General features: G+C 70.1%; 43 protein-coding genes and 1 other RNA gene (1 of these 44 only partly in view). 15 read left to right on the top strand and 29 right to left on the bottom strand.

Translation table 11 applies throughout. The features are described from left to right. Positions 1-343, bottom strand: a transfer-messenger RNA (tmRNA) gene (gene ssrA / locus KGD87_RS36835); the annotation flags it as partial. A gap of 219 nt (positions 344-562) precedes the next feature. Between ssrA and KGD87_RS36830 the strand changes: the two genes are divergently transcribed. From KGD87_RS36830 to KGD87_RS36820, 3 genes are all read left to right on the top strand, one after another. Next, positions 563-1921, top strand: a complete 1359-nt coding sequence (locus tag KGD87_RS36830; RefSeq protein WP_284665538.1) for a M16 family metallopeptidase — start codon at positions 563-565, stop codon at positions 1919-1921. After that, positions 1921-3537, top strand: a complete 1617-nt coding sequence (locus tag KGD87_RS36825) for a M16 family metallopeptidase (RefSeq protein WP_284665537.1) — start codon at positions 1921-1923, stop codon at positions 3535-3537. The genes KGD87_RS36830 and KGD87_RS36825 overlap by 1 nt, the downstream gene beginning before the upstream one ends. 79 nt (positions 3538-3616) lie before the next feature. Next, the gene (locus tag KGD87_RS36820; protein WP_284665536.1) at positions 3617-5518 is read left to right on the top strand and encodes an OmpA family protein; all 1902 of its coding nucleotides are present in this window, start codon (positions 3617-3619) and stop codon (positions 5516-5518) included. A gap of 19 nt (positions 5519-5537) precedes the next feature. Here KGD87_RS36820 and KGD87_RS36815 read toward each other — a convergent pair whose 3' ends face one another. Continuing rightward, positions 5538-6116: a TlpA family protein disulfide reductase gene (locus tag KGD87_RS36815; protein WP_284665535.1), complete on the bottom strand. Its 579-nt coding sequence runs from the start codon at positions 6114-6116 to the stop codon at positions 5538-5540. Then, positions 6113-7189, bottom strand: coding sequence for a CFI-box-CTERM domain-containing protein (locus KGD87_RS36810; RefSeq protein WP_284665534.1), 1077 nt, complete (start codon positions 7187-7189; stop codon positions 6113-6115). The genes KGD87_RS36815 and KGD87_RS36810 overlap by 4 nt, the downstream gene beginning before the upstream one ends. A 95-nt stretch (positions 7190-7284) precedes the next feature. On the opposite strand from KGD87_RS36810, the gene KGD87_RS36805 reads away from it, so the two are divergent. The 3 genes from KGD87_RS36805 to KGD87_RS36795 all read left to right on the top strand — a co-directional run bounded on the left by KGD87_RS36805 (position 7285) and on the right by KGD87_RS36795 (position 9336). Next, on the top strand, positions 7285-7572 hold the full coding sequence (locus KGD87_RS36805; RefSeq protein ID WP_163786608.1) for a hypothetical protein: 288 nt from the start codon (positions 7285-7287) through the stop codon (positions 7570-7572). Positions 7573-7654: 82 nt separating this feature from the next. Next, positions 7655-8914 carry a S1C family serine protease gene (locus KGD87_RS36800; protein WP_284665533.1) on the top strand — a complete coding sequence of 420 codons (1260 nt, stop codon included), beginning with the start codon at positions 7655-7657 and terminating at the stop codon, positions 8912-8914. 155 nt (positions 8915-9069) lie between these two features. After that, on the top strand, positions 9070-9336 hold the full coding sequence (locus KGD87_RS36795) for a vegetative protein (RefSeq protein ID WP_163782665.1): 267 nt from the start codon (positions 9070-9072) through the stop codon (positions 9334-9336). A 37-nt stretch (positions 9337-9373) separates the two neighbouring features. Here KGD87_RS36795 and KGD87_RS36790 read toward each other — a convergent pair whose 3' ends face one another. Further along, positions 9374-10105, bottom strand: coding sequence for an RNA methyltransferase (locus tag KGD87_RS36790; protein ID WP_284665532.1), 732 nt, complete (start codon positions 10103-10105; stop codon positions 9374-9376). A gap of 48 nt (positions 10106-10153) precedes the next feature. On the opposite strand from KGD87_RS36790, the gene KGD87_RS36785 reads away from it, so the two are divergent. Both KGD87_RS36785 and KGD87_RS36780 read left to right on the top strand, forming a co-directional pair. After that, complete coding sequence (locus KGD87_RS36785) at positions 10154-10744, top strand: hypothetical protein (protein WP_502887988.1); 591 nt, start codon at positions 10154-10156, stop codon at positions 10742-10744. Between the two features lie 69 nt (positions 10745-10813). Beyond that, complete coding sequence (locus KGD87_RS36780) at positions 10814-11773, top strand: phosphoribosylaminoimidazolesuccinocarboxamide synthase (RefSeq protein WP_284665530.1); 960 nt, start codon at positions 10814-10816, stop codon at positions 11771-11773. Positions 11774-11800: 27 nt separating this feature from the next. Here the strand turns inward: KGD87_RS36780 and purB are convergent, their stop codons facing one another. From purB to rimP, 15 genes are all read right to left on the bottom strand, one after another. Further along, positions 11801-13114 (bottom strand): adenylosuccinate lyase, encoded by a 1314-nt coding sequence (purB, locus tag KGD87_RS36775; RefSeq protein ID WP_284665529.1) that lies wholly within the window; start codon positions 13112-13114, stop codon positions 11801-11803. Continuing rightward, complete coding sequence (locus KGD87_RS36770) at positions 13111-14055, bottom strand: ABC transporter substrate-binding protein (RefSeq protein ID WP_284665528.1); 945 nt, start codon at positions 14053-14055, stop codon at positions 13111-13113. The genes purB and KGD87_RS36770 overlap by 4 nt, the downstream gene beginning before the upstream one ends. Next, entirely contained in the window at positions 14052-16556 is a 2505-nt protein-coding gene (locus KGD87_RS36765; RefSeq protein WP_284665527.1) for a protein kinase domain-containing protein, read from the bottom strand. Before KGD87_RS36765 ends, KGD87_RS36770 begins: the two co-directional genes overlap by 4 nt. Before the next feature lie 108 nt (positions 16557-16664). Beyond that, positions 16665-17120: a dUTP diphosphatase gene (gene dut / locus KGD87_RS36760; RefSeq protein ID WP_284665526.1), complete on the bottom strand. Its 456-nt coding sequence runs from the start codon at positions 17118-17120 to the stop codon at positions 16665-16667. Positions 17121-17187: 67 nt separating this feature from the next. Then, positions 17188-18198: a M23 family metallopeptidase gene (locus KGD87_RS36755; RefSeq protein ID WP_284665525.1), complete on the bottom strand. Its 1011-nt coding sequence runs from the start codon at positions 18196-18198 to the stop codon at positions 17188-17190. 6 nt (positions 18199-18204) lie between these two features. After that, positions 18205-19002 carry a hypothetical protein gene (locus KGD87_RS36750; protein ID WP_284665524.1) on the bottom strand — a complete coding sequence of 266 codons (798 nt, stop codon included), beginning with the start codon at positions 19000-19002 and terminating at the stop codon, positions 18205-18207. Between the two features lie 160 nt (positions 19003-19162). After that, positions 19163-21331: a polyribonucleotide nucleotidyltransferase gene (gene pnp, locus KGD87_RS36745; RefSeq protein ID WP_284665523.1), complete on the bottom strand. Its 2169-nt coding sequence runs from the start codon at positions 21329-21331 to the stop codon at positions 19163-19165. 383 nt (positions 21332-21714) lie between these two features. Next, positions 21715-21984, bottom strand: coding sequence for a 30S ribosomal protein S15 (rpsO, locus tag KGD87_RS36740; protein ID WP_011552156.1), 270 nt, complete (start codon positions 21982-21984; stop codon positions 21715-21717). Between the two features lie 186 nt (positions 21985-22170). Continuing rightward, positions 22171-23040: a tRNA pseudouridine(55) synthase TruB gene (truB, locus tag KGD87_RS36735; protein ID WP_284665522.1), complete on the bottom strand. Its 870-nt coding sequence runs from the start codon at positions 23038-23040 to the stop codon at positions 22171-22173. Positions 23041-23072: 32 nt separating this feature from the next. Beyond that, positions 23073-23432 (bottom strand): 30S ribosome-binding factor RbfA, encoded by a 360-nt coding sequence (gene rbfA / locus KGD87_RS36730; RefSeq protein ID WP_163782654.1) that lies wholly within the window; start codon positions 23430-23432, stop codon positions 23073-23075. Next, entirely contained in the window at positions 23429-24037 is a 609-nt protein-coding gene (locus KGD87_RS36725; protein ID WP_284665521.1) for a DUF503 domain-containing protein, read from the bottom strand. Before KGD87_RS36725 ends, rbfA begins: the two co-directional genes overlap by 4 nt. 117 nt (positions 24038-24154) lie before the next feature. Then, positions 24155-27361: a translation initiation factor IF-2 gene (infB, locus tag KGD87_RS36720; protein WP_284665520.1), complete on the bottom strand. Its 3207-nt coding sequence runs from the start codon at positions 27359-27361 to the stop codon at positions 24155-24157. An 81-nt stretch (positions 27362-27442) separates the two neighbouring features. Then, entirely contained in the window at positions 27443-27775 is a 333-nt protein-coding gene (locus KGD87_RS36715; RefSeq protein ID WP_284665519.1) for a YlxR family protein, read from the bottom strand. Positions 27776-27798: 23 nt separating this feature from the next. After that, positions 27799-29499 (bottom strand): transcription termination factor NusA, encoded by a 1701-nt coding sequence (nusA, locus tag KGD87_RS36710; protein WP_176421511.1) that lies wholly within the window; start codon positions 29497-29499, stop codon positions 27799-27801. Between the two features lie 62 nt (positions 29500-29561). Continuing rightward, on the bottom strand, positions 29562-30047 hold the full coding sequence (gene rimP, locus KGD87_RS36705) for a ribosome maturation factor RimP (protein ID WP_163786821.1): 486 nt from the start codon (positions 30045-30047) through the stop codon (positions 29562-29564). Positions 30048-30257: 210 nt separating this feature from the next. On the opposite strand from rimP, the gene KGD87_RS36700 reads away from it, so the two are divergent. From KGD87_RS36700 to KGD87_RS36675, 6 genes are all read left to right on the top strand, one after another. Further along, positions 30258-31061, top strand: a complete 804-nt coding sequence (locus KGD87_RS36700) for a carbon-nitrogen hydrolase family protein (RefSeq protein ID WP_284665518.1) — start codon at positions 30258-30260, stop codon at positions 31059-31061. A 93-nt stretch (positions 31062-31154) separates the two neighbouring features. Then, positions 31155-31610, top strand: a complete 456-nt coding sequence (locus KGD87_RS36695; RefSeq protein ID WP_176413498.1) for a FecR domain-containing protein — start codon at positions 31155-31157, stop codon at positions 31608-31610. Next, the gene (locus KGD87_RS36690) at positions 31607-32503 is read left to right on the top strand and encodes a LysM peptidoglycan-binding domain-containing protein (RefSeq protein WP_284665517.1); all 897 of its coding nucleotides are present in this window, start codon (positions 31607-31609) and stop codon (positions 32501-32503) included. Before KGD87_RS36695 ends, KGD87_RS36690 begins: the two co-directional genes overlap by 4 nt. 19 nt (positions 32504-32522) lie before the next feature. Then, positions 32523-34229, top strand: coding sequence for an HD domain-containing phosphohydrolase (locus tag KGD87_RS36685; RefSeq protein WP_284665516.1), 1707 nt, complete (start codon positions 32523-32525; stop codon positions 34227-34229). Positions 34230-34285: 56 nt separating this feature from the next. After that, a complete protein-coding gene (locus KGD87_RS36680; protein WP_176424557.1) occupies positions 34286-34624 on the top strand; it encodes a DUF971 domain-containing protein in 339 nt (112 codons plus the stop codon). Between the two features lie 7 nt (positions 34625-34631). Then, positions 34632-36344, top strand: coding sequence for a serine/threonine-protein kinase (locus KGD87_RS36675; RefSeq protein WP_284665515.1), 1713 nt, complete (start codon positions 34632-34634; stop codon positions 36342-36344). A gap of 7 nt (positions 36345-36351) precedes the next feature. Here KGD87_RS36675 and KGD87_RS36670 read toward each other — a convergent pair whose 3' ends face one another. From KGD87_RS36670 to KGD87_RS36650, 5 genes are all read right to left on the bottom strand, one after another. Further along, positions 36352-36873 carry a ClpXP protease specificity-enhancing factor SspB gene (locus tag KGD87_RS36670; protein WP_284665514.1) on the bottom strand — a complete coding sequence of 174 codons (522 nt, stop codon included), beginning with the start codon at positions 36871-36873 and terminating at the stop codon, positions 36352-36354. A gap of 33 nt (positions 36874-36906) precedes the next feature. Further along, positions 36907-37395 (bottom strand): SsrA-binding protein SmpB, encoded by a 489-nt coding sequence (smpB, locus tag KGD87_RS36665; protein ID WP_284665513.1) that lies wholly within the window; start codon positions 37393-37395, stop codon positions 36907-36909. Next, positions 37392-38270: a pantoate--beta-alanine ligase gene (gene panC / locus KGD87_RS36660; RefSeq protein WP_284665512.1), complete on the bottom strand. Its 879-nt coding sequence runs from the start codon at positions 38268-38270 to the stop codon at positions 37392-37394. The genes smpB and panC overlap by 4 nt, the downstream gene beginning before the upstream one ends. Positions 38271-38272: 2 nt before the next feature. Continuing rightward, on the bottom strand, positions 38273-39190 hold the full coding sequence (panB, locus tag KGD87_RS36655; RefSeq protein ID WP_163783037.1) for a 3-methyl-2-oxobutanoate hydroxymethyltransferase: 918 nt from the start codon (positions 39188-39190) through the stop codon (positions 38273-38275). Between the two features lie 163 nt (positions 39191-39353). Beyond that, complete coding sequence (locus tag KGD87_RS36650) at positions 39354-39998, bottom strand: deoxynucleoside kinase (protein ID WP_284665511.1); 645 nt, start codon at positions 39996-39998, stop codon at positions 39354-39356. 179 nt (positions 39999-40177) lie between these two features. On the opposite strand from KGD87_RS36650, the gene KGD87_RS36645 reads away from it, so the two are divergent. Next, a complete protein-coding gene (locus tag KGD87_RS36645) occupies positions 40178-40456 on the top strand; it encodes a hypothetical protein (RefSeq protein WP_043710562.1) in 279 nt (92 codons plus the stop codon). 7 nt (positions 40457-40463) lie between these two features. Here KGD87_RS36645 and rsmA read toward each other — a convergent pair whose 3' ends face one another. The 5 genes from rsmA to KGD87_RS36620 all read right to left on the bottom strand — a co-directional run. Beyond that, positions 40464-41315 (bottom strand): 16S rRNA (adenine(1518)-N(6)/adenine(1519)-N(6))-dimethyltransferase RsmA, encoded by an 852-nt coding sequence (gene rsmA / locus KGD87_RS36640; RefSeq protein ID WP_284665510.1) that lies wholly within the window; start codon positions 41313-41315, stop codon positions 40464-40466. A gap of 14 nt (positions 41316-41329) precedes the next feature. Further along, positions 41330-42325: a tRNA (adenosine(37)-N6)-threonylcarbamoyltransferase complex transferase subunit TsaD gene (gene tsaD, locus KGD87_RS36635; RefSeq protein ID WP_163783034.1), complete on the bottom strand. Its 996-nt coding sequence runs from the start codon at positions 42323-42325 to the stop codon at positions 41330-41332. Between the two features lie 49 nt (positions 42326-42374). Next, positions 42375-45179 carry a response regulator gene (locus KGD87_RS36630; RefSeq protein WP_284665509.1) on the bottom strand — a complete coding sequence of 935 codons (2805 nt, stop codon included), beginning with the start codon at positions 45177-45179 and terminating at the stop codon, positions 42375-42377. A 199-nt stretch (positions 45180-45378) separates the two neighbouring features. Continuing rightward, complete coding sequence (locus tag KGD87_RS36625; protein ID WP_284665508.1) at positions 45379-50529, bottom strand: J domain-containing protein; 5151 nt, start codon at positions 50527-50529, stop codon at positions 45379-45381. Between the two features lie 34 nt (positions 50530-50563). Then, positions 50564-51031 carry the 3' portion of a tRNA (cytidine(34)-2'-O)-methyltransferase gene (locus KGD87_RS36620; protein ID WP_163782936.1) on the bottom strand. Its footprint extends 36 nt past the window's final position, so the window shows 468 of its 504 coding nt (coding positions 37-504); the start codon falls outside the window, past its right edge — the gene reads right to left on this strand; its stop codon occupies positions 50564-50566.

Here is a 51031-nt window from a genome sequence, read left to right as displayed (position 1 = left end):
CCCGCGTCCGAAAGCCGTCCGTTCTTCGACCCTACGTGCGTAGTCCGCGGTTTGCTACGTCCCTGAGGCTCCCACGGACGGGATACTCAGAGCCGGTCCTGGAAAGGTCTCGCCACCTCGGGTCCAGGCGCCCTTGGCAGCCAGCCTGCATTATGACGGCCCATCCCAACCCCACAGGCCGAGAGCGGGGGGACCGCGCACTAAGAGCTGTTTTTAGGCAGCCAGCGCGAGCTCAACGTTGTCGTTGGCTTTTGTGTCTTTGCCGGGTTGGATTTACGAGCTACCAGACAAGCTCGGCACGCGTCTCGAACTTCATTGCCCCCGTCGAAACCAGGTCGCCCCCGGTAGGTTCACTGCACGTCACGCGGCCACTCACCGCGCCCCGTCTTCTTCACATTAACCGCTGCCGGGGGCGCGTCAATCCTCCTGAATGGCCGCGGGCCCACTTGGGCGCACGGACGTGGACACTCGGCCCACAAGCCCCTCCCCCACCGAGCCAGCCGTCGTAGGGTCGCCTACCCGCCGGGTCCCACTGCTTCCGCCCCGGCCACGAGACACCTGAATGAGACGACTGCTCCCCCTCCTTCTGCTCCTGCTGGGCCCCGCCCTGCCGGCCGCCGCCGCCACCCCGGCGTCGGACGCCTTCCCGTACACCCTCCAGACGGACACCCTGCCCAACGGCCTCACCGTGGTCCGCGTGCCCTACCCGTCCCGCGGCATCATCGCCTACGTCACCGTGGTCCGCGTGGGCTCACGCAACGAGGTGGAGCCCGGCCGCACCGGCTTCGCCCACTTCTTCGAGCACATGATGTTCAAGGGCACGAAAACGCACCCGGAAGGCGAGCGCGAGCGCATCCTCGGGAACTTCGGCTACGACGACAACGCCTTCACCACCGACGACATCACCCTTTACTACTCCTACGGCCCCACCGCCGGCCTGCCCCAGCTCATCGAAATCGAGGCGGACCGCTTCCGGAACCTGGAGTACAGCGAGCCGTCCTTCCAGACGGAGGCGCTCGCCGTGCTCGGCGAGTACCACAAGAACGCCGCCGCCCCCTTCCTCAAGCTGGAGGAGGAGCTCAACGCCGCGGCCTTCACCCGCCACACGTACCAACACACCACCATGGGCTTCTACAAGGACATCCAGGCGATGCCCCAGGCCTATGCGTACAGCCGCACCTTCTTCGAGCGCTGGTACACCCCCGACAACACCCTGCTCTTCATCATCGGCGACTTCGATGACGCCCAGGTCATGGAGCAGGTCCGCCAGCACTACGGCCCGTGGAATCGCAAGGCCGCCCAAGTCTCTGTCCCCGCCGAGCCACCCCAGCAGGGGCCTCGCACCGCCCACATCGACTGGCCGCAGCCCACGCAGCCCCGGCTGGTGATTGCGTGGCGCACGCCCGGCGCCGGCACCAGCCCGGCCGACGCCGCCATCCAGACGCTCCTCGTGGACTACCTGGCAGGCCCCACCAGCCCCGCCTACAAGCGGCTGGTGCTGGACAAGCAGCTCGTGGAGTCCATTGGCAGCGACTACGCCGAGCACCGCGACCCGCACCTCTTCACCCTCACCGCCACCCTGAAGGACAAGCGCCACCGCGCCGCCGTCCGCAAGACGCTGCTCCAGGAGGTCAGCCGGCTCGCCGCGGGCCGCGTGGACGCCGCGCGCCTCAAGGCCATCCAGGACCACGCCCGCTACGGCGCGCTCATGGCCCTGGAGACGCCTCGTGACGTGGGCATCCAACTCGGCTGGTACGCCGGCGTCACGGGCTCGCCCGACGGCTTCCAGCGCCACCTGCAGCGCCTGCCCCAGGTGACGCCCGCGCAGCTGTCCGACTTCACCAAGCGCCACCTCACCGCCAACAAGTTCATCCTGCTCAGCCTCACCCCCAAGACGGACGCCCAGGGAGGGACGAAGTGATGAAGACCCGAGCACTCCTGTCCCTCACCGCCCTGCTGGGGCTCGCCGGCTGCGCCACCACGCCCCAGGCGCCGCCCCCCGACGAGAAGGCGCCGCCGCCCGCGGCGCCCGCCCAGGCCGCGGCGCCCGAGCCCGCCCCGCCGCCCGCGCGCCCGGAGGCCGTGCCCGCGACGCCGCTGCGCCAGCCCGAGCCCATGGAGCTGGTCGTCCTGGCGCAGCCGGACTCGCCCATCGTCTCCTTCCGGCTCGTCTTCCACACCGGCTCCGTGGACGACCCGAAGGGCAAGGAGGGCCTCACCGCCCTCACCGCGCGGCTCATGGCGGAGGGGGGCACGCAGAAGCTCACCTCCTCGCAGCTCCTGGAGGCCCTGTACCCCATGGCCGCGGAGCTGGACGTCTTCGTGGACAAGGAGTTCACGACGTTCTCCGGCCGCGTCCACAAGGACTTCCTGGCGCGCTTCCAGGACCTCTTCACCGACGTGCTCCTGGCCCCGCGCCTGGACGCCGCCGAGCTGGAGCGCCTGCGCGCCAACGCCATCAGCGACGTGGAGAACGGCCTGCGCAGCGCCAACGACGAGGCGCTGGGCAAGGCCGCGCTGGACGCGCTCATCTTCGAAGGGCACCCCTACGCGCACTTCACCGGCGGCACCGTGCAGGGGCTGAAGGCCCTCACGCTGGACGACGTGAAGGCCCACGCCCAGCGCGTCTTCACGCAGGACAGGCTCGTCATCGGCCTGGCGGGCGGGGTGGATGAAGCGCTCGCGCAGACGCTCCGCTCGCGCCTGTCCGCGCTGCCCGCGAAGGGCGCGCCGCGCGTGGCGCTGCCCGCCGTGCCGACGACGGCCGGCCGCACCGTCATCATCCAGAAGCCCACGCTCTCCACCGCCGTCAGCATGGGCGCCGTCAGCACCATCCGCCGCGGCGACCCGGACTTCTTCCCGGTGGCCTTCGCCATGTCCAACCTGGGCGAGCACCGCCAGTCCATTGGCGTGCTCTTCACCGAGCTGCGCGAGAAGCGCGGCCTCAACTACGGCGACTACGCCTACGCCGAGCACTTCATCGAGTCGCCCGGCACCACGTACAACCGCACCAACATCGCGCGCACCCAGCAGGACCTGTCCCTGTGGCTCCGCCCCGTGGTGCCCACCCAGGGCGTGTTCGCCACGCGCGGCGCGGTGTTCTTCCTGGACCAGATGGTGGAGGAGGGCATCCCCCAGGAGCGCTTCGAGCTGATGCGCGGCTTCCTCCAGGGCTACACCCGCCTGTGGGAACAGACGGACCAGCGCCGGCTGGGCTACGCCATTGACGGGCGCTTCTACGGCACGCCCGACTTCCTGGAGCAGTACCGCCAGGCCATGTCGAAGATGACGCCGAAGTCCGTCCAGGAGGCGCTCCGCCGCCGCGTGCGGCCCGAGGCCCTCAACTTCGCCTTCGTCACCGAGGACGCGGAGGGGCTCGCCCAGGCGCTGCGCTCCGGTGCGCCGTCACCCATCACCTACGCGTCCCCCAAGCCGGAGACGCTGCTGGCGCAGGACCAGGCCATCTCCGCGTCCAAGCTGCCCCTGCGCCCGGAGGCCATCCAGGTCATCCCCGCGCAGCAGTTCATGGAGAAATAACACCCGGCTGCAATCAACAGTACCGGGGGGTGGGTCATTTCCTTCCACCCTCCGGAGTCGGGTGCTAAGAGCCTGAAACATGCGAGGCATCAGCTTGCGTGGCTCAGCCACCCGACTCGCCGTCCTGGGCCTGCTGCTGGCCTCGGTGGCTGCGCACGCCGACCACGACCCGTTCGCCCGCGGGTTCGACGCCGTTCCCGTCAAGGCCACCGCCGCCCAGCACAGCGGCATCGCGCTGGAAGGCACGAGCAACGCGCTGCCCGTGGGCAGCTTCCGCGCGGCGCTCCTGTTCGACTTCAACTGGCGCATCCTCTCCCTGAAGCTGGGCGACGAGAAGCTGGGCGACCTCCTGCCCTACCGGCTCGATGCGCACCTGCTGTTCGCCTATCAGCTCCATGAGCGCCTGGAGCTGGCGGTGGACCTGCCCGTCACGCTGCTCCAGGGTGACAACTTCCAGCTGCTGCGCGACGCGCTGGACGCCCCCAACTTCCCGGGTGCCGCGGGCGTGGGCCGCACCACGCTGGGCGACATCCGCCTGCTGCCGCGCGTCCACCTGCTGGACCGGGAGACGTTCCCGGTGGGCGTGTCGCTCGTCGCCGAGGTCCGGCTGCCCACCGGCAGCGCCTCCAGCTTCACCGGCGAGCGCGGCGTGCTCTGGGCGCCTCGCGTCGCGCTGGAGCAGCGGTTCACCTTCCTCCCCGTGCCCATCCGCGTGCTCGGCAACGTGGGTGTGCGGCTGCGGCCCCATGCGCAGTACCTCAACCTGCTCGTCGACGACGAGCTGACGCTGGGCGCTGGCGCCATCGCGGAGCTGCCCAACATGGGCCGCTTCACGGACGTGGAGGCCGTGGCGGAGATGCACCTGGGCACCCCGCTGGTGCGCCCCTTCAACTTCGACCAGGCCGACACGCTCAAGACGCCGTGGGAGGCCCTGGTGGGTGCCCGCGCGAAGGTCTGGGGCAACTGGGGCATGGAGCTGAACGTCGGCCGAGGCATCAACCTGTCCAGTGGCTACGGCCGCGAGGCCCTGCGGGTGATGTTCGCGGTGCGCTACGACGAGACGTTCGTCGACTCGGACGGCGACGGCGTGCCCGACATCCGCGACCGCTGCCCCAACGAGCCCGAGGACAAGGACGGCTTCCAGGACGGCGACGGCTGCCCCGACCCGGACAACGACGGCGACGGGATTCCGGACGGCGAGGACGGCTGCGCCAACGAGAAGGGCCCCAAGCACACCAAGGGCTGCCCGGACCCGAACCACGACACGGACGGCGACGGCGTCGTCGACGGCGAGGACGCCTGCGTCGACAAGCCGGGCCCCAAGTCCAACAAGGGCTGCCCGGAGGACGCGAACGACGCGGACGGCGACGGCATCCCCGACACGCTCGACAAGTGCCCGTACCAGCCCGGCCCGAAGGACTACGACGGCTGCCCGGACACCGACGGCGACGAGGTGCCCGACAACGAGGACGACTGCCCCGAGGAGTTCGGCCCGCCGGAGAACAACGGCTGCCCGTTCGACTCACCGCCCTACGTCGTCGTCGAATCGGACCGCATCCGCATCAAGGGCAACGTGCTCTTCGAGACGGGCTCCGCCGTCATCCAGAAGCGCTCCTACCCGCTGCTGGACGAGGTGGCGACGGTGCTGCGGAAGAACCCGACGCTAGGCCCCGTGCTCATCGAAGGCCACACCGACAACCGCGGCTCGCGCGCCCTCAACATGGGCCTGTCCGACCGCCGCGCGAAGTCCGTGCTCGACTACCTGGTGGCCAAGGGCATCGCGCGCAAGCGCCTCAGCTCCAAGGGCTTCGGCTTCGACAACCCGATTGCCACCAACGACACGGCGCTGGGCCGCGCGAAGAACCGGCGCGTCGACTTCCGGCTCGTTCGCTCGGAGGTGGAGACGGAGAAGAAGGAGACCGTCGTCCCGGCGGGGCAGCCGCCTCCGGCTTCGGCGGCGCCGCCAGAGAAGAAGCCCTGAGGAGGAAGGGCGACGTGGCTCAGGGCTGCTTGAGCGCGCGCTCGATGCGGCGGCGGATGCCGTCCTCGGACAGCGCGCCGCGCTGCGCGTCCATCACCTTGCCCTCGCGGTCCAGGAAGTAGAGCGTCGGCAGCGCGCTGACCTGGAAGGCCCGCGCCACGTTGTCGTCCGCGTACACCACGTACGGCGCCAGGTCCGGCAGGTGGTTGCGCATGAAGGCCTCCACCAGCTTGGGCGCGCGGTCGCCGTCATCCCGGCTGGCCGCCACGAAGACGAGCCCCTGCGGCTCGTACTCCTTGGCCAGCTTCACCAGCGCCGGCATCTCCTCACGGCACGGCGGGCACCAGGTGGCCCAGAAGTCCAGCATCACCACCTGGCCCTTCAGGTCCTCCAGCTTCAGCGTGCCGCCGCCATGGCGCGCCATCTCCATGGACGGCGCGGACGTCCCATCCGGCACCAGCCGGGCCCGCTGCGCTTCCAGCACGCCCAGGTACACCACGCCGCCCACGCCGAGCGCCCCCAACAACCCCAGCACCACCTTCGTTCCGGCGCCCGCCTTCTTCGGGGCCGGAGGCGGAGCCCCGATGCTTTCCGTCACTGGAATCCACTCCTCGTCAGGCGGCCATGCACCCGCCGCAGCGCCCACCGCACACCCTCACGGGCCACCGGGCGCCGCGACACCCACGCCGCCACGTCAGGGCCCCACTGGTAGTAGCCCCGGATGAACGCCCGGCCCGGCGCGCTCTTCCGCAGCACGTCGTCGCGGTAGGCGCGGAAGGCCACGAGCTCCGGCGCGCCGTCGCCGAACGCCACCGTGGCCACGAAGCACGAGGACGCCGGGCTCACCCACATGAGCCGCTGGTTGGTGAGGTTCACCACCGCCTTCAGCTCGCGCGCCTCCGTATAGACGAAGGCCAGCAAGTCGCGCCGAGCGGAGGGGAACTCCTGTCCGCTGGCCTCCTCGAACTCGATGCGCGTGCTGCCCGTGGTGCCGACCTCGTCCACCGTGAAGAAGTACCGCTTGGAGCTGCGGCCGACCTCCACCTCCAGCCCACGCAGCTCGCCGAAGTACGCCAGGAAGGGCGTGCGGCAGACCGGGCAGATGAAGCGGTTGTAGGCGTGACTGGTGAGGAACGCGTAGTCCCCCACCCGCTTGCAGCCCATGTTCGGGCACACCAGCTTCACGTTCGCCTGGGGCGCGTTGCGCGGGTCATACCGCGACACGCGCGAGCCCTTGTCGAACACCGGCGGCGGACGCGGCGGCGACGTCACCAGGTGGCGCGTCGGGTGCGCGGCGCGCTCCAGCTCCTGCGCCCGGCGCCAGGCCGTCTCCGCGGCCTCCAGCCGTCCGGCCGCCGTGTGGCAGAGCGCCTCGCCGTGGGCCAGCAGCGCGGCCACCAGCTTCTCCAGCGTGGCCACCGCCGAGCCATCCCGCCCCGCGGCCAGCGCCTCCGCCAGCACCCGCTCGACCTCGGGGAGCAGGGCCTGGGCGGCCTTGCGGGAAGGGTCCTCCGCGCGGCGGTACACCGGCGGTTCGGGGATACGGACGAAGAGGGCCGAGGCCGCCGCGCGCACCCGCTCCACCGCCGCGTCGCCACGCCCCACGTCCAACTGCGCCGCCCGCTCACGGGCCGCCTGAAAGAGTTCTTCGGGTTGCAAGCGCGCGGACATTAAAGGCCCCACCCCGCGCTGTCAGCGCATTGGACACCGCCGCGGTCGGAAACTGGCCACGCCCTCTTTTTCAATGTACGAAGAGGTAGGAGGTTGTGAGCGTGAACGCATTGAAGTTCATCGTCTGGACGTGCTGTGCGGTGGGGCTCGGCGTCTTCCTGGCTTCGGGCAAGGTGGATGGCCGCACGCCGTTGAACCACATGGAGCGGGCGTGGAGCCGCTCGGTGAACCCGTCCGCGGTGGATCGGCTCAAGGACGGGCTGGAGGACGCGTACGAGGACGCCAAGGACGCCGTCGCCGGAGACAAGGATTCGTCACCTCGTGAGCGCATCAGCGCCGAGGACCGTGCAGCGGTGAACCGCATCATCGCGCAGAAGAAGTAGTCCGCCGCCTGGCCCGCTTCCCCTGGCCTTCCCTCCTCCTTAGGTTGCACCGAAGGCGGATGGTCGGGGTGGAGGCGGGGCCATGGGCAGGGCGCGAGGCAAGAGTGTCATCCTGTTCGCCGCGCTGGTGTGCGCGCTGGTGCTGCCAGCGCAAGCCACCGGCCGCGAGCGAAACCGGCTGTGGGTGGAGTCGCAGAACCGCGCGCTCCAGAAGCAACGCTCCACGCTGAGCGACGTGGCCCGGCGCGCCATGCCCTCCGTGGTGTCCATCACCACGCAGCAGGCCGCCGACATGCAGGCCGTCGCCGCCGGCGAAGACGCGCAGAAGGGCATCGGCTCCGGCTTCATCATCCATCCGGACGGCTACGTCCTCACCAGCGCGCACGTGGTGGAGGGCGCGGCGGAGGTCATCGTCTCCGTCCTGCACCCGCGTGGCTACGTGGAGGAGTTCGAGGCCATCATCGTGGGCGAGGACGCCCGCACCGACTGCGCGCTGCTGAAAATCGCCGCGCCCCGCAAGCTGCCCGTGCTGAAGCTGGCCTCCGCGTCACACGTGCGCTCGGCGGACTGGATTGTCGTCATCGGCAACCCCTTCGGGCTGGCGCACTCGGTGACGGTGGGCGTGGTCAGCTACATGGGCCGCACGGACGTGACGCCCAACGGGCGGGATGGCGACTTCGACTACATGCAGATGGACGCCTCCATCAACCCTGGCAACTCCGGCGGGCCGGTGTTGGACCTGCACGGCGACGTGGTGGCGGTGGCCAACGCCGTCAACGTGGCGGGCCAGGGCATCGGCTTCGCCATCCCCATCGACATCGCGAAGACGGTGATTCCGCACCTCAAGGCCCACGGCCGCGTGCGCCGCGGGTGGCTGGGCATGAGCGTGCAGGACTTCTCGCCCGAGGTGGCCGAGGCCTTCAACCTGCGGCGCGGCCGCGGGGTGGTGGTGACGGACATCGTCGAAGGCGGTCCGGCCGAGCGCGCGGGCCTGCAGGTGGGCGACGTCATCGTCAGGATGGACCAGCGGAGCGTGCGCCGGGCGCATGCGCTGCGCTGGCAGGTGGCCGCCCGGGGCGTGGGCCGTGACGTGAAGTTCCAGGTCCACCGGCTGGGGCGCCCGATGAAGCTGACCCTCAAGTTGGACGAGCTGCCCTCCGACGAGACGCCCCTGCCCACCATGGCCAGCACCGGGGCCGGGCGGCACGCGGGGGCGCCTCAGCCGGTGCTGGACGACCTGCTATCGCCGGTGCCTCGCTCGAAGAGCCGCCAGGCGGCCCCGCCCTCGGGGGAAGCAGGCCCAGAGACGGGGGGTTCTGGACAAGACGCCCCCGCGCCCTGACGTCCGGAACGGGCCCGCAGTGGCCCCTGGTTTCCCGGGCTCCTTGCGTTCGGGGGACATGGGCGCTAGACAGTGCGCCTTTTTCCGTACCCTTGCGGCGGGTCCACCTCGGTGTGGCGCCGCGACTTCGCATCGTTTCGCAGGAGAGTTTCGCAATGGCCGAGGCCCAGACGACCCCGAAGCGCACCAGTTGGCCGCGTTTCGCCAAGAGCAATGGCAAGAAGGCGTGCACCGTGGAGGGCTGCAAGCGCCCCTACCGCGCCAAGAACTACTGCTACTTCCACTACAAGCAGTGGCGCCAGGGCGACCTGCCGCACAGCCGCTACCGCACCTGCTCCAAGCCGGAGTGCCGCGTGAAGACGTTCAAGGCCGGCCTGTGCGAGAAGCACCACGGCGAGGCCTTCAAGAAGGACGCGGCGTAGACCGCGACTCGCCGTCGGCGCCGGGGCGGCCTCTTCCTCAGGTTGAGGCGCCCCGCGTCACCGCGCGCTCCAGGTGCTTGAAGGCCGTGAGCCACAGCTCCGCCTCGCGCTGGGTCAGCCGCGCTCGCATCAACGTCTGCTCCAGCTCGTTCAGCACATGCTGCGGCGCCTGCGGGTTGAGGAACTCCGCGCGCAGCATGACGTCCCGCATCCGCTTCGCCAGCGCCCCCAGCGTGCCCAGCTTCGCCCCCGGCGCCTCCTCCACCGCGGCCGTGGGCGTCAGCCCCTGACGATGGCAGAGGTACAGCAACACCGCGGACGACTGCGCCAGGTTCATGGACGGCTGCACCGCCGACGTGGGAATGGCGAGCACGTCCGTGCACCGCGCCAGGTCCTCGTCGGACATGCCCCGCTGCTCGCCGCCGAAGACGAGCGCCACGCGCCCGCGCACGCTCTCCTCCGCCAGCCGCTGCATGGCCTCCTCCGGCGTCAGCACGGCGCGGCCCTTGAGCTGGGTACGAGAAGTCGTGCCCACCGCGTACACGCAGTCCTTCAGCGCGTCCCCCAGGTCGGACGTCACCTCCATGCCCCGCAGGACGAAGTCACTCTTGACCGCGAGACGCTCCGCGCCCTCGATGGACTTGAGCACCGGCTCGGACAGAATCAGTCGTGAGTACCCGAAATTGGCCATGATTCTGGCCACGGCGCCGAGGTTGTCGGTTGAACGCGTCTGATGAAGGACAACGGTGAGCTGCTCCCCTGGCCGCATGCGCTGAGTTTAGCTGGTTGATCCCGAAGCAGATCGGTATATTCCCCGTTGATGCGTCGCTGGCTCCCTGGGTTGCTCCTCTCTCTCGTGACGGTCCTCACCGCCTGTGGTGAGGTCGGTGCACCTGTCCGTGCCACGGTGAGCGCGCGGCAGGCCCTCACCAATCCGCCGGAGTTCCTCGAGTTCGAGTCTTCGTCGACGCGGCTGGAGCTCTTCCGCGAGGTGGCCCGGCAGTCCGTCGTTGAAGCCGGGCAAGCGGCCCAGGCACTGGTCCTCTTCCCCGTCAGCCGACAGGGCGAGCTGCTCGCCGCGCCGGGCTTCGACCCGAAGATGGACCTGTTCCAGGCCCCCGACGCGGGCGCGCCCTTGGAGCTGGTGTTCGAGTCTGGCGGAGAGCGTTGGCCGGATGACCGCCGCGAGGGCCTCCAGGGCCTCTCCGAGCGTGAGGCCGCGGAGCTGGTGGCCCGCACGCTGCTCGCCCACTGGGGCATCGCGCCCAGCAGCGCGGTGCAGGTGGACCGGGCGTCGGGCGCGCCGTACGCGGTCGCTTACGTGGATGGAATCCTGCGCATCAACCCAGCTTTCCTCTACCTGGCAGCGGCGTACGGTCCTTCTTCCCTGCCCGCTTCGCTCCAGTAGAGTCGCGCGCCTCAAGTCAGGCCCCCTTGCCTCTCGCCCTTCCCGCGAGAGAGGGGCCGCGAGGCGACAGTGAATACCTCCGCACTTCACGCGCAGCTTCCCCTCACCCTCCAGCAGACGGACCTGCCCGCGCTCGGCCAGCACTACCGAGGCAAGGTTCGCGAGACGTACCGGCAGGATGACCGGCTCATCCTGGTGACGACGGACCGCCTGTCCGCGTTCGACCACATCCTCACCACCATCCCCTTCAAGGGCGAGGTGCTCAACCGGCTCTCCGCCTTCTGGTTCGAGCGCACAAAGCACATCGTCCCCAACCACGTGCTGGACGTGCCCGACGCCAACGTCACCGTGGCGCGCGCCTGTCAGCCCTTCGCCGTGGAGGTGGTGGTGCGCGGCTACCTCACCGGCAGCCTGTGGCGCGACTACCAGAAGGGCGCGCACACCGCCTACGGCCTGCCCTTCCCGGACGGCCTGCGCCAGGACGAGTCCTTCCCCGCCCCCATCATCACCCCGTCCACCAAGGCGGAGTACGGCCTGCACGATGAGCCCATCTCCGAGGAGGCGCTGCTGGCGCGGGGGCTGGCCACGCCTCGTGACTGGGCGCGCATCTCCGAGGCCGCGCTGGGCCTCTTCGCCGAAGGGCAGAGGTGGGCGCGCTCACGCGGGCTCATCCTCGTGGACACCAAGTACGAGTTCGGCAAGGTGGGCGACACGCTCTACGTCATCGACGAGATGCACACCCCGGACTCCAGCCGCTACTGGGTGGCCGACGAGTACGAGGCGCGCTTCGCGAAGGGCGAAGCGCAGCGCATGCTGGACAAGGAGAACATCCGCCAGTGGCTCATGCGCGAGCGGAACTTCTCCGGCCAGGGCACGCCGCCGCCCATCCCCGATGACGTGCGCGTGGACCTGGCCACCAAGTACGTGGCCGCCTACGAGCAGATAACCGGCACGACGCTGACGCTGGAGCCGGGCGACGTGAAGGCCCGCATCGAGCGCAACCTGCGTGAGAAGGGCTACCTGAAGTAGCCCTTCTCCGGCACCGGCACGGGGCGCCTACGCGCTCCGGCCGAAGACGCGCTGGAAGACGTCGTCCATGTGGCGCGTGTGGTAGCCCGGGGAGAAGCAGTCGGAAATCTCCTCGGGCGTCATCATCTTCCGCAGGTCCTCGTCCGCGAGCAGGGCCTGCCGGAAGTCGAGGCCTTCCTCGTACAGCTTCATCGCGTTGCGCTGGACGATGACGTAGGCGGCCTGCCGGTCCATGCCCTTGCGCGCCAGCTCCAACAGGAGGCGCTGCGAGTTCACCACGCCGCCCAGCAGGTCCAGGTTCTTCTTCATCTGCTCCGGGTAGACGCGCAGGTCCTCCATCAGCCGCGCGAAGCGGATGAGCATGAAGTCCGCGAGGATGGTGGCATCCGGGCCGATGACGCGCTCCACGGAGGAGTGGGAGATGTCCCGCTCGTGCCACAGCGCCACGTCCTCCATGGCGCTCACCGCGTAGCCGCGCAGCAGGCGCGCCAGGCCGGTGAGGTTCTCCGACAGAATCGGGTTGCGCTTGTGCGGCATGGCGCTGGAGCCCTTCTGTCCCGCGGTGAAGGGCTCCTCCGCCTCGCGCACCTCGGTGCGCTGGAGGTGGCGAATCTCCACGGCGAACTTCTCGATGCTCGAGCCCAGCAGCGCCAGCGCGGTGAAGAACTCCGCGTGCCGGTCCCGCTGCACCACCTGGCTGGAGGCCGGCGCGGGCTTGAGGCCCAGCTTGCGGCAGACGTGCTCCTCCACGGCGGGTGGCAGGTGCGCGAAGGTGCCCACCGCGCCGGAAATCTTCCCCACGGCGATGCTCTCACGCGCGTGCTCCAGGCGCGTGCGGGCGCGGCGCAGCTCGTCGTACCAGATGGCCAGCTTGTGGCCGAAGGTGATGGGCTCCGCGTGGATGCCGTGGCTGCGGCCCATCTGCAGCGTGTGCTTGTGCTCGAAGGCGCGCTTCTCCACCGCGGCCATGACGCGGTCCACATCCTTCAGGATGAGGTCCAGCGCGTCGCGCAGCGTGAGCGCCAGCGACGTGTCCAGCACGTCCGACGACGTCATGCCCAGGTGCAGCCAGCGCGCGCTGTGCCCCACCCGCTCCTCCATGAAGGTGAGGAAGGCGATGACGTCGTGCTTGGTGGTGCGCTCAATCTCCTCGATTTTCGCTGCGTCCTCGGGCGTGAAGTCGCCCGCGCGAGCAAGGCAGTCCCGCAGCGCCTCGCGGGGCGCCAGTCCGGCCTCCACCATGCCCTCCAGGGCGGCGAGCTCCACGTCGCGCCAACGGCTGTAACGGGCCTCATCGGACCAGAGGGAGGACATCTCCTGACGGCTGTATCGCGGAATCACTCGTAGACCTTCACGGCAAAGTCCCGCCGCGCCGCGAGCCGGAGGAGTTCCAGCACGGCGTCGGAGGACGGACCCAACTTCCTGGCGGCGGTGAGATTGAGAGACAAGTCCAGCCCCTCGGGCTGAACCACCGCCAGCGCTCCTGGATTCACCTTCTCGTGGATGATGCGGTTGGCCAGCCGCCCGGCCTGCTGGCCAATGGCCGTGGGACTGGGCGAGAGCGCCAGCGTGGCCCCTTCCTTCACCTGGCTGGGCGTCAGCGCGGCCAGCGGCACCCGGTGCGCCGTCGCGAAGGCGATGAGCGCCTGGACGACGGCCGCGTTGCCCACCGTCTTGTCCGCCACCATCAGCAGCGCGTCCACCTTGCCCACCGCGCCGTCCAACGCCTGCTCCGCCCGGCCCCCCGCCTTCATTTCCAGCGGGAGGATGGACATGCCCTTCGAGGCCGCCGCCGCGCGGGCCTGCGTCACCGTCGCCGCGGAGAACCGCGGGTCATGCAGGATGCCCACGCGCTTCACCTTCGGCGACACGACCCTCAGCGCCTCCAGCTCCGGCCCCATGTCGCTGGTGAGGGAGATGCCGGTGACGTTGGCGCCGTCCAGGCCGTACTTCTCGTAGTAGGGCACCATGGCGAAGAGGACGGGCACGTCCTCGCCCAGCGAGCGCCGTGCGGCGTTGGCGGCCAGGGGCCCCAGGGCCAGCACCAGTGCGGGCTTCTGCGCCGCCAGCTTCTTGAAGAGCCGCGCGGCCGCGCCCGCGCTTTCGTCCAGCATGACCTCCTGCACCTCCGCCCGGGCCTCCGCCGCGAACCCGGCGATGACGGAGGCATACGGCGCCAGGTGGGCGGACTTCACCGCCACCACGCGGGGACGGGCCGGCTGCTGCGCCACGGCCACCGCCGGCAGCAGCGCGACGAGGAGCGCGGCGACGCAGCCCTTCATTCCCGCACGCTCGCGCAGCAGCGGAAGCCCACCGCGTTCGAGCGCTCCGTGGGCACGCCGTTGCTCCGCGCCGAGCAGCGTGACGCCGGGTCCGGCTGGTCGAAGGCGCCGCCCTTCAGCGCGTAGCCCTGGACACCCAAGCGGGTGGCCGTCCACTCCGCCGCGTTGCCCGCCAGGTCCATCACCGCGTAGCCCGACTTGCACCGCGCGAAGCGCCCGGAGATCGCCAGTCCCCCCGAGCTCGTCGCGGTGTTGCACGCGCCCACGGCCTGCTCCTCGCCGAAGGGGAACCGCGAGTTGCCGGGGCCCTTGCATGCCTTCTCCCATTCCTCTTCCGTGCAGAGCCGCTTGCCCTCGCGCTCGCACATTCCCCGCGCCTCTTCCCAGGCCACGGCCACCTTCGGCATCGCGCCAGCCTGGTTGGGGAATTCGTACTCATCCACGCAGAAGGAAGACACCTGGATGCTCGCGACGGGGCGCTCGTCCGGGCTGGCCAGTGCGTCGTCGTCGCTCCGGCCCATCTTGAAGGCCCCGCCACTCACCAGCCGCATTCCCGCGGGACACCCCCCCACGGGCGTCGCCACCGCGGCCGCGCCACCAGGCGCCTGGCCACGAGCCCCCTGCCCTCCGGACTTCTGCAGCGCCTTGATGGCCAGGAAGCCCCCGCCCGCGCCCAACGCCAGGCAGCCGAGGACGAGCAGCGCCAGCCTCAGCATGGAACGCTGGGGCTTCGCCGCGCGCGTGGCGGACCTGGTGAGCACCGCTCCGCGAGGCGCGGCGCGAGCGCTGGAGCCTTCCGACGGTTCACTCCGCTTCGCGCCGGAGCGAGCGCCCGGGTCCGACACCTCCGCCCCCCGGCGGCGGGTGCGAATACCGGAGTCCTCGGAGGCACGGCCGCGGCCACGGCTGCCGGTGTCCTCGGCACCGCCTTCTGCGCCGTCGCGAGCCCGTGAACGGGAGCGGCCCACCGCGGGCGCGGCGTCCAGCGTGGGCGCGGCGGGGCGGCCCGCGGGCACGGCGGGTGCCTCGTCCAGGGTCATCGCGCTGGAGCGGCCATCCGTCACCGCGGGGGCGTCCACCTGCGTGGGCGCGGCGGAGCGGCTCAGCGCGGCCTCGGACTCCTGCGCGGACGCGGCGCCACGCTCACGGGTGTCCTCGGAATCCTTCCGCGACGGCGCGGAGCGGGACGGCGCGGGCGGAGACGACACGGGCCGCGAAGCGCTCCCCTGCGCCGAGGGTGCCGCCTTCGCGGCGACGGGCGGCGCGATGAAGGGCAGCGCCTGCTCCGTCAGGTGCTGCGGCGCGGACGCAGACGCGGGCTTGCCTCGGCCCATGATGGCGGCCAGCGACGCCGCGTCCAGCGGCTGCGTGGCATCCACCGGCGGCGGCAGGTCCGGAATGGACGCGGGCGGAGTGGGCGCGGCGACACCGGGCGGCGGAGGCAGGTCGTCCTCCTGCACGGCCGGGAGCATGCCCGTGGGCACCGGAGGCGGAGGCCTCGCCGCCTGCCTCGCGGTGTTCGCGGCCGACGAGCCCGGAGGGGCCGGGAGGCTCCGCGCGCGCGACACCACCGCGGCCGGCGTGCGCGCCAGGATGTTGGAGAACTCGGTGAGGAACTCACCCGCCGTCTTCGGACGGGCCAGCGGGTTGAAGTTGAGCGCGCGCCGGTACAGCGCCTCGATGGAGGTCGGCAGGTCCGGGTGGTGCATCGTCAGGCCGGGGATGACGCCGTCCTCGGGCACGAGCCCGGTGAGCAACTCCCCCACGATGACCGCGAGCGAGTACACGTCCATGCGCGTGTCCAGCTCGCCCCCGCCCACGTACTCCGGCGCGATGTAGACGTCCGCGCGTTGCCCCTTCTGGGCCTGCACGAAGGGCAGGTGTGGCACGGCCAGGCCCAGGCCGTAGTCCGTCACCTTGAGCAGGTCCGGCAGGACGATGACGTTCTCCGGCTTGAGGTCGGAGTGCGGCCCGAAGCGGTGCGCCGCGTCCAGGGCCGCCGCCATCTGCGACAGCAGCGGCTCCACTTCCTTCAGCGAGAAGAGCTGCCCCCTCGCGGTGCGCTGCTCCATCATCCGGCGCAGCGTCATGCCCTCCAGCAGTTGCAGGGTGATGAAGGGCCGGTCCCCATCCACGCCCTCCTCGTACACGCGCAGGAGGTTCGGATGGTTGAGCTTCTTGGCCACGCGCATGGACAGCGAAAACTGCATGCGCTCCTCGGGCTGCTGCACCAGTCGCGGGTGCACGGCCTTGAGCGCCACTTCGACGTCAATCTCCTCGTCCTGGGCCCGGAAGACGAAGCCCATGGGCCCGGAGCCCACCACTTCCAGGATGGCGTAGCGGCCGGCGACGACGTCCCCTGGCTTGTAGGGTGCGCCGTCCGCGTTGCGCCGGCGAGCCGCCCCGGCGGGAGGACGCGCCGCGGCATCGTGCTTCAGCCCACAGGTGGGACAGGTGTCTTGGGAGGCAGGAACGAGGCTGCCGCAGCGGTAGCAGAGCAAAGCTGGCGTACTCCAGGAGGCAGTCGGGGGCCACCTCGGGGGAAGGCCCAGCCTCTTATTCTGCACGCTCCCCTGTCATCAAGGAACGCCGAGCGCGGAAGTCAGCGACTAGCGGCCCGTGGACCCAAAGCCATTTCCACCCCGGGAGGTTTCCTCCAGTACCTCCACCTCCTGGAGGGCGACGGGTGGCACGGCGGCCACCACCAGTTGGGCCACGCGGTCGCCCCGACGCAGGGTGAAGGGCTCGTTGGAGAGGTTGACGAGGATGACCTGCACCTCTCCCCGGTAATCCGCGTCCACCGTCCCCGGCGCGTTGAGCAGGGTGACGCCATGCCGCAGCGCCAGGCCCGAGCGTGGACGCACCTGCCCTTCGTACCCAGCGGGTAGCGCGAGCGCGAGCCCGGTGGGCACCGCCAGCCGCTCCAGGGGCGCCAGCACCCGCTCCCCGTCGATGTCCGCGCGCAGGTCCAGGCCCGCGGCCAGCGCCGTCTCGTAGCGGGGAAGTGGCAGGGGCTCCGCATGGGTGCGCACGCGGCGCACCTTCACCGTGAGGGGGGAAGACATGCGCTGGGACTAACACAGCTGCCGCCGCCTCGTGCCACGGCGGCGTGACAACCTCGAGCGTCAGGCCTCATGGCGCGGCGCCCTTCGCCACGGGCCGCAAGGCGGTGCGGAACTTCAGCGGGTCCATGGGCCGCGCCGCCAGCTCCAGTTGGTAGTGCAGGTGGGGACCGGTGGAGCGGCCCGTGTTGCCCGAATGCGCCACCCGTTCTCCCCGGCTCACGCGCTGTCCCACCTTCACCAGCAGCTCCGAGTTGTGACAGTACGCCGTCGTCACGCCCCGCCCGTGGTCCACCACCAGCACGCGGCCATTCACGGCGTCCTCGCTGGCACGCCGGACGACGCCGTCCGCCACCGCCACCACGGGCGTCCCCACCGGCACGCCCAGGTCCACGCCTGTGTGCAGCTTCCGGCGCCCCAGCACCGGGTGGAAGCGCTCGCCGAAGGGACTCGTCACACGCGCGCTCTCATGGACGGGCCACGCCAGTCCGAAGGCAGTGGCCAGCGCCAGGGCCTGCGCGGCGCCCACGGACGCGTCCTCGAAGCCCGGTGGGAGCTGCCCCGACAGGCGCTCCAGCGTGGGCGCCTCACCCTCCGCCGCCACCCGCTCCAGCGCGTAGCGCGCGGGGACTCGGCCCGCGAAGAGCGCCGTGAGCCGGGCCTCCTCTCCTGGAAAGTCCTTGGCCAGCGCCGTGTGCAGGCTGCGCGCGGCCACCGGGCCCGCCTGCGGGTCCAACAGCGACGCGGCGGGGATGCCCAGCTCCGCCGCCAGCTCCAGCGCGGGCTGGCGGGCTCGCGCCTGGGCGCCCTTGAGCGCCAGGTGGGTTCCCCAGGCCAGGGCCTCCGCGTCCGTGAGGGCCCGCGACAGGGGGACGTCGGGAGCCACCAGCGGCGCCGACAACGAGGTGCCACTGACGCCGTCGTAGTACGCGAGCAAGGGCCGTGCGGTGCTGCGCGTCCCCGTGGCCCATGCCGTGGCCTTGCGCACCAGCGCGCCCGCGGGCGTGTGGTGGTACGCGGCCCACAAGCACAGCGCCGCCATGCAGAAGTCCAGCAGTCCTTTCGCCTGGCGCGGGAACATGGGCACCTACCGGAAGAACGACAGCAAGGGCGTCGCATCCACCACCGCCGCCACGGCCAGCGGCACCACCACCGCGCAGCCCAGCAGCCCGCGCCGCAAGGCCGCCCTGCCCCCGGCTTCCTCACACACCGCGTCCGCGTGTTGAAGGTTGCGCAGCACCGCGCGCCACCCGAACGAAACCAGGACGCCCACCAGCGAGGCCACCGCCAGCACCCGGGCCGCCGCGTCCGCCGCGCCGTCGCCGAAGAGCTCACGCCAGGAGAGGTATACCGAGCCCTGGATGAGCCTGGCCACCGCGCACGCGCCCGCCAGCGCCACGGCCGCCGTCGCCAGGGGCCGCAGCCACCGCATGGGCGTGGGCTTGCGCAGACACCGCGCCCCCAGCTGCCGCCACGTCGGACGCGCGGCCTTCTGGGGCTCCAGCACCGCGCGCCACGCCTCCGCTGGAGCCGGGGTGGCCGCCTCACGGTAGCCCAGCGCGGGCAGCGCCAGCACCACGTCCGCCGCCAGCTCCCACGCGAGCGCGAGGAAGCGCGCAATCCGGGTGCGCTGCTCCAGCGACACCCACTCCACCAGGGGCGCCGTCAGCGAAGAGCGACCCACGAGCGCGTCGAAGCCCGCGTCCACCCGGTCCACCAGCGCCAGCAGCCGTTCATCCAGCGTGTCCGCCGCCGAGTGCACCCCCACCGCCACCAACGCGACCAGCCCCAGCGGCATGAATGCCCAGCGGAAGGCCCCCAGGAAACGGGAGACGTCCGCCAGGAAGGGCGTGGACGACGACGCAGGCGGTGGTCGAGGTGGCAAACAGCCTCCGTGCGGATGGGCTCGCTCCTCAACGCACGGCCCGTCTGGAAGTGTCTAAGGCACCCCGGCCCGAAACGAAAACACCCCCTCCCGCGCGCGGTGGCGGAAGGGGGCGCCATGAGCGCCGGGCTCCCAGTGAAGGAGCCCGGGCTTGCGAGCACTAGGCCTTGGCGTCCGGCTGCGTGGGCGCGGGCGCCGGCTGCACGGCGGCCTCACTTGCGGCGGCGCCCTGCTGCGCGGTCCGCTCCGCCATGGCCTCCTTGCGCGACAGACGAATCTTGCCGGTTCTGTCGATGCTGACGACCTTCACCAGCACCTCGTCGCCCTCGTTCAGCACGTCGGAGACGCTCTTGACGCGCTTGTCGGACAGCTCGGAGATGTGGATGAGGCCGTCGGTGCCCGGGAACAGCTCCACGAAGGCGCCGAACTCGGCGATCTTGCGCACCGTGCCCGTGTAGATCTTCCCAATCTCCGCCTCGCGGGTCAGCGCCTGAATCATCGCGATGGCGGCCTTCACGGCGTCGCCGTTCGCGCTGGCGATGTCCACGCGGCCCGAGTCCTCGATGTTAATCGCGGCACCCGTGCGGGCGATGATGTCCTTGATGACCTTGCCGCCCGGCCCGATGACGTTCTTGATGAACTCGGGGCGAATCTGGATGGTGGTGATGCGCGGCGCGTACTGGCTGATCTCCTTGCGGGACTCGGCCAGCGTCTTGAGCATCTCCCCCAGGATGTGGAGGCGGCCCTGACGCGCCTGCTCCAGCGCGCGGCTCATGATCTCCGTCGTGAGGCCGGTAATCTTGATGTCCATCTGGATGGACGTGATGCCCTTCGAGGTGCCGCACACCTTGAAGTCCATGTCGCCCAGGTGGTCCTCGTCACCGAGGATGTCGGAGAGGATGGCAATCTTGTCGCCCTCCTTCACCAGACCCATGGCGATACCGGCCACCGGGGCCTTGAGCGGAACACCCGCGTCCATCAGCGCCAGCGTGCCGCCGCAGACGGAGGCCATGGACGAGGAGCCGTTGGACTCCAGGACGTCCGACACCAGGCGCACCGTGTATGGGAAGGACTCGCTCTTCGGAATCATGTTGCGCAGCGCCCGCTCCGCCAGCGCGCCGTGGCCGACTTCCCGGCGACCCGGGCCCCGCAGCGGCTTCGCCTCGTTCACGCTGAACGGCGGGAAGTTGTAGTGCAGCATGAAGCGCCGGAAGGCCATGCCGCCCAGCATCTCCAGGCGCTGCTCGTCATCGCTGGTGCCCAGCGTGGCGACCACGAGCGCCTGCGTCTCGCCGCGCGTGAAGACCGCGCTGCCGTGGGTGCGCGGAAGCACGCCCACCTCGCACGTAATCTGACGGACCACGTCGTGGCCACGGTCGCCGATGCGGCCACCGTTGACCGTCATCTCGCGCATGTGCTCGTACTTCAGGTCCTCCACCACTGACTTGGCGTGCTTCTCCACCTGCGAGGTGTAGGCGTCGCCCAGCTGCTCCTTGAGCCTGGCGAGCGTCTCCTTCTTCGTCTTGCCGAGCGACTCGTAGCGCGCGCCCTTCTCCTTGATGCCGTAGCCCGCCTTGATGCCGTCCATGGCCAGCTCACGCACCTTGGCGCGCAGGCCCTCGTCCACGGTGGCCGGCTTGTCGAAGGCGCGGACCTGCTTCTTCAGCTCGCGCCGCAGTTCGTCCTGCAGATCCAGCGCGGGCTGCGCCGCCGTGAAGCCGAAGTCGAGCGCCGCGACCATGTCGGCCTCGGAGACCTCCTCCGCGCCACCCTCCACCATGACGATGGCCTTGCGGCTCACCGCCATGATCAGGTCCAGGTCGCTCTGCTCGCGCTGCTTCGCGGTGGGGTTGGCCACCAGCTGACCGCCGACGCGGCCCACGCGGACGCCGGCGATGGGGCCGTCGAACGGGATGTCCGACGCCCACAGCGCCGCGGAGGCGCCGGTGAGGCCGTGGATGTCACCCTCGTGCTCCGGGTCGGAGGAGATGACGCTGACGATGATCTGCGTCTCGTACGCGTAGCCTTCGGGGAACAGCGGGCGGCAGGAGCGGTCGATCAGACGGCTGGTCAGCGTCTCCTTCTCCGTGAGGCGGCCCTCGCGCTTGAAGTAGCTGCCGGGGATGCGTCCGGCCGAATACAGCTTCTCCTGGTACTCCACCGTCAGGGGGAGGAAGTCGATCTCCTTCTTCTCCCGGGCGCTCACCGCCGTCACCAGCAGCATGGTGTCGCCATAGCGAACCACCACGGAACCGTCGGCCTGCTTCGCCAGACGGCCCACTTCAATGCTCAGCTCGCTCTCGCCAATCTTGACGCTCTTCTTCAACATGTCCGTGCCTCTGGATTCGTCAGGGCGAAGACCCCACCGCGCGCACCCGGTCCGAGAAATGGACCCGGCACCCCGGGAGGGCCCTCGGGGTGTTTGAGCGGTCACCAGGGCCTCAAGACAGGCGCCAGTTGAGGCAACCGCCAGCATGTACTGCGGAGGGCGCTTGCGGAGCGCCGGAGGGATGTCTCGGAACTTTTGATCCCTGATCGCAGGGGCCGACCGCGGTCAGCCCCTCCGAACGGAAACCAAAACCTCCGCAGCCACCACTCCCTTGCCCGCCTCCACCCACCGCGCTTCGACTGCTTCACTTCACTGCATGACTGCCTACGTCTTAAACGCGCGGGGCGCTGGTTTCTGCCAGCGCCCCGGTCCTGCTCAACTGCCTACTTGCGGATGCCGAGGCCGTCGATGAGCTTCTTGTACCGCGCGACGTCCTTGGACTTCAGGTAGTCCAGCAGGCGGCGGCGCTGACCGACCAGCTTCAGCAGACCGCGGCGGGAGTGGTGGTCCTTCTTGTGCGTCTTGAAGTGCTCGGTGAGCATGGTGATGCGCTCGGACAGCAGCGCCACCTGGACCTCGGGGGAACCCGTGTCCGACTCGTGGGTCCGGAACTTCGACACCAGCTCCGACTTACGCTCCTGGTGCAGCGACATGAGACTCTTCCTTGCCCGCTCCGGTGGAGGTTGCTGCTCGCGTCACCACGGTCCGCGGAGGGGTACAGACCGGGTGCATCCTTCTAACGAGCGGGGGGGCTTATAAGCTTCACCCCCCGTGGGGTCAACCATCGACGCCTGCCCGTGAGAAGACGTACAGCCACAATCCCATGAAAAATCCCGGCGTTACACCAGGACGCGCAGGTAGCGCAGGCGGCCACCCGCCACTTCGGCCACCGCCAGCAGCGCGTCATCCGGGCCCATGACGCGCACCCGTCCGGCCTTCCCAGCGGGGACCTCCACCGGGACGCCGTGGGAGACACGCTTTGCGTCGGCGGCGCTCACCCGCACCTCCGGCAGGTCCACCAGCGCCTGCGACATGGTCATCAGCCGGCTGGCCAGCGCGCCCTCCTTCAGCAGCGCCGGCACGTCCGCCAGCGGCAGCGCCTGCGCCAGGGAGAAGGGACCACTCGCGGTGCGCCGCAGCGCCTCCAGGTGGGCCCCACAGCCCAGCGCCCGGCCCACCTCCTGGGCCAGGGTGCGCACGAAGAAGCCCTTGGAGCAGCGCACCGACAGCTGCAGGCGCTCCGCGGAGAAGTCGCGCAGCACCAGCTCGTACACCGTCACCTGGCGGGCGGCGCGCTCCACTTCCTCGCCCGCACGGGCCAGCTCGTAGAGCCGCTTGCCACCCACCTTGACCGCCGAATACATGGGCGGAATCTGGTCGAAGGTGCCCCGGAAGCGCGCCAGCGCCGCCTCAATCAAGGCGGGCGTCAGGGCCGGCACGGGCGCCTGCGCCGTCACCTGCCCTTGCGCGTCCAGGGTGTCCGTCTCCGAGCCCAGACGCACCGTGGCGTCGTAGGCCTTGTCTCCCTCGGTGATGAAGCCCGCGACCTTGGTGGCTTCCCCCAGGCAGAGCGGCAGCACGCCGGTGGCCAGCGGGTCCAGCGTCCCCGTGTGGCCCACCTTCTTCAGGCGAAGCAGCGAACGCACCTGGCGGACCACGTCGAACGACGTGGGGCCAGTGGGCTTGTCAATGACGAGGACGCCGTCCATGGCACGCCAATCGTGGAGGCCCAGGGCTGGACCTACCAGCCTTCCTTGTTGCGGACCTCGCGCAGCAGCCGGTCAATCTTGTCACCTTCGCCCACCGATTCGTCGAAGGAGAAGAAGATTTCCGGCGACACGCGCAGGTTGACGGCGGACGTCACCTCGCGGCGCACGAAGCCCTTGGCGGCTTCCAGGCCCTGTTGCGTGTCCGCCCGCTCCTGCTCGCTGCCCATCATCGAATAGAAGACACGGGCCACGCGAAGGTCCGGGGAGACCTTCACGCCTGTGATGGTGATGAAGCCGATGCGCGGGTCCCTCAGCATGCCCCGGGTGAGCAAGTCACCGATGGCCGCCTGGATTTCCTGCCCCACGCGCTCCGGTCGGGAATGCGTCGTCATTTCTTCTCCCAGTCTCGCGGGTTGCGCAGGGAACGGGCCCGAGCCCGCGCCTCGTCGAACGTCATCCGTCCACCGCTCGACGGAGACGGGCGGCCCGTGCCGCCGTCCATGCCGCCGTCATGGCGGCTTTCCCACTCTCCCAACCCCTCCGCCTCCGCGAGCGAGCCACGCTCGCCGCGCATGAAGCGGGCAATGGCGGCCTCCGACTGCGCCGCTGCCTGCTCCGGGGAAAGGTCCAACTCCTCCGCGCCCTCATCCACGGCCCGCGCCGAGAAGGAACCTCGCGAGGCCGCCTGGCCACTCGCGAAGAGCTGGTCCCCGAAGCCGAGGATTTCCGTCTCCCGCGACAACAGCGGGGCGACATACATCTCCTCGACGAAGTGGATGACCTTCTCCAGCTGCTCGTCCACGTGGCGACGCTCGTTGCCCACCACCGCGAGCGCCAGCGAGGCCTTCTGCCAGAGGTCCTGGTCATCGACCTCGGCCACCGCCACGTTGAAGCGGGCCTTGACCCGGTCCGTCACCCGGCGGAGCACCTGCCGCTTGGACTTCAGCGAGCCGCTGTCCGGAATCTGCAGGGTGAGGCGTGCGACACCTACGAACATAAAAGTCCCCCATTGCCACGGGTAGCCCCGCCCGAAGGCGGTGGCAACCCGGGCATCAGCACCCTGGGAAGATGGGGTCTTCCCAGGGTTTCGGGAGGCGCCGGGACTCTCCTGCAACTAGGCGAGGCTCTGCCGAGTCTCTTCGATCTCGTAGGCCTCGATGATGTCGCCCGGCTTGAGGTCGTTGAAGCTCTCGATGCCGATACCGCACTCGAAGCCCTGAGCGACTTCCTTGACGTCGTCCTTGAAGCGCCGCAGCGACGCCATCTTCCCGGAGAACAGCTGCTTGTTCTCGCGCATGAGGCGGACGAAGGCGCCGCGCTTCATGACACCGTCCAGCACCGCCGCACCGGCGATGGTGCCCAGCCGCGGCACGTTGAAGGTGTTGCGCACCTCCGCACGGCCCAGCTTGCGCTCGGTGCGGATGGGCTCCAGCAGCCCCTCCATCTCGTTGCGCACGCCGTCGATGAGCTCGTAGATGATGGAGTAGCTCTTGAGCACCACTTCCTGGGCCTTGGCCGCCGCCTCCGCCCCGGACTCGGGGTTGACGTTGAAGCCCAGCACGACGCCCTTGGAGGCCGCCGCCCGCATCACGTCGCCTTCGGTGATGGCGCCCACACCGGAGTGGACCACCTCCACCCTGACCTTGTGGGTGGTCAGCTTCTGGACGGCCTGCTTGACGGCCTCGGCGGAGCCCTGCACGTCCGCCTTGATGACGACGCGCAGCTCCTTGGGACCGCCGCCCGCCTTCGTCTTGGCGAACAGCTGCTCCAGGGACTCGCGGCTGACCTTGGACAGCTCGGTCTGCCGCTCCTTCATGTTGCGGTGCTCGGCGATCTGCTTGGCCGCCTTCTCGTCCGCCACCACGTTGATGGCGTCACCCGCGCTCGGCACACCGGACAGGCCGACGACCTCGGCGCAGTAGCCCGGCTTCACTTCCTTCACCTGCTCGCCGCGGCTGTTCGTCATCGCGCGGACGCGGCCGTAGTGCGAGCCGGTGACGACGGCGTCACCCAGCTTCAGCGTGCCTTCCTGCACCAGCACCGTGGCGACCGGGCCACGGCCGCGGTCCAGCTTGGCCTCGATGATGGCGCCCACCGACGGACGGCTCGGGTTGGAGGTCAGCTCGAGCACCTCGGCCTGGAGGGCCAGGTTCTCCAGCAGGAGTTCCAGGTTCTCCTTCGTCTTCGCGGAGACGGGAACCATGATGGTCTCCCCGCCCCACTCTTCCGGCACGAGCTCGTGGGTGGCCAGGTCCTTCTTCACGCGGTCCAGGTTCGCGCCCGGCACGTCCATCTTGTTGATGGCGACGACGATGGGGACCTCCGCCGCCTTCGCGTGCTTGATGGCCTCCACCGTCTGGGGCATCACGCCGTCGTCCGCGGCCACCACCAGCACCACGATGTCCGTCACGTCGGCGCCACGGGCGCGCATGGACGTGAAGGCCTCGTGGCCCGGCGTGTCGAGGAACGTCACGTCGCCCCGCGCGGTGGTGATGCTGTACGCGCCGATGTGCTGGGTGATGCCACCCGCCTCGCCCATCGCGACGTTGGCCTTCCGGATGGCGTCCAGGAGGCTCGTCTTGCCGTGGTCGACGTGGCCCATGATGGTGACGACCGGCGGACGGGGACGCTCGTTCTCGGGGCGGACCTCCACCTCGGGCAGGTAGTCCTCCACCTCGAAGCCGACGCGGTCGATCTTCCAGCCGTAGTCGCCGGCGACCATCTCCGCGGTGTCCGCGTCCACCATCTGGTTGGCCGTGGCCATCTTCCCCATGCCCATCAGCTTCTTGATGAGCTCGGCGCTGCGCACACCCATGCGCTGGCCCAGGTCGGACACGGAGATGCCCTCCTGCAGCTTGATGACCTTCTTCTCCTCGGCCATCTGGGTGATCTGCGTCTTGGCGCCCTTCTTCGTGGGCTTGCGCTTCTTGCCACGGATGGGGATGGTGACGCGGCCCCAGACCATGTCCGTCAGTTCCTGCTTGGACACGCTCTGCGTATCACCGGTGGTGCGCTTGCGCTGGCCACGCTCCTTGTTCTTGGAGACGTCCACCAGCTCGCGGCCGCGACCCAGGTGGTCCGGAACCACCTTGTACTCACGCCGCTCGGGGATGCCCGTGCGGCCCGGCGCCATGGGGTACTGCTTGGCCTGACCGGCCGTGGGCGTCACGCGGCGCACCTGGATGAGCGGGCGCGAGATGACGACGGCCTGGGTCGCCGTGGGACGGGCCGCGCCCGTGGGCGACACCTGGGCGTGCGGCACGCCGCCGACCATGATGGTGGGGCCCTGCGGCGTCGGCGAGGCCGAGGCCGAGGCCTGCACACCCGTGCCAGGCGCCGCGGTCGGACGCACTGGTCCCTGACCGGGACGCCCGGAGCCCTGGTAGGAGCTCGGCCCCTGATAGGACGGACGCCCACCCGGACCACCGGGACGGCCACCCGGGCCACCCGGACCACCGGGACGACCACCGGGGCCACCCGGACCACCGGGGCGCCCCCCCGGGCCACCCGGACCACCGGGACGACCACCCGGACCACCCGGACGACCACCACCGGGACCACCACGCTGCTGGTAGCCAGGCGCGGGGCCCCGGGAGACGACGGTCGCGGACGAAGGCGTGCTCGGAGACGTCCGGACTGCCGGCGGTACCGGTGAGCGTGGGGGGGGTTGGGGCAAGGTGGTGCTCTCCTGAACAGGGGGACGAGACTGCGTGGCGGCGGGAGCCGGCACGGCAGCGCGAGGAGCCTCCACCGGGGCCTGAGGGGCCTCGGCGGCGGGCGGGGGTGAGGCCACCTCGGCGGCGGCAGGGGCCTTGGGGGCCTCGGCGACCTGCGCGGGGGGCGTGGATGCGACAGCAGCTGGAGCCGCGGGCTCCGTGGCGGCGACCGGGGCCTCGATGTGCTGAGGCTCCGGGGCGCTCGGCGCCTCGACGGGCGCGCGGGGCGCCTCGACAGGCGGAGACGCCTGCACCGGCTCCTCGGCGGCGTACTCAGCCGCCATGGGCTCGGGCGGCGGCTCATAGGCGGCTTCGGCGGCCTGTGAAGCCTCGGCGCCGCTGTCCGCGGTCGCACCGGCGGGCGGACCCACCTTGCGGCGCACGACGAAGCCCTTCGCCGTCACGGGCGGCGTGGCCTGCTTCGGCTTGCGTTTGTCCAGAATCTTCTGGACGGCAGCGGTCGCCTGGTCGTCATCGAGAGACGACGAGTGGCTCTTGACGTCGTAACCGAGGCCCGACAGCTCGGTGACGACCTCCTTGTTGTCGAGCTCAATCCCGTGGCTCTTGAGTTCCTTGGCGATTTCGTGGACGCGCTTCTTCGACATATTGCCCTTGATGGCCTTCTGCTCCGCCGACTCCGGGGCGCAGCACCCTAGTCCAAACCCGAAAATGTGTGCGAGTGGTGGCTAACACCCACCCCCCGCACCCCTCCGCTCACCGTCCCCCTGCTCCCATGCCTGCCCGAGCTGCGACGGGTCAACCTGGCCCGCCTTTCCGCGAAAGGCCCTACCAAACGCCTTCCGCTTCAGCGCTGCCGTCAGACAACCGGCACCGCACAGGTAGGCGCCCCGTCCTGGCAGCCGCCTCTTCCTGTCGACCTCGATGGCGCCTCCCGGGCCTATCACGAAACGGGTCAGTTCCGCCTGGAGTCGCCGCAACCCGCATCCGACGCACGTCCGGACCGGACCTGACCCCGCGTTCTGAACTTCCGGCCTGGGCCGGCCAGCCGGGCGCCGCACGTCCCCTCCCTTGCTCGCTTAGCTTACGGCGACTTGGTGGCTTCCGCGCCACCTTCAATTGTCGCCGTCATGGCGCCGCGCTCGGCATTCAGCTCCGCACGCAGCTTGGCTTCCTCCACCAGGTAGTTCTCCGCCGCGCTCTTCAGCTGGCGGGCCTTCTTGATACCCACGCCCGGAACATCGCCCAGCTTCGCCAGGTCCTTCTCATTGGCGATGTCCTCCACCGAGCGGTACCCGGCGAGGATGAGCTGCTCGATGGTCTTCTCACCGACGCCCCGCACGCGCGCCATGCGCTCGGGCTGACTGAGCTCGTCTGGATGCCGCCGCGCCTCCGCGATGCGGGCCTGCTCCCTTTCATAATCCATGCGCGACAGTTCCGCCTGATCCTCGACCATCCGGGTCCGGGCGGCCTCCTGCATGGAGGGGATGCGGTCCGGGTCGATACCGGGCAGCTGCGCCAGCAGCTCCGCGTTGGCCTCGGCGATGTCCCGGGCCTGACGGAAGCCATGCGCGTAGAGCGTCTCCACCAGCATCTCGTTGACGCCGGGCAGCGAGCCCAGCGAGCGGCCCGCGAACTCGCGCAGCTCCCGCACCCGGCTCTCGCTGTTGATGTCCAGCTTCCAGCCGGTCAGCTGGGCCGCCAGGCGGACGTTCTGGCCACGACGGCCAATGGCCAGGCTGAGCTGGTCGTCCGGGACGATGAGCTCCATGGCGTGGTTGGCCTCGTCGATGATGACGCGGCTGACCTCCGCGGGGGCCAACGCCGAGCACACGAAGCGAGCCGGGTCCTCGTCGAACGGGACGATGTCGATCTTCTCGCCGCGCAGCTCCTGCACCACCGCCTGCACGCGGCTGCCCTTCATACCGACGCAGGCGCCCACCGGGTCCACGTCCGAGTCCCGGCTGGACACGGCGATCTTCGCCCGGCCGCCCGGCTCACGGGCCGCCGCCTCGATGACGACGATGCCTTCGGCGATTTCCGGCACCTCCATCTCGAACAGCTTGGTGAGCAGGTTGACGGACGCGCGGCTGAGGACAATCTGGGGGCCCTTGGACTCACGGAGCACGTCCAGCACGAAGGCCTGGACGCGGTCGCCGGGGCGGTACGTCTCACGCGGGACCTGCTCGCGCACCGGCAGCACGGCCTCTGCGCGGCCCAGGTCCACGACGATGTTGCCGCGCTCGAACCGGCGGGCGATGCCGGTGACGATTTCGTTCTTCCGGTCGCGGTACTCGTTGAAGACGTTCTCCCGCTCCGCGTCGCGCGTGCGCTGCAGGATGACCTGCTTGGCCGTCTGCGCGGCGATGCGGCCGAAGCCGCGGCGGAAGGTTTTCAGGCGGAGGATGTCACCGTACTGGTCGTCCTGGGCCTTGGCCTCGGCGGCGTCCTCGTCCCGGTAGAAAATCTGGAACACGAGCTCGTCGCCCGGCTCCACTTCCATGCCCTTCTTGTGGGCCTCGACCAGGGAGATCTGATTCACCGCCTGGACCGGGTCGACAATCTCCTCGACCACGGTGATGGCCTGGAACAGCTCCACGACGCCCTTGTCCGGGTCGTACTTCGCCTCGAGCTCGCGGTCCTGGCCAAAGTGCTTCTTGGCCGCGGTCTTCATCGCGTCTTCGAGCGTGGCAATCAGCACAGCCCGGTCGATGCCCTTGTCCTTGGCGACCTGGTCCAGGACAAGGTTGAGGTTGACACTCGGGTTGGCTTGCTGCGTGGGCATGGTCTTCTCCTAAAAGGGTCCACGGGCACCCTCGCGCGGAGGGGCACCCTGTATGTCGACGTCTAGAACTGGAACTCCAGGTTCGCCTTGGCGATGTCCTTGAAGAGGATGTGGAAGGTTCCGGCCCCTTCCACCTCCACCGAGATTCCGTCGCCTGCCACCTCGGTCAGCGTGCCGGTGAAGTTCTTGCGCGGGGGCTCTCCCACCGGGCCGAACGTCTTCACCTTCACCTTCTCTCCCTTCACCCGCTCGAAGTGCGTCGGCTTGCGCAGCGGCCGGTCCACTCCGGGGCTGGAGACCTCCAGGCTGTACTCGTGGGGGATGAAGTCCTCCACGTCGAGCGACGGGTCCACCGCTCGCGACACCTGAGAGCACTCGTCCAGCCCTACGCGGCCACCCGGCTTGTCGATGAACAACCGGAGCACCCAGCCCTCGCGCTCCCGGAGGAACTCCAGGTCCACGAGCTCCAGGCCTTCACCCGCGACAATGGGCTCGAGCAGGGCCAAGGCCCGCTCCTCCACCGTCTGCTTGAGGTTCTTCTCCGACATGAGCGGGAAACCAGTCTCCAAAAACACGAAAAGCGGGCACGCGGCCCACTTTTCGAAGTGCTTCATCGAAAAATGTCGGGGGCGTCCGTAGCACACGCCCCGTCGGGGTGTAAAGGAAGGACGCACCCTCCTGCTCCCGGTGAAACGGGCCCAACGGGGTGAGGAATTCCCAGGGGTTCCGGGACCCGCCGGGGGGTTATAACACCCCCCATGCACCTCATCGCCGCCGCGCAGATGGTGTCCACCGCCGACAAGGCCCATAACCTGGAAGCCGCGACCCGGCTCATCCGCCGCGCCGCCGGGCTGGGTGCCCGGCTGGTGGGTCTGCCCGAGAATTTCTCCTGGATGGGGCCGGAGCCCGAGCGGCAGGGCGCCGCGGAGGGGCTCGACGGTCCGACGCTGTCCCGGATGGCCAGCCTGGCCCGGGAGCTGAAAGTGACGCTGCTCGCCGGCAGCGTACTGGAGACGGGCGCGCCGGGTGGGCGCCTCTACAACACCAGCGTCCTCTTCGGCCCCGGCGGCGAGCGGCTGGCCGTCTACCGGAAAATCCACCTCTTCGACGTCGAGGTGGGAGATGGTGCGACCTATCAGGAGTCCGCGGCGGTGGCGCCGGGCACGGACGTCGTCTCCGCGGAGACCGAGGTCGGCCGGCTGGGGCTGTCCGTCTGCTACGACCTGCGCTTCCCCGAGCTGTACCGGCGGCTGTCCCGCGAAGGCGCCACGCTGCTGGCGGTTCCGGCGGCCTTCACCCTCATGACGGGCAAGGACCACTGGGAAGTGCTCCTGCGGGCCCGCGCCATCGAGAACCAGGCGTACGTGCTGGCCCCCGCTCAGGGGGGACGGCACTCAGCCAACCGCGTCACCTATGGCCACGCCCTGGTGGTGGACCCGTGGGGGCTGGTGACGGCGCGGGCCTCCGAGGGCGAAGGACTGGCGCTGGCGCCGGTGGACCCGGAGCTGCTGGCGCGCATCCGCCGCAACCTCCCCTGCCTGGAGCACCGCCGTTTGGACTAGCGTGTGCGAACCCGGGTCCGCCCCTCGGGTCCACCTTCGATAGACTTCGGGTCCCCCGGAACTCCCCTCGTGAACGGACGACACTGGTCTCCCATGCTGCTTGCGCTCGCGCTTTCGGCCCTCCCCGCCGCCGGCTGCACCGCCGATGAGCGCCCGTCCGCGCCCGATGCGGCGACGCGCCCGGCGGTGGCCACGCACCGCGCGCACCTGCGAGCCATGAAGGGCGGCGTCCAAATCAAGCGCGCCACGGCTGACGAGTGGAGCCCCGCCCTCGAGGGCCAGCCGCTCTACGAGAACGACAAGGTCCGCACCGAAGCGGGCGCCGGCACCGACATCGTCTTCGCCGCCAACGGCAGCACGGTGCACCTGGGTGGGGACTCGCTCATCAGCATCGCGGAGACGCGCGCCCGTCCCGGCCAGCAGCGCACGGACCTCACCGTGCTGCGGGGCCGCATCGACGCGGAGCTGGAGAAGCCCGCCGCCCAGTCCCTGTCCGTCACCACGCCGTCCGCCACCATCCAGGCGGGAAGGGAGATTGTCTTCCAATGAAGGCGGCGCTCCTCCTCCTCACATGGCTGGGCACGACGCCCCCGGGCACCGTGGTGGTGGGCCCCAACGAGTCCCTGCGCCAGGTGGCCCAGCGCACCCTGGGTGACGCGCGCGCGGTGCATGAGCTGCGCGCCCTCAACGGCCTGACGTCGGATGACGTGGCGGCGGGGACCCGGCTGAAGGTGCCCGGCCACGAGCGCGTGCTGGCCCAGAAGGCGCTGGAGACCGCGCGCACGCTGGTGGCCAGCTCGAAGGACGCGAGCGTGCCCCCGGAGGCCTCCGCCCGGCTGAAGGACGCGGAGGGCCATTTCCGCGCCGCGCGCTACACGCAGGCCTCCGCGGAGGCCAATGCCGTGGGGAAGCTGGTGGCGACGGAGCGCTCGCCGCAGGCCTCCGCGTTCTCCGTGGAAGTGGGCGACGGCGACAGCACCACCGTCACCGTGAAGCAGGGCCCGCCGGTCCGCGTGGAGGCCGAGGGCGTCACCCAGCCCGTCGCCAAGGGCGAGTCCATCCGCGTGGAGAAGGGCCGTCCGCCCCCCGCGCCCCTTCCGCCGCTGGTGGCCCCCAGCCCCGGGCAACCCGAAGATGCGGCGCGCCTGAAGCGGCGCCCGGACCGGGACGGACACCTGGGCCCGGTGAAGCTGACCTGGGAGTCGGTGCGAGGCGCGGAACGTTATGAAGTCGAGGTGTTTCGCGCGCGGGAGCAACGCGCCGCCTTCACCCAGACGGTCACCCACCTGGAGGCGAAGCTGCCCGTGCTACCCGCGGGAAGCTACCGGTGGACGGTGCGCGCGGTGGGCCCCGCGGGCCCGTCCGAGCCCAGCGCGCCCAGGCACTTCGAGCTGGTGCCCGAGCGCCTCAAGCTCGAAGTGAAGAAGGGCCAGTGGCAGTAACCCCTGGAGGAGCCACCCCGTGCGCCTGTTCAAAGCCATCCTCCTGTTGATGCTGGTGGTGGGCGTCGTCCCCACGCTGATGGTGGGGTGGCTCTCCGTCTCCCATACCCGGGAGCTCCTGGTGCGCGACGCCCAGGAGCTGGCGCAGGAGCGCGTGAAGCAGCTGCGCCTCAAGGCCGAAATCTTCCTGGGCGAGCCCACCGACGCGGTGCTGGGCCTGGCCCGCGTGCCCGGCTTCTTCGGCCTGCCCCTGGAAGCGCAGCAGACGCACCTGGCCTCGGTGCTCAACCAGCGGCGCGACGTGCTGGCGCTCACCGTGTTCGACGCCAACCGCCAGCGGCTCCCGGGACTCCAGGCCTTCTCCAAGCACGACGTCCCGCCCACCGCGCTGGCCGGCCATGAGGGACGCGCGCGCGCGCTGCTCGAAAACCTGGAGGGCGTGCGCTACGCGGACGTGGTGGAGGACCCGCAGGGCAGCGAGCCGGTGCTGACGTTGGCCTTCCCCGTGGGCGAGCCCGTCCGCGGGTACATCACGGCGGACCTGTCCCTGGCCGACCTGCGGAAGATGTTGGAGCAAGAGCGCGTGGGCAGCACCGGCTTCGCCTATCTGGCGGACCGGCACGGGCACCTCGTGGCGGGCGGTGGTGGCGTCGCCGGCCTGGGCGAGGACGTAGCGCAGCGCGGCCCGGTGGCGCACCTGCTGAAGCAGCTGGTGGGCAAGTCGGACATGGAGCTGTTCCACGTCGGCAACTTCGGCGAGGGCCGGGACGCGGTGGTGGCCGCATACACGGTGCTGCCCGAGACGGGTTGGGCCATCGTCTCCGAGCAACCCGTGGAGCACGCCTACCGTCAGGTGGACACCATGGAGCAGCGCATCCTCCTGGGCCTGGGGGCGGCCATCCTGGTGGCGGTGGTGCTGGCGGCGCTCTTCTCACGCAACCTCACCCGGCCGCTCAAGGGCTTCATCAGCGGCGCGCTGGAGCTGGCGCACGGCAAGTTCGGCGTCGAGGTGGACATCAAGCAGAAGAACGAGCTGGGCGAGCTGGCGCAGACGTTCAACTACATGAGCAAGCAGCTGCTCGCGTACGACATGGAGAACCGTGGCCTCTACGAGAGCCTGGAGAAGGGCTACCTGGAGACCATCGTCGCGCTGGCGAACTCCATCGATTCGAAGGACGCATACACCCGCGGCCACAGCCAGCGCGTGGGCGACGTCTCCGTGCAGATTGGCCGGGAGCTGAAGCTCACCGAGCGCGAGCTGCGGCAGCTGCAGTACGGCGGCATCCTCCACGACATCGGGAAGATTGGCATCGTGGAGTCCATCCTCTGCAAGCAGACGCGGCTGACGGACCAGGAGATGGCCATCATGCGCGAGCACCCCGCCATCGGTGACGCCATCATCGGGCCCGTGAGCTTCCTGGGCGCGGTGCGCGCGTGCGTCCGCCACCACCACGAGCGCTGGGACGGCACCGGCTACCCGGACAAGCTCAAGGGCGAGGACATTCCCCTGCTGGCCCGCATCGTCGCGTGCGCGGACACCTTCGACGCCTGCACCTCCACCCGCCCGTACCAGAAGGCCATGCCGCTGGAGAAGGCGATGGAAATCCTCGACAACCTCTGCGGGGCCCAGTTGGACCCGAAGGTCGTCCAGGCCCTGAAGCAGGTGCTGGCGCAGCAGGGCGTGCGGCTGGAGGGTCACCGGCTGCCCGTGAAGCTCGCCTCCTGACCGCCGAAGGATGGTAGGGAGGGCGCAAGACTGTTGAGACTCTGGAAGGTGGAACGTTGAGCTTCTGGGACCGCATCAAGCCCGCCCCCCAAGCCGTCACCGCGACGGACGCACAGCTGTCCTCGGATGGCGCGCGCCTGGACCTGACGTGGGACGACGGGGTGAAGACGGGCGCCGCCGCGCAGGTGCTGCGCCAGCAGTGCCCCTGCGCCGCGTGCGTGGACGAATGGACGAACAAGCGGACGCTGGACCCGTCGAAGGTCCCCGCCGACCTGCGCATCAAGCAGGTGCAGCCCGTGGGCAACTACGCGCTGGCCTTCAGCTTCAGCGACGGCCACACCACCGGCATCTACCCCTGGCAACTGCTGCGCGACGTCACCCAGCCCGCCGCCTGAGCGCCTCGTGAACGAACGCTACCGGCTCGTCCGTCCGCTGGCCTCTGGAGGCATGGCGGAGCTCTTCCTCGGCGTCGCGCGCGGCGCGGAGGGCTTCGAGCGGCCGGTGGCCATCAAGCGGGTGCTGCCCCACCTGGCGCGCGAGCCGGAAATCGCGCGCATGTTCCTGGCCGAGGCCCGGCTGGCCACGCTGCTGCAGCATCAGAACATCGCCACCGTCTACGACGTGGGCCAGGGCCCCGAAGGGCTCTTCCTGGTGATGGAGCTGGTGGACGGATGGGATTTGGGCGTGCTGCTGCGCACGGCCGCGCGCGGGGGCGTGCGCTTCCCTCCGCACCTGGCCGCCTTCATCATCCATCAGGCCCTGGCGGGGCTCGGCCATGCCTACCGGAAGGTGCATGACGGGCAGCCGGTGATGGTGGCCCACCGCGACGTGTCGCCCTCCAACATCCTGGTGTCGCGCGAGGGCGAGGTGAAGCTGACGGACTTCGGCATCGCGCGGATGGCCGGCCCGGCCCACACCGCGCCCGGCGTCTTCCGAGGGAAGGAGGCGTACACCGCGCCCGAGGTGCTGCAAGGCGCGCCCGCCACCGCCGCCAGCGACCAGTTCTCCCTGGGCATCGTGCTCCATGAGCTGCTCACGGGGCGGCATCCGTTCCACACCGAGACGGACGCGAGCGCGGTGGCCCATGCCATCCTGACGCGGCCGGTGGAGCCACTGCCAGGTGTCCCCGCGCCACTGGCGGGCGCCGTCATGCGCATGCTGGCGCGTGCGCCCCAGGAGCGCTTCCACTCACCAGAGTCACTGGCGGAAGGCTTCGCCCGGTGGCTGGCACAGGCCGGCGAGCCCGCGACGTCTCAGACGCTGGCCGCGTTCCTTCGCGGGCTGGGGTTGCCGCCGCCCCTGAGTGAACAGGCAGAGTCCTCCGGGCGGCGCCCCGTGACGCGGACACCGGGTGACGCGGGTTTGTTGGCGATGGCCGTGCCTGCGCCGTCGCCGGCCGAGGCCGCTGCGCTGGAAGAAGCGCCGCTCTCCATGCCGGGCGGCGCGGCGCTCAGCGTCAGTGGGCGGCTGGTGCATCGCTGCCCACGGTGCAGCCACGTGCTCTCCTCGCCCCATGCACGGTGCTCACACTGCGCGATGTGGCCTGATGCCGCGACTGGCGCGGCGGCAACGCCTCGCACGCCCACCGCTCCAGGCGCCTTCGCTCCGTCCGCGGGCCTCGAGCTCACCGCGCATCAGACGCTCGCGGAGAGCGTCCCCCAGACACACGTCACGCCGGGCGCGAAGAGCGTGCTCCACACCGACGCCGACGCACTGGAGCTGGCGGAGCGCCCGCCCTCACCTGAGAGCGACTGGCCCGATGAGGCCGCCCTCCTCCGGCGCTCGCGCCTGAAACGGGCACTGGGGCTGCTGCTCGTGGCGCTGCTGGTGGGCACCGGCATCTGGCTGTGGCCCCAGCGCTCCACCCTGCTCATCCGGGTGATGTCAGCGACGGGGCTCCGCCTGTCGGCCCCGATGCTGCGCGTCGACAGCGACCCGCCTGGAGCCACCGTCTGGGTCCGGGACGCGGAGCTGGGGAGGACGCCGCTGCTGCTTGAGAACCGCTATCCGGCAGGACGCGTCCCCATCCAGGTCCGGCGCAAAGGCCACCGCACGTGGAAGGGGACGTTCTCCGGCGGCGAGGCCGCTCACATCGAGGCGAAGCTGAGGCGCTGAGCGCGCCTCACTTCACCAGGCGCAGATGGCCACGCCGCGGTGGCGGTGGCTCGTCCGGCGGTCCATCCGAGGGTGGAGCGTCGGCGGGAGGCTCATCGCGCCGCTCGCCCTGCACTTCCCGGAGGAAGGTGCGCGGACGCTCCGCGGCCACCGGCATGGGGGCCACGGGCAGGGGCTGCGCCGGACGTGACGCGGCCGACTGCTGGAGCAGCTCCGGCGGCATGTCCTCCGGGTACATCCAGAACTCCTTCGTCACGTGGCTGGCGATGGCGAACAACGCCGACCACGGAACCGCGATGGTGAAGCGCGAGCCAGAGAAGCTCAGCGTGGAGCGAACGCCCCACTCGCCCACCGTCAGGTCCGGTGGGTCGAACCGGTACGAGAGATTGAGGCGCAGGTGCGCCTCCGTCTTGACGGAGGCTGGGACGAGCACGCCCGGACGACGCGCGTCCAGGTGAATCATCACCATGCCCTGGTCGAGCGCGGCCAGCAGCCGCTCCTTCTTGTCGGGAACCTTCTTGTCGTCCATCGGTGTACGGCGAAAGAACTTCGGGCGCCCCTCTCAACGTCGGCGCATCGCCCGGTCCATCTCCCGCTTCGTCTCCCGCTCCTTGATGTCGTGGCGCCGGTCCTCGTGCGTCTTGCCCCGGCAGAGCCCCAGCTCCACCTTGGCACGGCCTTTCCTGAAGTACAGCACAAGCGGGATGATGGAATACCCCCGCTCACGCACCTTCGCCGTCCAACGGTCGATTTCTCCTCGGTGCATCAACAACTTGCGGCCCCGAGTGGGAAGGTGGTCGAAGTAGCTCGCCGCCTTGTAGGAGCCGATGTTCGCGTTGAGCAGGAAGAGCTCGTCCCCCTTGGGGAGCGCGTAGGCGTCCGACAGATTGGCGATTCCGTCTCGCAGTGACTTCACCTCGCTTCCCGTGAGCGACAGCCCGGCCTCCAGCTTTTCGTCGACCGTGTAGTCGAACCGCGCACGACGGTTTTCAGCGATGACTCTCACGCCGGGCTCGCTGCCCACTCCCTTTGACTTCCCTCCGGATGTCATACGCGCCCCGCGCTCTCCTCACCACCCAACTGCATGTTGTCGATGAGGCGCGTCGTGCCACTGAAAGCCGCGACGAGCAACCGGGCAGGCTGCCCGGGCGCCACCGAAGTCAGGGGCGTCAGCCGCTCCGCATCCACCAGCTCCACGTAGTCTTCCCGGAGCCCCGCCGCTTCCAATTCGCGGCGGACGGCCGCCACCAGGGGCCCCGACTCCCGCGTGCCCTCGCGCAGCAACGCCTGGGCGGCCTCGAGCCCCCGGGACAGGGACAGCGCCCGCTGCCGCTCCTCGGGGGACAAGTAGGCATTCCGGCTGCTCATCGCCAGGCCGTCCGGCTCGCGCACCGTCGGCATGCCCACGATGTCCGCGCCCAGGTGCAAGTCCTGGTTGAGGGCCCGGATGACCTGGAGTTGCTGGTAGTCCTTCTCCCCGAAGAGCGCCACCTCCGGGCGGAACAGCGTCAGCAGCTTCGTGACGACGGTGGCCACCCCGCGGAAGTGCCCCGGGCGCCGGGCCCCGCACAGGCCCTGGCTGACGTCCGTCACCTCCACGTACGTCTGGTAGCCCTGGGGGTACATCACCTCCGGGCCCGCGGGCGCGAAGATGACCTGCGCGCCCGCGCTGATGCACTTGGCGACGTCACCCGCGAAGTCCCGGGGGTAGCGGGACAAGTCCTCCCGAGGCCCGAACTGCGTGGGGTTCACGAAGATGGACACGGCCACCACGTCCGCGCGGCGCAGGCCCTCGCGAATGAGCGAGAGGTGTCCTTCATGCAGGAAGCCCATGGTGGGCACCAGCGCGAGCCGGCGCCCTTCCCGACGCAGCCCCGCCGTCCAGTCCTTCACGTCCGCAACGGTTTTCAGGACGGCGGGAGCCATGACTAGGCGGGTCTCCCGTAGACGGGGCCCAGCTTCTCGCCACCCTCGGCGGGCGCGGACGGCTCCACCCGGGCCGCCGGAGCCGGAGCCCCCGCCGCCAGCCGGATGTTCTTGTTCGCCTTGAAGGAGTGCTCCTCGTCCGGGAACGCGCCCTTGCGGACCTCCGCGAAGTAGGCGCCCGCGGCCTCCGTGATGGAGCCGTGGAGGTTGGCGAAGCGCTTCACGAACTTCGGCTTGAAGTCCGGGTTCATGCCCAGCAGGTCGTAGCAAACGAGCACCTGGCCATCACAGTCCACGCCGGCGCCGATGCCAATGGTGGGGATGGACAGGCTCTGCGTCACGGTGCGCGCCAGGTCCATGGGCACGCCTTCCAGCACCAGCGCGTAGGCCCCGGCCTGCTCCAGCGCCAGCGCATCGTCCAGAATCTGCCGCGCCTGGTCCTCGCCGCGGCCCTGGACGACATAGCCGCCCATCTTGTGGACGGACTGCGGCGTCAGCCCCAGGTGCCCCATGACGGGGATGCTCGCGCGGACGATGGCCCGCACCGTGTCCGCGAACTCGGCGCCGCCCTCCAGCTTGATGCTGCCCGCGCCGCCTTCCGCCACCAGCCGGCCCGCGTTGCGGACCGCCTCCTGCGTCGACACCTGGTAGCTCATGAAGGGCAGGTCGGCCACGACGTGCGCCCGGCGCGCGCCGCGGGCGACCGCGGCCGTGTGGTAGACCATCTGGTCCATCGTCACCGGCAGCGTGGAGTCATGCCCCTGGATGACCATGCCCAGCGAGTCACCCACCAGCAGCACGTCCGCACCTGCTTCCTCCAGGATGTGGGCGAATGTCGCGTCGTAGGCGGTGACCATGCAGATCTTCTGGCCGATCTGCTTGAAGCGCTTCAGCGTGTGGATGGTGACCTTGTCCTTCACGGTTCACCTCCTTATGGCTACGGGTTGAACGGCCTGACGGGCCCATTCGCGCCTCGCCGTCCCCACGGGGATCGCCGGGAGCCCTGGGCCCGCCACCGCACTCTAACGCCCCCGCGCCTGCCGTGGGGCATTGAAGGCGGCCGTCCCACCAGGAGCCTGACTTTCAGCCCCGGCGGGAAGCCTTCGGAACGTAATGCTGCGTGCCCGGCTTCGCCTTCCGGATGGTGGCGAGCAGATCTTCCCTGTCTGCCTCGACATTCACGAAGTCGATGTCCGAGGTGTCCACGACGAGGAGCGGCGTGTCCGTGTAGTGGAAGAAGAAGTTGTTGTAGGAGTGGACGAGCCCCTCCAGGTACGTGGGGTCGAACTTGCGCTCGAACTCCCGGCCGCGCTTCTTGATTCGGTGCAGGAGCACGTCCAGGCGGGCCTGGAGGTAGACGACCAGGTCCGGCTTGGCCACGCGGGGCCCGAGCGCCTCGAAGACGCGCTCGTACAGCGCCAGTTCGTGCGCGTCCAGGTTGAGGTGCGCGAAGATGCGGTCCTTGGCGAACAGGTAGTCGCTGACCGTCATCGAGCTGAAGAGGTCCTGCTGGAACAGCTCCTGCTGCTGCCGGAAGCGCGACAGGAGGAAGAAGATCTGCGTCTGGAACGCGAACTTCTGCCGGTCCGTGTAGAAGCTGGAGAGGAAGGGGTTCTCCTCCACGACTTCGAGGATGCGCCGTCCCGCCAGACGCTCCGCCAGGATGTTGGAGAGGCTCGTCTTGCCCACGCCAATGGGCCCTTCCACCACGATGTACCGGTAGTCCATCCGCCCGAGGCCTCCCGCCCACAAAATGCGCGTTGGGACCGCGCGCGCGGGCGGATAACACAACACGGCCGCTGGAATCCGGCAATTTTCCACGAGGGGCCTGCCTCCCTTGACGCTCCGGGACGCATCCCCTACGGTCCGCGCGACTTCATGGCGTGTGCGCGGGGTGGTCTCCGGACATGAGCGGCAGACACAGGGCGAAGACAGTGGTGCGGCTGGAAGAGGCCCGCCAGAGCACGCCCACCCAGCGAGCGCCCACACCTCCCGTGGAGCCGGATCCGCTCTACGGCGTGGTGCTGCTCAAGACGGCAATGGAGCTGAAGCGCCGGCAGGACGGCACCGTGGAGGACATCCTCCGCGGCGTGCTCGCCCGGATGCGCATCCCCGAAGCGGAGTTCTTCGCCTACCTGGAGCAGCAAGGCGGCCTGCTCCAGGCGCTGGGCATGCGCGGACGCTAGCGGCGCCCTACTCCGCGGGCGTGGGCGGGGCCGCCTTCACGGGGCCGAGCGCGCGTTCAATGGCGGCGAACTCCTCGGGCGCCAGCGTCTCCGCGCGGCGCTGCGGCTCCACCCCCGCGGACTCCAGGGCGGCGAGGAGCGTCTCCGTCGTCCCCAGCGTCGGGTCCGACTTGATGGAGTTGATGAGCGTCTTGCGCCGGTGCGCGAAGGACGCCTTCACCACGCGGGTGAAGCGGGCCTCGTCGCTGATGGGCGCGCGCGGCGACTTGCGGCGGGTGAGCCGCAGCACCGCGGAGTCCACCTTCGGCGGCGGATGGAAGCGCCAGGCCTCCAGCGTGAGGACGTTGTCCGCGTCGTAGTGCATGCCCAGCAGCACCGTCAGCAGGCCATAGTCACGATTGCCGGGCTCCGCGGCGAGCCGCACCACGACCTCCTTCTGGAGCGTGAAGACCGCGCGCGAGACATGGGCCCGCTGCTCCAGCACGCGGAAGAGAATGGGGCTGGTGAGGTGGTACGGGAGGTTGCCCGCCACCGCGACGTCAGGCGCGTTGGCCACCTGGGCAAAGTCCACCGTGGCCGCGTTGCCGGACACCACGCGCACGCCGGGGATGGCCTCCTTCTCCAGCACCATCACCATGTCCCGGTCCCGCTCCACGGCGGTGACGCGGGCCCCGGTGGCGGCCAGGAAGCGCGTGAGGTGGCCCAGGCCCGGGCCCAGCTCCACCACCGGCTCATCCGCGCGCAGGTTCAGCGCGTCGGCGATGGCCTCCAGCGCGTCCTCGTCCCCGAGGAAGTTCTGTCCCCAGCTGTACTTGGCGCGCAGGCCATGCCGCTTGAGGATGTCTCTTGGCGATTCCACCCGTCTGCTCCCCTCTACATGCGCCAGGCCGGGTCGGCGGCGAGGCGGAAGTCTCCGCGCAGGCCGCGGCGGTACGCCTCATACCCCGCCACCGCGATCATGGCGCCATTGTCCGTGCACAGCCGCACCGGAGGCAGGAACATGCTCAGCCCCCGCTCCTCGGCCCGCGACTGACAGAGCGCCCGCAGCCGCGAGTTCGCCGCCACGCCGCCGCACAGCACCAGCTGCTGGTGGCCCAGCCGGCGCGCGGCGGCCACCAGCTTCTTCGACAGCACGTCCGCCACGGCCTCCTGGAAGGACGCGCACAGGTCCGCCAGCGCCTGGCCCTGCGGCACGCCGTGCTTCTGCACGTGGTGCAGCACCGCCGTCTTCAACCCGGAGAAGGACACGTCGAAGTTGTCGCCAGGCAGCGCGCGCGGGAAGCGGATGGCCTCCGGGTTGCCCTGCTGCGCCAGTTGGTCGATGGGCTGCCCGCCCGGATACGGCAGGCCCAGGATGCGCGCGGTCTTGTCGTACGCCTCGCCGGCCGCGTCGTCGCGCGTGCTGCCCACCAGCCGGTACTGCCCGTAGGCCTGCACCTCGTAGAGGCTGGTGTGCCCACCGGAGACGACGAGCCCGAGGAACGGCGGCTCCGGCGCCACCTCCAGCAGCCGGATGGCCAGCAGGTGGCCCTCCAGGTGGTTGGCGCCCACGAAGGGCTTGCCCGTCGCCAGGCTCAGTCCCTTGGCCACCTGCACACCCACCAGCAGCGCGCCGATGAGGCCGGGGCCGGACGTGACGGCGATGAGGTCCACGTCGTCGAGCGTCTTGTTCGCCCGCGTCAGGGCCTCGTGGACGACGGGCAGCACCTGGACGATGTGGTTGCGGCTGGCCAGCTCCGGCACCACCCCGCCCCACCGCCGGTGGATGTCCACCTGCGTGGAGACGACATCCGACAGCGCGCGGCGGCCGTCCTCCACGACGGCGGCGGCCGTCTCATCACACGAGGTTTCCAGTCCTAGGACGAGCAAGGCGGCTCACTTCTCGAGGGGCCAATGAAGGAGGTGGGGCCGCCTCCGCTCAGTTGCCCAGCCCCCTGAGCAACGTGCGGACCTCTTCGGCGGAAGTCCCCGTCGGTTCCAGCAACAAGTACTGCTTGTAGGCGTCGGCCGCCTGGGAATTCTTGCCGGTGAACTGTAGCGCCATGCCCAGCGACAGCCAGGCACGGGCGTTGGAGGCCTCTTCCTTGACGACCTCCTGCAGCAGCTTGGCGGCCTCGCGGTAGGCACCGTCCGTGGTGAAGCCGTTCACCAGCGCGATGCCCAGGCCCGCCTTCGCCTCCGTGGCCGTCGGCTTGAGCGCCAGCGCCTTGCGGTAGCTCCCCGCCGCCGACCGGTGCCGCTGGCCGACGACGGCCGCCCTCGCCTGCTTCACCAGCGTGGCGAACTCGACCTCCGGGTCCACGGCGGGCGCCGGCGAAGTGGCGGGCTCGGGCGGCTTCGGCGCCTCGGCGATGGCAGCGCCCGCATCCGGCGTGGCGACGGGCGGCTCCGGCGGAGCCTCGGGGGCCTTGGCCGTACCGTCCTCCGGCGGAGCCTCGGGGGCCTTGGCCGTGGCGTCCTCCGGCGGTGGCGCCTCCTCCGGGGGCGGCGTCTGCTGGGCGTCGCCGTTCGCGGGCGCCTGCGTCTCCACCACGGGAGGCTTCGACGGAGGCGTCTCCGACGGACCGCTGCCCGTCCCCGCGACGACGGCCGCGACCGCGCCGATGAGGACCACCGCCGCGCCGATGAGGAGCCCGGTGCGCTTGGGACGGCCCGCGCTGGCCACGGCTGCGTCACTGCCGTGCGTGGCCGCCGCCGGCTTCCTTTCGGCCGACTGCACGGAAAAAGAGGGCTTCGCGGGAGCAACCGGGGCGGCGTTCGCGGGCGACACGGGCGCGGCATCCACGGGCGTCGCGGACGGCACCGGAGCGGTATCGACCGGCGTCGCGGGCGCGGAGGTGGCCAGCTCTGAAGGCGGAGCCTCCACGGCGGGCGGGGCCGACACCGGGGATGCGAGAACCGGGTCGACCGTGCTGGCCAGTGGCGCGCTGGGCGTGGGCGGCTCGGCGGACAGCTCGGGCACGCCGTGGCCCGGATAAGGCGGCAGCGCGAGCTGGGGCGTGGCGGGGACCTCTTCGGCCACGAACTCCACATCGTCCTGCACCGGCGAGCTGGGCGGCGTCACGTAGCCGCTGCCACTCACCAGCGTCACCTCGGATGACGGCGGTGCCGGTGCCGGCGGGGGCACGGGCGGAAACGGATTGGGTGCCACGGCCGCGCCACCGAAGATGGGCGCACGCGGAGAGGGAGCGGGCTCGACGGCGGGCGCGCTCGCGGCGAAGGCGGAGGAGGAGGAGGCGCCATGGGCCCGCGACGTGTGCGACCAGCCAGAGCCCGGCCCCCAGATGGTGGGTGCGCTGATGCCCTCAGTGTCCACCCGGCTCCAGTCCAGCAGCAAGCTGCGACGCGCGTGATCCACGGCGCGATGTGCCGGCGGCGGCTCGACCAGGAACGCCGAGCCCTCCTGCGCGGGGGCCTCCGAAACCGGCGCTGTCACCGGAACTTCCGGCGTGTACTCGGGCGTGTCCGAGCGCTTGGGCCGCGCGTGGAAGACGACCACGTTGGCGGGCTGCGAAGGCGCGGCGGACGGCGGCGGCGTGGCCGGCTCGTCCTCCACGCCCGCGGGAGGCGCGAGCACGCTCTGCGGCATGGGCCGCGGCGAAGGCTCCGGCGCGGCGGCCACGGGCTCGGGGGCGGCTTCAGGCACCGCGGCTTCGGGAACGGGCTGCGGCGGGCGCTCCGGCGCGGGAGGCGCGGGCTCCACGGTCGCGCTGGCGGGCGGCGCCGTGTTGAGCCACTGCTCGATGCCAGGCTTGCTGCTCTGCACCGGCTCCTGCGGCGCGTTGCCCAGCTCGCGGATGAGGCCCTCGAAGTACAGCTTGCTGATGATGCCCAGCGCGGCCAGGTCCTCGAAGTCCGAGTCCTCCACCACGCGGCTCAACGCGCGCTTGCCGTCGAAGAGCCGCAGCAGGCCGTTCACCTCGTCCGGAATCTCCGACAGGCGGTCGGCGAGCTGGTGGTAGTCGATCTCGAACACCGTCTCGAGCGGCGGCAGCTGCTCGAGCATGCGGCCCCACTCGTCGAGGCGGCGCATGCCCTCCATCAGCAGACCCTGCGTGGAGATTTCGATGCGCTCCGGACGGTCCAGCGCGCTGAACTGCACCTCGAACTGGCCTTCGAAGGTGTTCAGCATCCGGTAGAAGGCGTTCTCGCCCTTGAGCCGTCCCAGCTCCGCGTCGATGACGCGTCCGTCCTTGAAGTAGACGGTGCCGGTGCGCTCGCCCTGGATGTTGATGAGGCCCGTCTTGCGGCCAATCTCGAACGTCTGCACCAGGTCCACCACGCCCATGTCGGCGAGGCTGCCGGCGAAACCACCCTTCGTCGTCTCCCGCTTCTCGATCCGCTCCTTCTCCGCCTTCTGGAGAATCATCTTCACGCGGGTGACGATCTCTTTGATGTAGATCGGCTTGGTCAGGTAGTCGTCACCGCCAAGCTCCAGGCCGCGCACCTTGAACTCGACCGACTTCTGACTCGTCAGGAAGACGAACGGGATGAACTTGAAGCGCTCGTCGGACTTGAGCGTCTTGCACAGCTCGAAGCCGTCCATCTCCGGCATCTTCGTGTCCGCGAGCACGAGGTCCGGAGGGCTGATCTGGACCTTCTCGAGCGCATCCTTGCCGTGAATGGCCGTCGTCACGGAGAAGCCAGCCTTCTTCAGGCTGACCTCCATGACCCGGAGGCTCTTCGCGTCACCATCGACCAGGAGCAGGTGCTGCTTGGCCACGTTCCATGCCTTTCGTCACTGCAGACGGCCCAGGGAGCCTGACGCGGGAGCATCCTGCCCGCTTTCCAGGCGTGTCAATGGCTGGCGCCGGTGGGGACCCTGCCTGGCCTCCTGCTGGACAGGCGGCCCGAATCAGGTGCGGGGGAGAGTCAAATCGGGCCAGGCTGAAGCACCCGCACCCAGTGTGAGGCCTGCCGCGTCAGCGGAAGAAGCCTCCCTTCTTCGGAGGGTTCTTCTTGCGCATGTCGATGAGCCGCAGCTCCTGGTTGGCCTCCAGGTGCTTGGGGTTGGCGCGCACGGCCTCGCGGAAGAAGCGCTCCGCGCGGTCCATGTCGCCTTCGACCCGGGCGATGACGCCGAGCTGGTAGTGCGCCCGATCACAACTCGGGTCGGCGCGCACCACGTCCGCCATCATCTGCTTGGCCTTGGCCATGTCCGCCTTGCGCGCAGGATCCATGTAGATGGCCCAGGCGCGCGCGGCCAGGTACTGGGGCTTGGGGTCCAGCGTGTGGGCGCGCTCGTAGTGCTCGGAGGCCGTCGTGAAGTCACGCTTGCGGAAGAAGACCTCGCCCATCTTGTACAGGTCGTCGGCGCTGCTGTCGGCGCGACCCTGCGGGCGGAGGACCGGAGCGGTCGGCGCGGACGCGGGCGGCTTGGGCAGGGCCTGCTGGGCTTGGAGGTTCTGCTGGTACGTCTTGCGCCGCGTGTCGTCGTAGAGGATCTCGTAGGCCTCGCGGATGGCCTCGAACACGGCGGTGATCTTCGACGCCATGTGCGGCAGCGACGGCGGCAGGCGGTCTGGATGGAAGATCTTGGCCAGGGTGAGGAAGGCGGTCTTCACCTGGTCACGCGTGGCGTCCTGGGGAACGCCGAGCACGTAGAAGTGGTCTCGCCTGGCCTGGATGTCCGCGAAGCGCTGCTCGAGCTGCTGGGCCAGGCGGGCCTCGTCGGGCTTGGGGGGCTCGGAGGCCGCGGGCGCCGGAGCGGCGGGTTCGCTCGTGGGCGCGGGCGCGGCGCCCGGTGCGGCGGGCGGGCGCCCACCCAGGACACCCATGTTCTCCATGGCGCGGCGCAAGAGGCGCTGCCGCCGGAGCTTCGCTGCCTCGTCGGGGTTGGAGGGATCTGCCGCCACGTCGTCCTCGTCAAAGTCCCAGTCGTCCAGGTCTCCGGACGGCTCGTCCCAGTCAGTCTGGCCAGTTGGCCATGAGTTGTCACCGGGGAAGGCCCCCGATGGATCCGGTGCTACCGGTTCGATGGTCGCTTCGACAATGGCCTCGACAGGAGGCTCGTCGAAATCGACGTTCGCCTGATTGACATCCGAGCGGACGAGCGACTCCAGGTGCGTATCGACCTGGAGGAGCGCGGCCTCGAAGGACGCCGTCAGGTTGTCGGCACCCTCGTCCTTGTCGAAGGCGACAATGCGCCAGAGGTCCTCGTCACCTGTCTTGGGCGCGGCCGGGCGCGGCGCGGGCGCGGACGGTTGGGTGGCCCAGTTGGCGTCGTCCTCTTCGTCGGGAGTCGCCTCCAGCAGGATGTCCGCGTCGTCTTCTGCGACAGGCGTGAGGACCGGAGGGTCGCCCGCGGAGGGGCGGGCGGCTGGCGCGGGCAGGGGCTCGGCGAGGGCCCAGAGTTCGGGCTCGGGTTCGACTTCCAGCAGCGGGAGCTCCGACTCGGTGTCGGACGCGGCGCTGAGGGAGATGGATTCGGTGTGCCACTGCTCGTCCTGGACGGGGACGCGGTCCTGCGTCCGCGTGGGCGGCGTGGGCTGGGGCGGCTCGTCCGCGAGCCATGGCTCGAGCGGCTGGGACTTCGAGCGGCGCAGGGCCTCCTCCATGTCGTGGAGGAGCTCGGCCTGGGCCTTCTCCCGGGCGGCACGCAGGGCGTCCGCGCTTTCCGCCAGAGCGGCCAGGTCCAGGTCGGATGCACCGGCGTTCGGGACGGAGTCCGCCTCGGAAGGCTGAGCGGGAAGCTCGGTGAGCAGGATGTCGCCCACATCGAGCGTGAGGGCCTCGACGTCCTCGGCCGCGAGTTCCGGGATGGAGGCGGACTGCGTGGACGCTTCGGCGAGACTGGCTTCATCTGACTGACGGGCCTGTTCGGCGGCGCGAGCTTCCTTGTCGCGACGGACGGCATCGTCGCGGCGGCGTTCGACCTCCAGGCGGGCTTCTTCGGCCTGGCGGGCCGCTGCTTCGACGCGCGCGACCTCGGCGAGGCGGGCCTCCTCCGCGGCCCAGATCTCCTCCGCGCGGCGGGCTTCTCTCGCCAGGCGGGCGGACTCCGCGAGACGGCGCTCCTCGATGAGGCAGGCTTCTTCGGCCAGGCGTTCCGCTTCAAGCCGAGCCTCTTCCGCGAGACGGGCCTCCTCAGCAAGACGCTCCGCCTCTTCCGCGAGGCGCTCTGCCTCGAGCCGAGCGGCCTCCGCACGCTGCGTCTCTTCGGCGAGCCGGGCCTCCTCTTCGAGGCGCGCTTCTTCGGCGAGACGGGCCTCTTCCGCGAGGCGATGCTCTTCTTCGAGGCGTGCTTCTTCCGCGAGGCGACGCTCTTCTTTGAAACGCGCTTCTTGGGCGAGGCGACGCTCTTCCGCGAGGCGCGCTTCTTCCGCGAGCTGAGCCTCTTCCGCTAGACGACGCTCTTCTTCGAGGCGCGCTTCTTCTGCGAGCTGAGCCTCCTGCGCAAGTCGAGCCTCTTCCGCTAGACGACGCTCTTCTTCGAGGCGCGCTTCTTCGGCGATGCGGGCCTCTTTCGCCTGACGACGCTCTTCTTCGAGTCGAGCCTCTTCCGCCTGACGGCGCTCTTCTTCGAGCCGCGCCTCTTCCGCTAGACGACGCTCTTCTTCGAGGCGCGCTTCTTCGGCCAGACGACGCTCTTCTTCGAGCCGCGCCTCTTCAGCCAGACGACGCTCTTCTTCGAGCCGCGCCTCTTCCGCTACCCGAGCCTCTTCGGCGAGGCGGCGTTCTTCTTCGAGTCGCGCCTCTTCCGCCAAGCGCGCTTCTTCGAGCCGAGCCTCTTCGGCCAGACGACGCTCTTCTTCGAGCCGAGCCTCTTCCGCTACCCGAGCCTCTTCGGCGAGGCGGCGTTCTTCTTCGAGTCGCGCCTCTTCCGCCAAGCGCGCTTCTTCGGCAAGGCGTTCTGCCTCAATCCGAGCCTCTTCCGCCAAGCGCGCTTCTTCGGCGATGCGCGCCGCTTCAAGAAGAGCCGCTTCTGCCAGACGAGCTTCCTCCGCCAGACGCTCCGCCTCTAGCCGGGCCTCTTCCGCCAGACGGCGCTCTTCTTCGAGCCGCGCGTCCTCAGCAAGTCGCGCCTCCTCCGCGAGGCGACGCTCCTCTTCCGCTAGCCGCGCTTCTTCCGCGAGGCGACGCTCCTCTTCCGCTAGCCGCGCTTCTTCCGCGAGGCGACGCTCCTCTTCCGCGAGACGGCGCTCTTCTTCGAGCCGCGCCTCTTCCGCGAGGCGAGCTTCTTCGGCGAGACGCACTTCTTCAGCTAGGCGCTCCGCCTCAAGCCGGGCCTCCTCCGCGAGACGCGCCTCTTCCGCAATGCGTTCCGCCTCAAGCCGGGCTTCCTCTTCGAGCCGAGCCTCTTCAGCAAGGCGTTCTGCCTCAATCCGAGCTTCTTCAGCCAAGCGCACTTCTTCAGCGAGCCGAGCCTCTTCAGCTAGCCGACGCTCTTCTTCGAGGCGGGCTTCCTCTGCGAGCCGAGCCTCTTCGGCCAGACGAAGCTCTTCTTCGAGCCGGGCTTCTTCGGCCAGACGACGCTCTTCTTCAAGGCGCGCTTCCTCTGCGAGCCGGGCCTCCTCGGCAAGCCGCTCCTCTTCGAGGCGGGCCTCTTCGGCCAGACGACGCTCTTCTTCGAGGCGCGCTTCCTCTGCGAGCCGGGCCTCCTCGGCCAGACGACGCTCTTCTTCGAGCCGAGCCTCTTCAGCGAGACGACGCTCTTCTTCGAGCCGAGCCTCTTCAGCGAGACGACGCTCTTCTTCGAGGCGGGCCTCTTCGGCCAGACGACGCTCTTCTTCGAGGCGGGCCTCTTCGGCCAGACGAGCCTCCTCAGCCAGCCGACGCTCCTCTTCGAGCCGAGCTTCCTCAGCGAGACGAACCTCCTCGGCAAGCCGCTCCGCTTCAGCCACACGACGCTCTTCTTCGAGTCGGGCTTCTTCCGCGAGCCGAGCCTCCTCAGCTAGCCGAGCAGCTTCCGCGAGGCGCGAGGCCTCAATCCGAGCCTCTTCAGCCAAGCGCGCTTCTTCCGCCACACGACGCTCTTCTTCGAGCCGAGCCTCCTCCGCAAGCCGAGCCTCCTCCGCAAGCCGGGCCTCCTCGGCAAGCCGGGCTTCCTCAGCAAGCCGAGCCTCCTCGGCAAGCCGCTCCGCCTCGAGCCGGGCCTCCTCAGCAAGCCGGGCCTCCTCGGCAAGCCGCTCCTCCGCAAGCCGGGCCTCCTCCGCAAGCCGAGCCTCCTCCGCAAGCCGCTCCGCCTCGAGCCGAGCCTCCTCCGCAAGCCGGGCCTCCTCGGCAAGCCGCTCCGCCTCGAGCCGGGCCTCCTCGGCAAGCCGCTCCGCCTCGAGCCGAGCCTCCTCCGCAAGCCGGGCCTCCTCCGCAAGCCGGGCCTCCTCCGCAAGCCGCTCCGCCTCGAGCCGAGCCTCCTCCGCAAGCCGCCGCTCTTCTTCGAGCCGCGCTTCCTCCTCCGCCCGCTGCCGAGCCTCTTCCTCCTCCCGTCGAACCCGCTCGCGCTCCTCCCAGTCCTCCACGGAGAGCGCCTGCACCCAGCCCTCACGCTCCAGCACGAGCAGCAGCGCTTCCTGCGCGGGCGTCAGCGACTCCGGCTCACGGAACTCCGCCAACGTCTCCAGGAACGCCCGCTCCGAAGCATCCGCGAGCCACGGCCCACAGGCCTCGACATCCTCACACCGGAACACCCGCGCCGCCGCGCCGCCATGAATCGGCCCCTCCAGCGCCGCGCGCACCACCCGCACGCCCGAGATGGGCCGAAACCCCTCCGTATCCACCGTCCCCGGCTCGAACGCGGCCTGCTCCGCCAGCGCACTCAACCGCCGGACCTGCGCGAGCACCTGCTGCTCCGCCACCACCTCCGGCGCCAACTCGAACGCCTCCAGCGTCTCCTCGTCCGGAGCCCCTGCCCCACCCCGCGCCCACAGCGTGTCCAGCGCCTCCGCGTCCAGCATCCCGGCCTGGAGCAACGCCTGCGCCGGGCTCTGGAACCCGAAGCCCAGCTGCGTCCCCACGAGGTTCCCCTCGCGCAGCCACAGCCGGGACTCACGCCCTCCCGAGGAAAGCGTGAGCCGCCCGGTGGCGCGGGACTTGTGGGCGGAATAGAGCGCTTCGGCGGCCTGCGACGAGGTCATGCGTCGCCGCAGTGTAATCCCTCTACACGGCCCCTCAACTTGCCGGGGGTGCTTGCCTGCCCGCTCCGGTGAAACCGACCTGTCGCAGGGCCTCATAGGTCCCGATTCCCACCGACGTGGACAGGTTCAGGCTCCGGCGGTCCTCCAGCATGGGAATGGTGACGGCCGTCCCCGTGCCCCCCTCCATCACCTCCGGCGCCAGCCCGGACACCTCCGAGCCGAACACCAGGTGGTCCCCCTCCTCGAACCGGGCCTCATACAGGGATGTCGCGGCCCGGGCGGAGAAGAGCCACCGCCGGGCCTCCGGGTAGTCCGCCACATAGGCCGCGTAGGTTGGATACAGGCGGAGAAATACCTTGTCCCAGTAGTCCAGCCCCGCCCGCTTGAGCTGCCGGTCGTCAATGGAGAAGCCCAGGGGCTCCACCAGGATGAGCCGGCAGCCCGTCACCGCGCACAGGCGGGCGACGTTGCCGGTGTTGGGGGGAATCTGGGGAGAAACGAG

The sequence above is a fragment of the Myxococcus sp. SDU36 genome, assembly GCF_030168875.1.
In the GTDB taxonomy this organism is placed as follows: domain Bacteria; phylum Myxococcota; class Myxococcia; order Myxococcales; family Myxococcaceae; genus Myxococcus; species Myxococcus vastator.
This window is presented reverse-complemented; position numbering and strand designations above follow the sequence as displayed.

Excerpts from the sequence above, each read along its gene's own strand:
- KGD87_RS36830 (WP_284665538.1), top strand. The coding sequence starts at position 563 with ATGAGACGACTGCTCCCCCTCCTTCTGCTCCTGCTGGGCCCCGCCCTG.
- KGD87_RS36825 (WP_284665537.1), top strand. The coding sequence starts at position 1,921 with ATGAAGACCCGAGCACTCCTGTCCCTCACCGCCCTGCTGGGGCTCGCC.
- KGD87_RS36820 (WP_284665536.1), top strand. The coding sequence starts at position 3,617 with ATGCGAGGCATCAGCTTGCGTGGCTCAGCCACCCGACTCGCCGTCCTG.
- KGD87_RS36810 (WP_284665534.1), bottom strand. The coding sequence starts at position 7,189 with ATGTCCGCGCGCTTGCAACCCGAAGAACTCTTTCAGGCGGCCCGTGAG.
- KGD87_RS36800 (WP_284665533.1), top strand. The coding sequence starts at position 7,655 with ATGGGCAGGGCGCGAGGCAAGAGTGTCATCCTGTTCGCCGCGCTGGTG.
- KGD87_RS36795 (WP_163782665.1), top strand. The coding sequence starts at position 9,070 with ATGGCCGAGGCCCAGACGACCCCGAAGCGCACCAGTTGGCCGCGTTTC.
- KGD87_RS36790 (WP_284665532.1), bottom strand. The coding sequence starts at position 10,105 with ATGCGGCCAGGGGAGCAGCTCACCGTTGTCCTTCATCAGACGCGTTCA.
- KGD87_RS36770 (WP_284665528.1), bottom strand. The coding sequence starts at position 14,055 with ATGAAGGGCTGCGTCGCCGCGCTCCTCGTCGCGCTGCTGCCGGCGGTG.
- dut (WP_284665526.1), bottom strand. The coding sequence starts at position 17,120 with ATGTCTTCCCCCCTCACGGTGAAGGTGCGCCGCGTGCGCACCCATGCG.
- KGD87_RS36755 (WP_284665525.1), bottom strand. The coding sequence starts at position 18,198 with ATGTTCCCGCGCCAGGCGAAAGGACTGCTGGACTTCTGCATGGCGGCG.
- pnp (WP_284665523.1), bottom strand. The coding sequence starts at position 21,331 with ATGTTGAAGAAGAGCGTCAAGATTGGCGAGAGCGAGCTGAGCATTGAA.
- rpsO (WP_011552156.1), bottom strand. The coding sequence starts at position 21,984 with ATGTCGCTGCACCAGGAGCGTAAGTCGGAGCTGGTGTCGAAGTTCCGG.
- truB (WP_284665522.1), bottom strand. The coding sequence starts at position 23,040 with ATGGACGGCGTCCTCGTCATTGACAAGCCCACTGGCCCCACGTCGTTC.
- rbfA (WP_163782654.1), bottom strand. The coding sequence starts at position 23,432 with ATGACGACGCATTCCCGACCGGAGCGCGTGGGGCAGGAAATCCAGGCG.
- KGD87_RS36725 (WP_284665521.1), bottom strand. The coding sequence starts at position 24,037 with ATGTTCGTAGGTGTCGCACGCCTCACCCTGCAGATTCCGGACAGCGGC.
- infB (WP_284665520.1), bottom strand. The coding sequence starts at position 27,361 with ATGTCGAAGAAGCGCGTCCACGAAATCGCCAAGGAACTCAAGAGCCAC.
- nusA (WP_176421511.1), bottom strand. The coding sequence starts at position 29,499 with ATGCCCACGCAGCAAGCCAACCCGAGTGTCAACCTCAACCTTGTCCTG.
- rimP (WP_163786821.1), bottom strand. The coding sequence starts at position 30,047 with ATGTCGGAGAAGAACCTCAAGCAGACGGTGGAGGAGCGGGCCTTGGCC.
- KGD87_RS36700 (WP_284665518.1), top strand. The coding sequence starts at position 30,258 with ATGCACCTCATCGCCGCCGCGCAGATGGTGTCCACCGCCGACAAGGCC.
- KGD87_RS36695 (WP_176413498.1), top strand. The coding sequence starts at position 31,155 with ATGCTGCTTGCGCTCGCGCTTTCGGCCCTCCCCGCCGCCGGCTGCACC.
- KGD87_RS36690 (WP_284665517.1), top strand. The coding sequence starts at position 31,607 with ATGAAGGCGGCGCTCCTCCTCCTCACATGGCTGGGCACGACGCCCCCG.
- KGD87_RS36670 (WP_284665514.1), bottom strand. The coding sequence starts at position 36,873 with ATGGACGACAAGAAGGTTCCCGACAAGAAGGAGCGGCTGCTGGCCGCG.
- smpB (WP_284665513.1), bottom strand. The coding sequence starts at position 37,395 with ATGACATCCGGAGGGAAGTCAAAGGGAGTGGGCAGCGAGCCCGGCGTG.
- panC (WP_284665512.1), bottom strand. The coding sequence starts at position 38,270 with ATGGCTCCCGCCGTCCTGAAAACCGTTGCGGACGTGAAGGACTGGACG.
- KGD87_RS36650 (WP_284665511.1), bottom strand. The coding sequence starts at position 39,998 with ATGGACTACCGGTACATCGTGGTGGAAGGGCCCATTGGCGTGGGCAAG.
- KGD87_RS36645 (WP_043710562.1), top strand. The coding sequence starts at position 40,178 with ATGAGCGGCAGACACAGGGCGAAGACAGTGGTGCGGCTGGAAGAGGCC.
- KGD87_RS36625 (WP_284665508.1), bottom strand. The coding sequence starts at position 50,529 with ATGACCTCGTCGCAGGCCGCCGAAGCGCTCTATTCCGCCCACAAGTCC.